This is a genomic window from Streptomyces sp. NBC_01450, from assembly GCF_036227505.1.
Lineage (GTDB): Bacteria > Actinomycetota > Actinomycetes > Streptomycetales > Streptomycetaceae > Streptomyces.
On sequence record NZ_CP109482.1, the window covers coordinates 288,358 to 346,028 of the forward strand.

General features: G+C 67.6%; 45 protein-coding genes and 10 pseudogenes (1 of these 55 running past the window's edge). 24 read left to right on the forward strand and 31 right to left on the reverse strand.

Going from position 1 to position 57,671, the window contains the following annotated elements; genetic code table 11:
- On the reverse strand, positions 1-103 hold the 5' portion of the coding sequence (locus tag OG568_RS60735) for a hypothetical protein (RefSeq protein ID WP_329538495.1). It extends 65 nt beyond the left edge of the window; only the first 103 of its 168 coding nucleotides appear in the window; the start codon lies at positions 101-103; the stop codon falls past the left edge of the window.
- A gap of 38 nt (positions 104-141) precedes the next feature.
- On the opposite strand from OG568_RS60735, the gene OG568_RS60740 reads away from it, so the two are divergent.
- The gene (locus OG568_RS60740) at positions 142-1,413 is read left to right on the forward strand and encodes an IS256 family transposase (RefSeq protein ID WP_413254821.1); all 1,272 of its coding nucleotides are present in this window, start codon (positions 142-144) and stop codon (positions 1,411-1,413) included.
- Here the strand turns inward: OG568_RS60740 and OG568_RS60745 are convergent.
- The 8 genes and pseudogenes from OG568_RS60745 to OG568_RS60780 form a co-directional block, all read right to left on the reverse strand.
- Positions 1,394-1,738, reverse strand: coding sequence for a peptidase inhibitor family I36 protein (locus OG568_RS60745; protein WP_329538496.1), 345 nt, complete (start codon positions 1,736-1,738; stop codon positions 1,394-1,396). The two genes, OG568_RS60740 and OG568_RS60745, sit on opposite strands and share 20 nt — an antisense overlap.
- A 406-nt stretch (positions 1,739-2,144) precedes the next feature.
- On the reverse strand, positions 2,145-2,645 hold the full coding sequence (locus tag OG568_RS60750; RefSeq protein WP_329538497.1) for an HNH endonuclease: 501 nt from the start codon (positions 2,643-2,645) through the stop codon (positions 2,145-2,147).
- A 47-nt stretch (positions 2,646-2,692) separates the two neighbouring features.
- On the reverse strand, positions 2,693-3,610 hold the full coding sequence (locus tag OG568_RS60755) for an IS3 family transposase (protein WP_060898472.1): 918 nt from the start codon (positions 3,608-3,610) through the stop codon (positions 2,693-2,695).
- On the reverse strand, positions 3,607-3,915 hold the full coding sequence (locus tag OG568_RS60760; RefSeq protein ID WP_329538365.1) for a transposase: 309 nt from the start codon (positions 3,913-3,915) through the stop codon (positions 3,607-3,609). The genes OG568_RS60755 and OG568_RS60760 overlap by 4 nt, the downstream gene beginning before the upstream one ends.
- A 68-nt stretch (positions 3,916-3,983) precedes the next feature.
- Positions 3,984-5,261 (reverse strand): annotated as a pseudogene (locus OG568_RS60765) (reverse transcriptase/maturase family protein); the annotation flags it as partial.
- A gap of 454 nt (positions 5,262-5,715) precedes the next feature.
- The gene (locus OG568_RS60770) at positions 5,716-7,500 is read right to left on the reverse strand and encodes a reverse transcriptase/maturase family protein (protein ID WP_329536215.1); all 1,785 of its coding nucleotides are present in this window, start codon (positions 7,498-7,500) and stop codon (positions 5,716-5,718) included.
- Positions 7,501-8,259: 759 nt separating this feature from the next.
- A complete protein-coding gene (locus OG568_RS60775) occupies positions 8,260-8,538 on the reverse strand; it encodes a group II intron maturase-specific domain-containing protein (protein ID WP_329538498.1) in 279 nt (92 codons plus the stop codon).
- Positions 8,535-9,754 (reverse strand): IS3 family transposase gene (locus tag OG568_RS60780; RefSeq protein WP_329530430.1). Its coding sequence is split into 2 segments (ribosomal slippage): positions 8,535-9,499 and positions 9,499-9,754, totalling 1,221 coding nucleotides; the frame shifts between segments, so codons are not numbered across the junction. The genes OG568_RS60775 and OG568_RS60780 overlap by 4 nt, the downstream gene beginning before the upstream one ends.
- Before the next feature lie 361 nt (positions 9,755-10,115).
- Between OG568_RS60780 and OG568_RS60785 the strand changes: the two genes are divergently transcribed.
- On the forward strand, positions 10,116-13,064 hold the full coding sequence (locus OG568_RS60785; protein WP_329538499.1) for an AfsR/SARP family transcriptional regulator: 2,949 nt from the start codon (positions 10,116-10,118) through the stop codon (positions 13,062-13,064).
- A 244-nt stretch (positions 13,065-13,308) separates the two neighbouring features.
- On the forward strand, positions 13,309-14,688 hold the full coding sequence (locus OG568_RS60790) for an IS1380 family transposase (RefSeq protein WP_329538500.1): 1,380 nt from the start codon (positions 13,309-13,311) through the stop codon (positions 14,686-14,688).
- 135 nt (positions 14,689-14,823) lie between these two features.
- Here OG568_RS60790 and OG568_RS60795 read toward each other — a convergent pair whose 3' ends face one another.
- Complete coding sequence (locus OG568_RS60795; RefSeq protein ID WP_329538431.1) at positions 14,824-16,020, reverse strand: ISAs1 family transposase; 1,197 nt, start codon at positions 16,018-16,020, stop codon at positions 14,824-14,826.
- Between the two features lie 344 nt (positions 16,021-16,364).
- Here OG568_RS60795 and OG568_RS60800 point away from each other — a divergent pair, with 344 nt between their 5' ends.
- From OG568_RS60800 to OG568_RS60810, 3 genes are all read left to right on the forward strand, one after another.
- Positions 16,365-17,306 carry a hypothetical protein gene (locus OG568_RS60800; RefSeq protein ID WP_329538501.1) on the forward strand — a complete coding sequence of 314 codons (942 nt, stop codon included), beginning with the start codon at positions 16,365-16,367 and terminating at the stop codon, positions 17,304-17,306.
- Positions 17,307-17,450: 144 nt separating this feature from the next.
- Positions 17,451-17,711 (forward strand): WhiB family transcriptional regulator, encoded by a 261-nt coding sequence (locus OG568_RS60805; RefSeq protein WP_329538572.1) that lies wholly within the window; start codon positions 17,451-17,453, stop codon positions 17,709-17,711.
- Between the two features lie 212 nt (positions 17,712-17,923).
- Complete coding sequence (locus tag OG568_RS60810) at positions 17,924-19,300, forward strand: IS1380 family transposase (RefSeq protein WP_329538502.1); 1,377 nt, start codon at positions 17,924-17,926, stop codon at positions 19,298-19,300.
- Positions 19,301-19,472: 172 nt separating this feature from the next.
- Here OG568_RS60810 and OG568_RS60815 read toward each other — a convergent pair whose 3' ends face one another.
- On the reverse strand, positions 19,473-20,123 hold the full coding sequence (locus tag OG568_RS60815; RefSeq protein ID WP_329538503.1) for a peptidase inhibitor family I36 protein: 651 nt from the start codon (positions 20,121-20,123) through the stop codon (positions 19,473-19,475).
- Positions 20,124-20,441: 318 nt separating this feature from the next.
- Here OG568_RS60815 and OG568_RS60820 point away from each other — a divergent pair, with 318 nt between their 5' ends.
- On the forward strand, positions 20,442-21,515 hold the full coding sequence (locus OG568_RS60820) for a helix-turn-helix domain-containing protein (protein WP_329538504.1): 1,074 nt from the start codon (positions 20,442-20,444) through the stop codon (positions 21,513-21,515).
- On the opposite strand, the gene OG568_RS60825 is transcribed toward OG568_RS60820, so the two are convergent.
- The 4 genes from OG568_RS60825 to OG568_RS60840 all read right to left on the reverse strand — a co-directional run bounded on the left by OG568_RS60825 (position 21,516) and on the right by OG568_RS60840 (position 28,663).
- The gene (locus OG568_RS60825; RefSeq protein ID WP_329538505.1) at positions 21,516-24,389 is read right to left on the reverse strand and encodes an AfsR/SARP family transcriptional regulator; all 2,874 of its coding nucleotides are present in this window, start codon (positions 24,387-24,389) and stop codon (positions 21,516-21,518) included.
- 361 nt (positions 24,390-24,750) lie between these two features.
- Positions 24,751-25,689 (reverse strand): trypsin-like serine peptidase, encoded by a 939-nt coding sequence (locus tag OG568_RS60830; RefSeq protein ID WP_329538506.1) that lies wholly within the window; start codon positions 25,687-25,689, stop codon positions 24,751-24,753.
- A gap of 521 nt (positions 25,690-26,210) precedes the next feature.
- Positions 26,211-26,705 carry a M23 family metallopeptidase gene (locus OG568_RS60835; protein ID WP_443078013.1) on the reverse strand — a complete coding sequence of 165 codons (495 nt, stop codon included), beginning with the start codon at positions 26,703-26,705 and terminating at the stop codon, positions 26,211-26,213.
- 626 nt (positions 26,706-27,331) lie between these two features.
- Entirely contained in the window at positions 27,332-28,663 is a 1,332-nt protein-coding gene (locus OG568_RS60840) for a hypothetical protein (RefSeq protein WP_329538507.1), read from the reverse strand.
- Between the two features lie 666 nt (positions 28,664-29,329).
- On the opposite strand from OG568_RS60840, the gene OG568_RS60845 reads away from it, so the two are divergent.
- From OG568_RS60845 to OG568_RS60865, 5 genes and pseudogenes are all read left to right on the forward strand, one after another.
- Positions 29,330-30,229, forward strand: coding sequence for a DUF6668 family protein (locus tag OG568_RS60845; protein ID WP_329538508.1), 900 nt, complete (start codon positions 29,330-29,332; stop codon positions 30,227-30,229).
- 106 nt (positions 30,230-30,335) lie between these two features.
- Positions 30,336-30,994, forward strand: a pseudogene (locus OG568_RS60850) (ATP/GTP-binding protein); the annotation flags it as partial.
- Entirely contained in the window at positions 30,991-32,751 is a 1,761-nt protein-coding gene (locus OG568_RS60855; protein ID WP_329538509.1) for a type IV secretory system conjugative DNA transfer family protein, read from the forward strand. The pseudogene OG568_RS60850 and the gene OG568_RS60855, both read left to right, overlap by 4 nt.
- 10 nt (positions 32,752-32,761) lie before the next feature.
- On the forward strand, positions 32,762-33,349 hold the full coding sequence (locus OG568_RS60860; protein ID WP_329538510.1) for a DUF4913 domain-containing protein: 588 nt from the start codon (positions 32,762-32,764) through the stop codon (positions 33,347-33,349).
- Entirely contained in the window at positions 33,346-34,521 is a 1,176-nt protein-coding gene (locus OG568_RS60865) for a DUF418 domain-containing protein (protein WP_329538511.1), read from the forward strand. The genes OG568_RS60860 and OG568_RS60865 overlap by 4 nt, the downstream gene beginning before the upstream one ends.
- 1,286 nt (positions 34,522-35,807) lie before the next feature.
- Here the strand turns inward: OG568_RS60865 and OG568_RS60870 are convergent.
- Together OG568_RS60870 and OG568_RS60875 are read right to left on the reverse strand one after the other, a co-directional pair.
- Complete coding sequence (locus tag OG568_RS60870; RefSeq protein WP_329538512.1) at positions 35,808-36,368, reverse strand: sigma-70 family RNA polymerase sigma factor; 561 nt, start codon at positions 36,366-36,368, stop codon at positions 35,808-35,810.
- Positions 36,369-36,718: 350 nt separating this feature from the next.
- On the reverse strand, positions 36,719-36,850 hold the full coding sequence (locus OG568_RS60875) for a hypothetical protein (protein WP_329538513.1): 132 nt from the start codon (positions 36,848-36,850) through the stop codon (positions 36,719-36,721).
- Positions 36,851-37,572: 722 nt separating this feature from the next.
- Between OG568_RS60875 and OG568_RS60880 the strand changes: the two genes are divergently transcribed.
- Complete coding sequence (locus OG568_RS60880) at positions 37,573-38,133, forward strand: sigma-70 family RNA polymerase sigma factor (RefSeq protein ID WP_329538514.1); 561 nt, start codon at positions 37,573-37,575, stop codon at positions 38,131-38,133.
- Positions 38,130-38,849, forward strand: a complete 720-nt coding sequence (locus OG568_RS60885; RefSeq protein ID WP_329538516.1) for an anti-sigma factor family protein — start codon at positions 38,130-38,132, stop codon at positions 38,847-38,849. Before OG568_RS60880 ends, OG568_RS60885 begins: the two co-directional genes overlap by 4 nt.
- Positions 38,850-38,978: 129 nt before the next feature.
- Here the strand turns inward: OG568_RS60885 and OG568_RS60890 are convergent, their stop codons facing one another.
- Together OG568_RS60890 and OG568_RS60895 are read right to left on the reverse strand one after the other, a co-directional pair.
- On the reverse strand, positions 38,979-39,272 hold the full coding sequence (locus OG568_RS60890; RefSeq protein ID WP_329538517.1) for a hypothetical protein: 294 nt from the start codon (positions 39,270-39,272) through the stop codon (positions 38,979-38,981).
- A gap of 47 nt (positions 39,273-39,319) precedes the next feature.
- On the reverse strand, positions 39,320-39,892 hold the full coding sequence (locus OG568_RS60895; RefSeq protein WP_329538518.1) for a sigma-70 family RNA polymerase sigma factor: 573 nt from the start codon (positions 39,890-39,892) through the stop codon (positions 39,320-39,322).
- A 663-nt stretch (positions 39,893-40,555) separates the two neighbouring features.
- On the opposite strand from OG568_RS60895, the gene OG568_RS60900 reads away from it, so the two are divergent.
- A complete protein-coding gene (locus OG568_RS60900) occupies positions 40,556-41,242 on the forward strand; it encodes a transposase (RefSeq protein ID WP_329538519.1) in 687 nt (228 codons plus the stop codon).
- A gap of 74 nt (positions 41,243-41,316) precedes the next feature.
- Here the strand turns inward: OG568_RS60900 and OG568_RS60905 are convergent.
- The 3 genes and pseudogenes from OG568_RS60905 to OG568_RS60915 form a co-directional block, all read right to left on the reverse strand.
- Positions 41,317-41,562 (reverse strand): annotated as a pseudogene (locus tag OG568_RS60905) (IS5 family transposase); the annotation flags it as partial.
- Positions 41,563-41,576: 14 nt separating this feature from the next.
- Positions 41,577-42,745, reverse strand: a protein-coding gene (locus OG568_RS60910; protein WP_329538566.1) for an IS3 family transposase whose coding sequence is annotated in 2 segments (ribosomal slippage) — positions 41,577-42,472 and positions 42,472-42,745 — 1,170 coding nt in all. Because the reading frame shifts where the segments join, the coding sequence is not laid out codon by codon here.
- 66 nt (positions 42,746-42,811) lie between these two features.
- Positions 42,812-43,479: pseudogene (locus OG568_RS60915) on the reverse strand (IS5 family transposase); the annotation flags it as partial.
- A 289-nt stretch (positions 43,480-43,768) separates the two neighbouring features.
- On the opposite strand from OG568_RS60915, the gene OG568_RS60920 reads away from it, so the two are divergent.
- The 5 genes from OG568_RS60920 (at position 43,769) to OG568_RS60940 (ending at position 46,295) form a co-directional block, all read left to right on the forward strand.
- Positions 43,769-44,377, forward strand: coding sequence for a reverse transcriptase domain-containing protein (locus tag OG568_RS60920; RefSeq protein WP_329538521.1), 609 nt, complete (start codon positions 43,769-43,771; stop codon positions 44,375-44,377).
- Positions 44,378-44,474: 97 nt separating this feature from the next.
- Positions 44,475-44,768: a transposase family protein gene (locus OG568_RS60925; protein WP_329538522.1), complete on the forward strand. Its 294-nt coding sequence runs from the start codon at positions 44,475-44,477 to the stop codon at positions 44,766-44,768.
- Complete coding sequence (locus tag OG568_RS60930; protein ID WP_329538524.1) at positions 44,689-45,558, forward strand: ISAs1 family transposase; 870 nt, start codon at positions 44,689-44,691, stop codon at positions 45,556-45,558. Before OG568_RS60925 ends, OG568_RS60930 begins: the two co-directional genes overlap by 80 nt.
- On the forward strand, positions 45,522-45,671 hold the full coding sequence (locus tag OG568_RS60935) for a hypothetical protein (RefSeq protein WP_329538366.1): 150 nt from the start codon (positions 45,522-45,524) through the stop codon (positions 45,669-45,671). The genes OG568_RS60930 and OG568_RS60935 overlap by 37 nt, the downstream gene beginning before the upstream one ends.
- A 126-nt stretch (positions 45,672-45,797) precedes the next feature.
- Positions 45,798-46,295 carry a hypothetical protein gene (locus OG568_RS60940; RefSeq protein ID WP_329538525.1) on the forward strand — a complete coding sequence of 166 codons (498 nt, stop codon included), beginning with the start codon at positions 45,798-45,800 and terminating at the stop codon, positions 46,293-46,295.
- 469 nt (positions 46,296-46,764) lie between these two features.
- On the opposite strand, the pseudogene OG568_RS60945 reads toward OG568_RS60940, so the two are convergent.
- Positions 46,765-47,101, reverse strand: a pseudogene (locus OG568_RS60945) (IS110 family transposase); the annotation flags it as partial.
- Between OG568_RS60945 and OG568_RS60950 the strand changes: the two are divergent.
- Positions 47,049-47,501 carry a hypothetical protein gene (locus OG568_RS60950; protein WP_329538577.1) on the forward strand — a complete coding sequence of 151 codons (453 nt, stop codon included), beginning with the start codon at positions 47,049-47,051 and terminating at the stop codon, positions 47,499-47,501. The pseudogene OG568_RS60945 and the gene OG568_RS60950 overlap by 53 nt on opposite strands.
- Here OG568_RS60950 and OG568_RS62080 read toward each other — a convergent pair.
- Positions 47,459-47,578 (reverse strand): annotated as a pseudogene (locus tag OG568_RS62080) (ISAzo13-like element transposase-related protein); the annotation flags it as partial. The gene OG568_RS60950 and the pseudogene OG568_RS62080 overlap by 43 nt on opposite strands.
- A 447-nt stretch (positions 47,579-48,025) precedes the next feature.
- A pseudogene (locus OG568_RS60955) lies at positions 48,026-48,622 on the reverse strand (HARBI1 family protein); the annotation flags it as partial.
- A gap of 102 nt (positions 48,623-48,724) precedes the next feature.
- Here OG568_RS60955 and OG568_RS60960 point away from each other — a divergent pair.
- Positions 48,725-49,547: pseudogene (locus OG568_RS60960) on the forward strand (IS5 family transposase); the annotation flags it as partial.
- Here the strand turns inward: OG568_RS60960 and OG568_RS60965 are convergent.
- Positions 49,546-49,662: pseudogene (locus OG568_RS60965) on the reverse strand (IS5/IS1182 family transposase); the annotation flags it as partial. The pseudogenes OG568_RS60960 and OG568_RS60965 sit on opposite strands and share 2 nt — an antisense overlap.
- A gap of 183 nt (positions 49,663-49,845) precedes the next feature.
- On the opposite strand from OG568_RS60965, the gene OG568_RS60970 reads away from it, so the two are divergent.
- Both OG568_RS60970 and OG568_RS60975 read left to right on the forward strand, forming a co-directional pair.
- Positions 49,846-51,237: an IS1380 family transposase gene (locus tag OG568_RS60970; RefSeq protein WP_329538526.1), complete on the forward strand. Its 1,392-nt coding sequence runs from the start codon at positions 49,846-49,848 to the stop codon at positions 51,235-51,237.
- Positions 51,238-53,047: 1,810 nt separating this feature from the next.
- Complete coding sequence (locus OG568_RS60975) at positions 53,048-53,776, forward strand: hypothetical protein (RefSeq protein WP_329538527.1); 729 nt, start codon at positions 53,048-53,050, stop codon at positions 53,774-53,776.
- Positions 53,777-53,947: 171 nt separating this feature from the next.
- Here the strand turns inward: OG568_RS60975 and OG568_RS60980 are convergent, their stop codons facing one another.
- The 5 genes and pseudogenes from OG568_RS60980 to OG568_RS61000 form a co-directional block, all read right to left on the reverse strand.
- On the reverse strand, positions 53,948-54,373 hold the full coding sequence (locus OG568_RS60980; protein ID WP_329538528.1) for a peptidase inhibitor family I36 protein: 426 nt from the start codon (positions 54,371-54,373) through the stop codon (positions 53,948-53,950).
- A gap of 302 nt (positions 54,374-54,675) precedes the next feature.
- A complete protein-coding gene (locus OG568_RS60985; protein WP_413254821.1) occupies positions 54,676-55,947 on the reverse strand; it encodes an IS256 family transposase in 1,272 nt (423 codons plus the stop codon).
- A gap of 74 nt (positions 55,948-56,021) precedes the next feature.
- Positions 56,022-56,201 (reverse strand): annotated as a pseudogene (locus OG568_RS60990) (ISAzo13 family transposase); the annotation flags it as partial.
- Positions 56,152-56,652: a transposase gene (locus OG568_RS60995; RefSeq protein WP_329538529.1), complete on the reverse strand. Its 501-nt coding sequence runs from the start codon at positions 56,650-56,652 to the stop codon at positions 56,152-56,154. The pseudogene OG568_RS60990 and the gene OG568_RS60995, both read right to left, overlap by 50 nt.
- Before the next feature lie 196 nt (positions 56,653-56,848).
- Positions 56,849-57,508, reverse strand: a complete 660-nt coding sequence (locus OG568_RS61000; RefSeq protein WP_329538530.1) for a hypothetical protein — start codon at positions 57,506-57,508, stop codon at positions 56,849-56,851.
- Between the last annotated feature and the right edge of the window lie 163 nt (positions 57,509-57,671).

A 57,671-nucleotide genomic window follows, 5' to 3' on the forward strand; every position in this document is an offset into this window, starting at 1 on the left:
AGTAGCCGGAGGCCCTGTTGTTGAGGCTGCCCATGTTCACCGAAGTGTGGGCACGCACGATGACGGAAGGGTCTGTACGCTCACCGGTGTAATTGATGATCATGGAAGAGACATCAAGTGACTGACACCGTGACCGAGTTCGTGGCCGCCGCTGACCAGGCGGATCCGTCGCCGGAGGCCGCGACGGTCGAGCAGAAACTGATCGACCAGCTCGTCGAGCAGGCCCGCAGCAAGGGGCTGCAGCTGACCGGCGAGGGCGGGCTGCTGCAGCAGCTGACCAAGGCGGTTCTGGAGTCGGCCCTGGAGGGCGAGATCACCGACCATCTCGGCTATGACAAGCACGACCCGGCGGGCAAGGACGGCGGCAACTCCCGTAACGGCACCCGGTCCAAGACGGTGCTGACGGACATCGGGCCGGTCGAGATCGACGTGCCTCGCGACCGGGAGGGCTCCTTCGAGCCGGCCATCGTCAAGAAGCGGCAGCGCCGGCTGACCGGCGTGGACGAGATGGTGCTCTCGCTGTCCGCGAAGGGGCTTACGCACGGGGAGATCTCCGCGCACCTGGCCGAGGTCTACGGCGCGGACGTCTCCAAGACGACCATCAGCACGATCACCGACAAGGTGATGGATGGCATGGCGGAATGGCAGAACCGGCCGCTCGACCGCGTCTACCCGGTCGTCTTCATTGACGCTATCAACGTCAAGATTCGCGATGGCCAAGTAGCGAACAGGCCGATCTACGTGGCCCTGGCGGTCACCGCCGAGGGACACCGCGACATCCTCGGCCTGTGGGCCGGCGACGGCGGCGAAGGCGCGAAACACTGGCTCCGAGTGCTCTCCGAGCTCAAGAACAGGGGCGTCGAAGACGTCCTCATGCTGGTCTGCGACGGGTTGAAGGGCCTGCCCGACGCAGTTGGCGAGGTCTGGCCGCGAACTGTGGTGCAAACGTGCGTGGTTCACCTGCTGCGGGCGTCATTTCGATACGCGGCCCGACAGGACTGGGACAAGATCGCCAAGGCGCTCAAGCCCGTCTACACCGCGCCGACCGAGGACGCGGCCACGACGCGGTTCCTGGAATTCGCCGAGACCTGGGGCAAGAAGTACCCGGCGATCGTCCGCCTCTGGGAGTCCAGCTGGCCCGAGTTCACGCCTTTCCTTCAGTTTGATGCAGAAATACGCCGCATCGTGTGCACGACCAACAGTATTGAGAGCGTCAACGCCCGCATCCGCAAGGCCGTCCGCGCCCGCGGGCACTTCCCCACGGAGCAGGCCGCCCTCAAATGTGTCTACATGGCCGTCATGAGCCTCGACCCGACCGGCGCCGGCCGTAAACGCTGGACCATGCGCTGGAAGGGCGCTATGAACGCCTTCGACCTGGCCTTCGACGGCCGTCTCACCGCAGGCCAACTCTAGCCACACCAAACCCAGTTACACCGCTTGCTTTACAGACCCTGACGGAATCCGAGGTTGTGCAGAGCCTGTCAACGAAGATGAGGGCGCGGTTCGTGTTGTTCGTCACGGAGGAGACGTTGTTGTCGAATCCGGCCGGCATGGGATACCCAGACTGCACCATGTACAGGGTTGTGGAGGATCCGGTGAGGTTGGCATCGGTGTAGACGCACGCCTGCCCCTGGGGGCACGTCGCCGCGGAGGCCGGTGTGGCCGTTGCCACCGCGCCTCCTGCGAGCAGGACTGAGGCAATACCCGCCGTCAGCGCACGTTCCTTGATCTTGAACATCGTTCGATGTCTCCTTCTGGCTCGTTACGTGCCGGGCCGGTGTGTGCCTGGCTTCCGCAGGCGCCGCGACCTGCCGGCTCTGAAGACAACTACGGCAGGCAGACTGTGGTGAGTTCACTCCGGTCCGGAGTCGCCACGCAGACGCACCGATCCGAGCCGGACGACCGTATCGCCGCCTCCCCCGCGGCGAGGAGGGCCGGCGTGTCGCCGGGATCAAGCGGAAGCACCCAGGTCCACACGGGGTGAGTAGGGTCGGGGACTGGCGCGGTGCCTTCCGCTCCGTTTCCAGTCCCCGCCGCTTCAAGTGAAGTAGGCCGCCGACGAGGTGCCCGTGGTTCGGGTCCTTTTCCGACGGCCCCTTCCCGAACGGGACGGGCCAGTTTCCCGGCATCCCGCTCTCCAGTGATCACTTCCGTGGTGGCGCGGTGCCCCGCCCGGCATGGATGTCCTCGTGGCAGCGACGGCAGATCACCAGGGTCTTGCGCCGTCGTTTGGCCATGAGGTGCACCCAGTCGGGCTTGTCCCGACGTCCGGGCCGGTTGAGATCGGCGAGCTTGCGGACGTGATGGACCTCAAGATTCGTCCGGGCTTCGCAGATCTCGCAGCACTCGGCGATGAGCCGGTGGATCAGCTCGTTTCGCTTCGCACTGGCCATGACCGGCCGCCTGTCGGTGAGGACGGCCTTGCGCTGTCGTTTGAGCGGTATCCCGCCGAAGCGGGCTACCAGCGGTTTCCTCTCCCGGTCGCGTGGAACGGTGACGGTCAGACAGGTTCGCGGTCCCTCAGGTGTCTCGACGGTGCTCTTGTACTTCCGAGCCATCTTCGTGACCGTCGACCGGTGCTTCCCTGCCAGCGTCTTCAGTAGCGAGGTCTCCATGACCCACTGGAGCCTGCCCAGGCGGAACACATCCTGGGCAAGAAGGTGAGGTTCCCCCGGTGTGCGGGAGGTGCTGATCAGCTGGTCAGGGCGGGTTGACGGGGTTTCAGGTTCGTTCGTTCGGCCGTTGCCTGGTCGGCGTAGTGCTTCTCCTCGAACTCGACCGGACTGAGGTAGCCGAGCCGCTTCTGGATGCGCCGGGAGTTATAGAAGCCGTCGATGTACTCGAAGAGCGCGAGATTCGCCTCGGCCCGGGTGGCGAAGACGCGGCCGCGGATGCACTCCGTCTTGATGATCATCCACAGGTTCTCCGCGAGAGCGTTGTCGTAACTGTCCCCGACCGAGCCCATGGATGCTTCAACTCCCGCTCGTAGTAGTCGAGTTGTGAGCTTCACGGATGTGTATTGACAGCCGTGATCGGCATGGTGGACCAGCTTGCCCGGTTCGACCTCCCGGCTCGCGAGGGCGTACTCGAGGGTGGTCAGGACCAGGTCGGCGTCCGCGCGGGCGGAGGTTTCCCAGGCGACCACCCGGCGGGAGAACGCGTCCCGGATCGCGGACAGCCACAAGGGCCCCTCACCGGTGGTGATCATGGTGAGGTCGGTGACCCACAGCCGGTTCGGCGCGGATGCGGTGAAGTCCCGCTCGACCAGGTCCGGGGCGAGTGTGGCCTTGGGATCGCGGCGTGTGAAGCCGCTTCGGCGGGGGCTGATGCCCGCGATGTCGGCCTCGCGCATCAGGCGCTCGACCCGTTTGCGGCCCACGCGGACGCCCTCGCGCTTGAGCACGGCGTGCACGCGCGGCGAGCCGTAGATCCCGCCCGAGTCGGCGTGGATCTCCTTGATCTGCCCGGTGAGTTCCACGTCCCGGCGCCGGCGTTCGCACGGCTCGCGCTCGGCACGACGCCAGCGGTAGTACGTCGAGGAGGCGATGGAGAGTTCCCGGAGTACGCACTCGACCCCCAGGTGCGGGTGCTCGTCAACGAGCGCCGTCACCTGGGCCGGGTCGGGTCGAGCTGCGCCGCGAAAAACGCCGAGGCCGTCCGCAGGACCTCGTTTGCCCGCTTGAGCTGGATGTTCTCCTTGCGCAGCGCGGCAAGTTCGGCGCGTTCATCGGTGGTCAGCCGATCATCCCGCTCGTCGGCGTCCGCCTCGGCCTGGCGGATCCAGCCGCGCAGCGCCTCCGGATGCACGCCGAGGTCGACGGCGAGCTTCTTGATTTGGGGCTTCGGTTCGGCGGTGCGGTACATCCGCACCGCACGCTCACGCAACTCCAGCGAGTACTTCCTGGGGGCAGCCATGGTCGATGTTCCTCTCATGAGTCCCATCTGACCCTCTGTCAACACACTCCGCATCTCGGGGGAACCTCAAGGTAGTACTGGACCAAACCCCGGTACTCGGCCTGGTACTTCGCGACGATCGTGAAGTCCTCGTCGTGAAGCAGCATGCCGCGTTGCGCCGGTTGCCCGTTGCTCATGTAGAGCGCGCACTTCTGCCTGATCACCTGCCGTGGCACGAACAGGCCGATCGCTCCATTGACCGCCCGACGGTTCCGGGTGATCTTCGTGTCGGAGTGCTGGGCCCGGATCTCATAGCCGAGGAAGTGCGCCGCCTGGCTGGTGGCGTGCGTGATCACGGTCTTGGACTCGGAAAGTTCCAGCCTGAGCTCGTCACGCAGGAACGCACCGATCTTCGACTTGATCTCCTCGGCTTCGTGCTTGAGGCCGGCGAACCCCAGAAGCCAGTCGTCGGCATAGCGGACATATCTCAGCCGGCGGTAGTCCGGATCGTTCGGGTCCTGGCTCGGCAGGGTGCGACGCTGGAGCCCAAGCGCCCGCACCGCCTCCCGGTCGCCACGCCGTCTGGCTCTCGCGATCGCGAACTCGACCGTCCTGTATGCCCGGTTGGGCCGCCGACGCAGACCCCGGTTGTACTCAGGCAGCAGAGACTGTTCGACGAACTGGTCCAGCCGGTCAAGGTAGATGTTCGAGAGGATCGGGGAGGCAACTCCGCCCTGCGGGGCGCCGCTGAGCGTGTCGTGCCACCTCCAGTCCTCCAGGTAACCGGCCTTGAGCATGTGGCTGATCAGCCGCAGGAACCGGCCATCGTGGATCTTCTCCGCCAGCGTCGACAGCATGACCTCGTGATCGAGGCTGCCGAAGCAGTCGGAGATGTCCCCCTCGATGAACCAGTGCGTCCCCTTCCAAAGGTCCACCACCTCGCTCAGTGCGGTGTGGCAGCCCCGTTGGGGGCGGAAACCGTGAGACCGGTCGGAGAACTGGACGTCGTAGTACGCCTCAAGCAGCAGACGCACCACCTCGGCGACCAGCTTGTCCGACCAGGTCGGCAGGCCCAGCGGGCGCTTCTTCGTCGATCCCTTCTTCTCGATGTAGACCCGCTTGACCGGAGACCACCGGTAGCGCTCGGCGCGCAAGGCGTCGATGATGCTGCCGATCTTCTCCAGCGACATGCCGTCCGCGGTCTCCCCGGTGACCCCGGGCGTCATCGCACCCGCGTTGGCGTAGATGCGCCCGTAAGCCACCAAATACAGCTGAGGGTTGAACAGTTGCCGGTACAGCCTCTCGACCGGCAGTCCTCTCTCACCGCGCTTTCGGATGACGTCCAGCACCGCTTTGGCGCTCTGCATTACGCATGCCTCCCTTCGCTGGACATCTCGGTCACCTGTGCCCCTTTGCCCTGTGAACGGCTTTCCCGTCCTCCCTGGCAGGTCGTCACTCCTGCGACTACTACGGGCACTCCGTCGCCGTAGGGCTCGCGCCCCGTAGGCGATCCCGTGGTACGTCTTCGTTGTACGTATCGAGCACGACGTAGGCCGCCCACTCATCTCCTTGACCGCTCTCGCTGGGCGATGCTCCACGTCACGGAGGTTGTCCGGTCTCACGGTTCATGCCCGGACATGACGTGGCGTCGGTTTCAGGTGTCGTTCCGACGGGTGCGCACTCTCACCGCTGGAGATTGGGCTTCAAGCAATCCAGCGCAGGGTAGGCCGCGCGGCGAGGTATCTGGAGTTCAGACCCTTTTCCACGCGACCCCCCACCGAACCGGACGTGCCCCGTTAAAGGCATCCGGCTCTCCAGTGACTACTCCGTGGGTTTCGCGACTTGCGAGTCAGTATGGATATCGTCGTGACAGTTCTGGCAGACCACAAGGGACTTGCGGCGCCGCTTCGCCATGATTGATGCCCACGCCGGCCTGTCCGGCTGACCGAGCTTGTCGAGATCCGAGAGTTTTCGGATGTGGTGAACTTGAACCTTCCCCGACCGCTCACAGATCTCGCACCTCCCCGCAAGGAGTCTGGTGACCAATTCCTTGGGACCAACTGCTCGATCTGGTTTACGGTCTTCGAGGACCGCTGTCTTCTGCCACCGAAGTGGTATGCCACCGTACCGTGCTACCAGTGGTTTCCTGCCACCACTGCGTTCAACGGTCGCTTCGAAGCACGTGCGCAACCCGTATGGAGTTTCGACCTTGGCCTTATACTTGGCCGCCGTCTTCGATACGGTCGAGCGGTGCTTGCCCGCAAGCGTCTTTAGCAGCGATGTCTCCATGACCCAGTTCAGCCGATTCAGCCGATAGACGTCACTGGCCAACAGGTAGTACTGTGCCAACCCGCGATATTCGGCCCCGAAGATAGAGACGATGGTGTAATCGTCCATGTTCATCAAAGGGGTCCTGCGTGCGGGTTTCCCGCGTTTCATATAGGAGGCACATTTAGCCTTGATCACCGCGACTGGCACCCGCAACTTGACGGTCGCGTTGCTTGACCGTTGGCCATTGCTGATCGCCTTGTCGTTCTGCTGAACGGTGATCTCGTAACCGAGGAATCTTGCCGCGCCGGTTCTGGCGTGAGTGATCAATGTTTTCTCCTCGGACAGCTCCAGTTTGAGTTCGTCACGCAGGAACTGCCCGAGGCGTTGCTTGATCTCCTCGGCTTCGGCTTTCGGTCCGGTGAAACCGAGCAAGGTGTCGTCGGCGTACCGCACATAGCGCAACCGCCGGTAGCGAGGATCGTTGAGATCCTTGCTCGGCATACTGCGTAGCTCTTTACGTAGCGATCGCGCCTCGGCACGGTCACCACGCACCCGAGCTAGCGTGAGTGCTTTCTGAACCTTACGATAGGCGGGATTCTTAACTCGTTCCGCCCCTCGGTCATATTCGGGTATCAGAACCTTTTCGACAAAGTTGTCCAACCGGTGCAGATAAATGTTGGAGAGCGTGGGAGAGAGAACACCGCCTTGTGGTGCCCCGGAGAGCGTGGCGTTCCATACCCAGTCCTCCAAGTATCCGGCCTGAAGCATGTTGCGCAATAGCCGCAGAAACCGGCGATCGTGGACTTTCTCAGATAACGTCGAGAGCATGACCTCATGGTCAAGCGACCCGAAGCAGTCGGAGATATCGCCCTCAATCAGCCAGGTCGTACCCGTCCAGGTATTAGCCACCTCGCGCAGCGCGGTGTGGCAGCCCCGACGGGCACGGAACCCATGGGACCGATCGGAAAACTGGGGGTCATAATATGCCTCCAATAGGAGACGCATCACCTCTCCAACCAGCTTATCCGTCCAGCCAGGCAATCCGAGGGGTCTGAGTTTCCCGTTTTTCTTCGGGATCATGACTCTCTTGACCGGACTGAATCGATAGCGCTCGTGGCGCATCGCATCGATAATGCGCTCGATCTTGTCCAGCGACATGCCGTCCACGGTATCTGCCGAGACTCCAGGCGTCATCGCTCCCTTGTTGGAGTAGATACGCCCGTAAGCCATGAGATACAGCTGCGGATTGAACATCTGTCGGTACAGTTCATTACATGGCAGGCCGTGCCTGCCGCGTTCACGGAGGACACCCAGCACTGTTTCGGCGCTCTGCAATTTCGCATACCTCCCAGGTCTTCGAGTGTCCGATCACCTGACCCCCTTCGCCCTCATTCCGGCTTTCCCGGACTTCATGACCGGTCGTTACTCCGGCGACTACTATGGGGTCTCCGTCACCATAGGATTCGCATCCCTTAGGTGATCCCGCGTTCATCTCTGTCGTACGTACTAACGCAACTTAGGTGCCCCACTCATCTCCTTGAATGCCCTCACTGGGCATCGCTCCACGTTCCGGAGGTTGCAACGGCCGCGAAAGAAATGCCGATGCAGGACGTGGCGCCGGTTCCAGACGTCTTTCCGGCGGATGGATATTTGCATCTCCTGGAGATTGGGATTCAGGCAGTCTAGCTTTCACCGTATTGCGTGAATCGCTCGGCGCACTGCTCCTAACGTCTGGACACAGTCGCCGATTTCCTGGCATGCTCTTGTCCCTCTCACCCTTTCAGGCTGAGGTAAGCCATTCGATTCAAGAACGTTCCTCCGAGTCCTTCCCGGCTGAGCCGGGGATACAACAGAGCGCCTCGCGGCGCAACTTGGCCATATCGTGCGGGTCTCGCGGCACCCCGTCCCGGACACCTCCGGACGGCCACCGCTTCCCTGACATGCTCTTGTCCCCTCGCGCTTTCGCGTCCAGGTAAGTCAGGCGACCCAAGAACCTCCCTCCGAGTTCCTCCCGACTGCGTCGGGGATACAACGAAGCGCCTCACGGCGCACACCGTGCATGCAGTTCTCCCGCACACGGCTTTCCGACATCATTCACCGGCTGGCATGCGCCGTCGCTCTGTGCACGTTTCCGGTAAGACGGTAGACACCGAGCCGGGTGATCCACCCATAAGTAAAACGGGTGGTCCAGTTCCTGCCCGCAAGCCCGTGTTTCGCGCTGGCGAAGATCGCCAGCCGCTCGTGGACATAGCCGTCAACCACGTTGAACTTCCGTCCGGAGTTACCGTTACGGAAGTACGCAGCCCAACCCCGCAGGACCGGGTTGAGATCGGCTACTGAGGTGTCCCCCGGAGTGTGGACACGGGGGTTCATGCTGCGAGTGTGAGTTTACGTGCTCTCTGCTGTTGTTGTTCGAATTCGACTGGCGAGAGGTAGTTGAGGGCGCTGTGGCGCCTGCGGGCGTTGTAGTAGGTGAGCCACTGGAAGATCTCCAGCCTCGCCTGAGGCATCGTGGAGAACAGCCTCTGGTACATCGTCTCCCTCTTGAGTCCCTGCCAGAACGACTCGGCGAGGGCGTTGTCGTAGCTCGAGCCGACCCGGCCCATGCTCCTGTGGATCCCGAAACCGTTGCAGACCTGCGCGAACGCGGCCGACGTGTACTGCGAGCCCCTGTCCGCATGGAAGATCACCCCGCCCACGTGGCCGCCGCGGGTCGCCACGGCCATCTCCAGGGCGTCGATGACCAGTTCCGTGCGCATGTGCGTGGCCATCGACCAGCCGAGCACCCGGCGTGAACAGATGTCGATGACGCAGGCGAGATACAGCCACGTCCCGCCGACCTGGACGTATGTGATGTCGCCGCACCACTTCTCGTTCAACTGTCTGGCGGAGAAGTTGCGTTGGACGAGATCCGGGGCCGGTGGTGCAAGCCGGTCGGGGACCGTGGTGCGCTTGCGGCGCCGCAGGTGCCGGCCCTCGATACCGTGCCGGCGCATCAGGCGCTCGACGCGCTTGCGGTTGATGGTGTGCCCGAAGCCACGCAGCTCGGCATGGATGCGCCGGACTCCGTAGGTGCCCTTGTGCTCGGTATGGATCTCCCGGATCTCCACGAGCAGGGCGTCGTCGGCGGCCTGCCGCTCTCGACGGACCTTCGCACCGGCGAGCCACCGGTAGTAGCCCGAGCGCGAGACCTGCAGGACCCGGCATATCCGCTGAACGCCGAAGACTTCCGCGTGGGCGGAGACGAAGTCCCAGCGGTGGGTCTTCACTTCATCTCCTTCGCGAAATAGGCGGCTGCCCGGCGCAGGATCTCCCGCTCGAGTTCCCATTCCTTCTCTGCCTTGCGGAGCCGGCCGTTTTCCGCGCGCAGCCGGGCCAGTTCCTCGTTCCGGCTCTCCGCGCTCTGCTCGCCGCTGCTGTGATCACGGCCCGCGTGCTCGTCGGCCTGGCGCACCCAGCTCCGCAGGGTCTCGCCGGTCACCCCGACATCCGCCGCGACCGCCGCGTACGTGCGCTTCCCGCCCGCCGCGCGGTACAGCGCGACGGCATCGTTCCTGAACTCCACCGGATACGGAGACCTACGTCCCACCAGGACACCTTCCCTCGGATCTGCAAGATCCATTGTCAGAGTGTCCACACCACAGGGGTCGCCTCACCCGACCGGGCCACCGCCCGCGCCGACATCTTCGAATTCGTCGAGACCTTCTACAACAGACGCCGTCTGCGCAAGCACATCCACTGGGGCTACCTCACGCCCCACGAAACACGCCTGCGCTACCGGCAAGACCAAGCCCTCGCGGCGTAACGACAACGTGCCCAAGATCACGGGGAAACTTCAGTAACGGGCCCGGGAGCCCGGCACCCATCGAGCCGGGCCTCGCTCGCCGCCTCCACCTCCATCATGGGAGGGCCCGCCCATGATGGAGGTGGAGCACCGGAGGAGGAGAAGGATGGACGACCAGCTGACGTTCAGCGTGCTGGGCCCCGTCAGCGCGTGGCGCGGGACGGAGGAGGCCGAACTCGGCACACCCCAGCAGCGGACCGTGCTCGCCGTGCTGCTCCTCGCCGAGGGCGCCCAGGTGAGCACGGCCGAACTCGTTGACATCCTGTGGGGTGCCAGGCCCCCCGCGTCCGCCCTCAGCATCCTGCGGACGTACGTCCACCGGCTGCGCAAGGCCCTCGACGTTCGCGGCGACTCCACTGGCTCTGTGATCCACTCCGTGGGAGACGGTTATCAACTGAACCGTGAAGCGGGCGAGTTGGACCTTCGCACTTTCCGCGATCGGATCGCTGGGGCCGAACGGACGCGGCAGTCGGGCGACGCGAATGGCACGCTACGGCAGTTGGACGACGCGCTCCGGCTGTGGCGGGGAACCGCACTGTACGGAATCCGGGGCGAGTACGCGCGGATCCAGCGCCGACGCATCGAGGAGCTGCGGCTGACCGCGGAAGCCGCCCGTATCGCGGCCCGGCTCGAACTCGCGCCCGCCGTCGAGACAGTGTCCGACCTCCACGGCCTGATCCGGGAGAACCCCCTGGACGAGCGGTTCAGGGAGCTGATGATGCTCGCCCTTTACCGTTCGGGCCAGCAGGCCGCGGCACTCGACAGCTACCGTGAGGTGCAGGCGTTGCTCGCGGAGGAACTGGGCGTCGACCCCGGTCCGGCCCTGCAGACGATGTATCAGCGGGTCCTGCGAGCTGACCCCGGCCTCCTGCCCGTACCGGACCGTCGCGCTGCCCAGCTGGATCGGGCCGACCCAGCACCGAAGGCGCACCCGGCCGCCACGCCGGCGTTCGTTCGCCCCGCGCAACTGCCCGCTGGTCTGCCAGTGTTCGTCGGCAGGGAGGTCCAACTGGCGGAAGTCCAGAAGCTGTCCGGCGGCGGCACGGCGGTGGTGAGCGCCGTCGCCGGGATGGCGGGCGTCGGCAAGACGGCGTTCGCGGTGCACTGGGCCCGGCAGGTGGCCGACCGCTTCCCCGACGGCCAGCTCTATCTGAATCTGCGTGGCTTCGACCCCGCCGCCGCACCCGTCACACCGGAACACGCGCTGCGCACACTCGCGGAGGGCTTGGGCTTCGACGGGCGGGCGCTGCCCCAGGACGTCGACGCCCTCGCGGCCCGCTACCGCACCCTCCTCGCCGGCAAACGCATGCTCGTGCTGCTGGACAACGCGCGTGACGCCGCGCAGGTGAGACCTCTCCTGCCGGGCGCTCCGGGCTGCCTGACCATCGTCACCAGCCGTGACCGGCTGGCCGGCCTCGTCGCCGTCGACGGCGCCTTCCCCGTCCACCTCGACGTGCTCTCCGTAGCCGAGGCCCGGAGGCTGCTGGCCCGGCGCCTGGGATCCGCGAGGGTGGACGCCGAACCCGAGGCGGTCGACACGATCATCAGCCTGTGCGCCCGACTGCCGCTGGCCCTCGCCGTAACCGCCGCCCGCGCAGCTATGCGGGCCGCTTTCCCCCTGTCCGCGATAGCCGACGAACTGCGGGAACAGGCGGTCGGTCTGGACGCGTTCGACGACGGAGACGCCACGACCGACGTCCGGGCAGTGTTCTCCTGGTCCTACGACGCGCTCACCCCCGGCGCGGCCCGGCTCTTCCGGCTGCTGGCCCTGCACCCCGGGCCCGACATCGCCCTGCCCGCCGCCGCCGGCCTCGCCGGACTCGGCCTCCCGCGCACGCGGCGGCTGATCTCGGAGCTCCTTGAGTCCCACCTTGTGGCCGAAACCGCACTCGGCCGGTACGCCTCCCACGATTTGCTCCGCGCCTACGCCACCGAACTCGCCGAATCCCTCGAACCGCCCGCGGAACTGCACGCCGCCCGGCAGCGGATGTTCGACCACTACCTGCACGGCGCGTACCAAGCCTTTGCACTGCTCAACCTCGTGCGACCGCTCATCGACCTGGAGCCCCCGGCCGAGGGCGCTCATGCCGAGGAGTTCGGCGCCGACGTGGATCGGGCCAGGGCATGGGTCGGCACCGAGTGGCACGTACTGACCACTGTCGTCGGGACCGCCGCCGCCCATCACTTCGACCGCCACACATGGCAGCTCGCCTGGGCCACGTCTTATCACGTCTACATACGCGGCCGCTGGAGGGATCTGCGGGCCCTGCGTGTCGCCGGCCTGGCCGCGGCGCGCCGACTCGGTGACCCGGCGGCCGAGGCCGACGCGCTGCAGGGTCTCGCTGGTGCCCTAGGTGGCCTGGGCCGCTTTGAGGAGGCACGCACCTACGTCGAACAGGCCATCGACCTGCTGGGCCGGGCGGACGACCAGAAGAGTCTTGCCGACTGCCACAACACCCTGGTCTGGGTGGCGGACCGGCAAGGCGACCTGGAAACGGCCCTCGCCGCCTCACACTCCGCCCTCCGGCTCTGCCGGGCCGAGGAACGCCGGCGGCCGGGCGACGTACGGGCCAGGGCGGGCGTCGCCTCCGCGCTCAACGCGGTCGGCTGGATGCTGTCGAGGGGCGGCCGTGATCACGAGGGTCTCGAACACTGCCGACAGGCGCTGCGCATATGGACGGAACTCGGCCACGACGTCTTCGCGGCGAACACCTGGGACAGCATCGGGTACGCCCATCACCACCTCGGCGAGTACGACCAGGCCGTGGCCGCCTTCCGTGACGCCCTGTATCTGTTCCGCAGGCAGCACGACAATCCGTGGTCCATCGCCAACACCCTAAACCGGCTGGCCGAGGCATGCTGGAGCGCGGGCCGCCGGGACGCAGCCAGGGACGCCTGGACCGAGGCGCTGGAGATCTTCGAGCGCCTCGGCCACAAGGACGCCGAGGTGATCCGTGCCCGCCTGACGGACCTCGACGGGTCCGGTAGCCGCGGCAGACCCGTGCGGGAGGACAAGTCACCATCTGCGGACGAGGAGTTGGGCAACTCCGCCTGAGCGACCTGACTCCCGAGGTCCGCGAACTCCCCGGCCTCCGGACTCGGAGCGGTCCGCCACCGGGGCACCCGCGGCTCCGCACCAGACGAAAATGTCACGGTCGTGTATCGGCGAAGAGTTAGCCTCGCGCTTTCGCGAGTGGGCCTGTCCGGGTCTTGATCAAATAAGTGGAGAGTGCTGCTGACCTGCAACGATGGGACTTGTCGAGGGTCCTGTCAGCTGCAAGGAAAGAAGCACTCTCCAGGTGAAGAAGCGTAGCGGGTCGTATCCGCGTGTTCGTGTCGAGGGCGGCGGCCGTGGGGTGGTCTCGCAGGCAGGGGCGGTGCTGCTGGCCGAGACGGTCCGCAAGTCCGCCCTGGACACCGCGATATCGGCGGCACTCACGCCGTGGCGCAAGCCACGGGCCGTGCACGATCCGGGCAAAATCCTGCTGGATGTGGCCCTGGCCGTCGCACTCGGCGGGGACTGCCTGGCCGACGTCGGCATGCTGCGGGCTGAGCCGGATGTGTTCGGCCCGGTGGCGTCCGATCCGACGGTCTCCCGTCTCGTCGACACACTCGCAGCCTCCGGCCCGAAGGCCCTTGCGGCGATCCGGGACGCACGTTCCCAAGTACGCGGGCGGGTCTGGGAACTGGCCGGTGCGAGCAGTCCGGCCGCCGACGGCGGTGTCATCGTGGACATCGACGGCGTGCTGGTCCTCGCCCACTCCGAGAAGCAGGACGCCACCGCGACCTGGAAGAAGACCTTCGGCCACCATCCCCTCGTCGCGCTCGTCGACCACGGCCAGGCCGGGTCCGGAGAGCCGGTGGCCGCCCTGCTGCGGCCCGGCAACGCAGGCTCCAACACCGCCACCGACCACATCGAAACAGCCCAACTCGCCCTGGCCCAACTCCCCAAAACCCTGCGGCGGGGACGGCAGACACTGATCCGTACCGACTCCGCCGGCGGCACCCACGCCTTCCTCGAGTGGCTCTCCAGGCCGGGCCGGTGGCTGTCGTACTCCGTCGGCATGACCATCACCGACGCCATCCACCAAGCCGTACTGAAGATCCCGAAGAAGGCGTGGACGCCGGCCTACGACTCCGGCGGCACCGAGCGGCCCGGCGCCTGGGTCGCCGAGATCACCGATATACCCGACCTGAGCACCTGGCCCAAGGGAATGCGGCTGATCGTCCGCAAGGAACGCCCGCACCCCGGCGCCCAGTTGCGCTTCACCGATCTCGACGGACTGCGGCTGACCTGCTTCGCGACCAACACCAAAGGCGGCCAGCTCGCCGACCTGGAACTGCGTCACCGCCGACGGGCCCGTTGCGAAGACCGCATCCGAAACGCCCGCGACACCGGCCTGCGCAACCTGCCCCTGCACGATACCGCGCAGAACCGGATCTGGCTGGAGATCGTCTCCCTCGCGCTCGACCTCCTCGCCTGGATGCCGATGCTCGCCCTGACCGGCGACACCCGCCGCTGGGAGCCGAAGCGCCTCCGCCTCCGCTTGTTCTCCGCCGCCGCCCAGCTCGTGAACACCGGCCGCCGCCACTGGCTGCGTCTGCCCACCCAATGGCCATGGACGCCCGTGATCACCAGCGCCATGAACCGGCTCCAGGCCCTCCCGAACCCCGGCTGACCAGCCAATTCGACCGTCCCAACAACCCGCACGACCACCCCGGGAGTGGAACCCGGCGCTCATCCGACGCGACAACCGGGCCATCAGTCTGCCCCGCCCCAAGAAAACGGCACCCCACACGCACACAGGGCTTGATCAAGTTCCGTGAGTGTCTGGGTTGTTGGTGATGCCCAGGATGGCGAGTGCTCGTTCGGGTTCGTGGCGGATGGCGCGGGTGGTCTTGGCGATGTTGTCGGCTCCGAGGGTCTTCAGGGTGCCGATGGCGAGGTTGCGGATGGTGGCCATGGCGCGGGGTGCGGTGCCGGTGTGAATGGTCGAGGCGTCCTCGGCAAACGTGACATCTCGGATGTAGTGGGAGGAATTTTCGATTCCCCAGTGCCCGCGGATGGCGGCGGCGAGGTCGGCGGGGCGGGTTTGATGGGCGGCGAGGCTGGTGACCGCGTAGACGTTCTCGCGGGTTTCGGGCCGGCCGGTGGGCTTGCGGCGGCGGTGGACCCGGATGGCGAGGTGGGCGTGGGGGAAAGCGATGCCGCCGAGGTTGTCGGCGATAGCGCAGGTTTTGATCGAGCGGGACTCGCGGCGGCCGTGGGCGGTGGCGGAGGCGGTGTGCTGGACCTTGATCGAGGTCCAGGGCAGGGCGGCGAGCTGGGCGTAGGCGGTGGGCTGGTTGGTCTTGATGACGGCGATGTAGTGGGCCTTCTTCGTCTCGACCAGCCAGGTGATGTTGGCCTTCACCGAGTGGAGGGCATCGAAGGTGACGACGGTGTCGGCGAGGTCGAGCGGTGCCAGCAGGGGTTTGAAGTGGCGCACTTCGTTGGTCTTCGCACCGACTTCGACCTGGGCAATCGTGGCGACGCGGTCGTGGGTGACCGCCGAGAGCAGGTGACGGCGCGGCGCGGCCAGGCGGGCTGAGCCCTTGAGGGCCTTGCCGTCCACGGCGATGACCTGCCGCGATCGGGTCTCGGGCACGTCCGCGGACGCGGTGATGCGGTGCCGGCCGGCCAGGTAGGCGCCCACAGCCTGGTCCAGGGCGTCGCCGTCAAGTGCCTGAAGGACGCGTCCGAGAGTGACCGGCTTGGGGCTGCGCCGCCAGCCGAGCAGGTGACGGCGTACCCCGAGGGATGCCAGCAGCGAGTTCGTGGCCCGCTCGCCGAACTCGGCGAGCTCGTCGATGCTCTTCGCGCCGCAGACAGCCGCGCAGGCACACACCAGCAAGATCGCCGTCAGCGAGTACCACCGGCCCCGGCGTGAGCGCGGATCCGGAACCGATTCAAGGTAGGGACGCAGGTCAGCGATCCGGTCCGCATCCAGCGGCCCCAGCTTCTCCAGCACGGCAGGGATAGGGGAAGATGCAACAGCAGGCACGGGACATCCTCGTGATCATCTGGCTTCGACACCACAATGATCACGAACCCCCGTGCCTGCTCTGCTATCCGCCCCTACCCGCTGATCGCCAACCCTCCACGCAAGCACGGAACTTGACGGAGCCCTGACACGCACAGAGTCCCCGTCAACGAGCTGACGAGGACTCATGAACGATCGAGGTTAGTGAGAACTGTCAGACGGGCGGGGCTCGTATTTCGGGTGTCGGGCCAAAAAGAGGCCCGGACGATGCATATATGGGAGTTCTCATGGGGGTTGGTGTGTCTCGCACGCGCAGGAATATTTTCGCGGCGATGGTGCTCGCGGGGGGTCTTGCCCTCACCGCATGCGGCGGTGGAGAAGCGGAAAGGGGAGCCGGTTCGGCGGAGCAGAGTTCTGCGTCCGGCGTCGACGCCAGTCAGCTGACCTTCAAGAACGGAACAGCCAAGCAGAACAACGCCGATCTCAGCACGGGAGACCTGGCTGACGAAGCGGCCCCGGTCCGCCAGGCCGGCGAGGCATCTCCGGTGATACGCAAGTGGGTCCAGCTGTCCGACAGTTCCGTGGGCGGTCTGGATTCCGTTGTCACCAATGGCGCCGGGTTCGTGCTCTACCGGTTCGACAAGGACAAGGCGAGTCCGTCGACGTCGAACTGCTTCGACGACTGCCAGAAGACGTGGCCGCCTCTCGTGGTCGCGTCCAACGGCAAGGTGTTCATCGATGGGATCGACAAGTCGGACGTCGGTTTCATCAAGCGCGGCAGGGGATTTCAGGTGACGCTCGGCGGCTGGCCGGTGTACCTGTTCAGCAAGGACCAGGCTCCCGGTGACACCAACGGGCAGGGCGTGGGCGGTACGTGGTTCGGCGTCGCGCCCGACGGGCAGAAGGCCGGCCAGAACTCCGGCGGCAGCTCCGAGCCCGAGGTGGATCCGGCCGGGGACGGCAAGGCGGGCGACGGCGAGGCCAAGCGGGAACTCGAACCCCGCGACAAGAAGGGCACTTACCAGCTCTCCGAGGACCCCTCCGACTCCGAGGGCACCACCGGCATCGTGAGCGGTACCGGATGCGTCAACACGGCGTCCTTCGGCACCGCCATCGCTCCGCAGGGCAAGGACTCCGCGGGACCGATCAAGATCTGGACCGGCGCGGACTGCACGGGCCGCTCCGCGCTCCTCCCGGAGGGCAGCGGAACCTTCAAGGACGTCGGCATCGACAAGATCCGGTCCATTTTCATCGGCCAGTTCGTCCAGTCGTAGGACATGGATCCGCGACGGGGAGAACCCCGCTCAGGGGCGCATTCGGCGGTCGTGTCCGACCGGCGGGTGCGCTCCTGTTCCGCGCCCTCCGGCCGGACCGCCGTGAGTCCGGACAGGGAGTGTGAGGACGGAGAGTTGGAGAAGATGGATTACTACCACTGGAACGACCGGAGCCTGTGCAAGCCGAGTGACGCCGACGACCTGTTCGCGGACGGCCCTTCCCAGAACCGGGCCAAGACGGTGTGCCGAGGGTGCCCGGTGGTGACCGAATGTTTGGCCTATGCCCTCGATCAGGGAATCGAGTACGGGGTGTGGGGCGGAATGACCGAACGCGAGCGCCGGAGCCTCTTGAGGCGCAAGCCCGACGTCCGGTCCTGGCACAGGTTCCTGGTTTCCGCGCCCTGAGGGGTGCCGTATGCCGCCGCCCGTACACAGCTCGGGCTCCCACCCGCCGGGGTGAGAGCCCTTCACCGCTGTTTTTCCGCCGTGGGCTAGCCTCGGGCTTTCATGGGCGTGCTCGTCCACGTCTTGATCAAATAAGCGGAGAGTGCACCTGACCTGCAACGATGGGACTTGTCTAGGGTCCTGTTGGCTGCACGGAAAGAAGCACTCTCCAGGTGAGCAAGCGTATCGGGTTGTACCCGTGTGTCCGCGTCGAGGGCGGCGGCCGCGGGGTGGTCTCGCAGGCCGGGGCCGTGCTGCTCGTCGAGACGGTCCGCAAGGTGGGTCTGGACACCGCGATATCGGCGGCGATGGCGCCGTGGCGCAAGTCGCGGGCGGTGCACGATCCGGGGAAGATCCTGCTGGATGTCGCGCTCGCGACGGCTCTGGGCGGGGACTGCCTCGCCGATGTCGCCATGCTGCGGGCCGAGCCCGACGTGTTCGGCCCGGTGGCATCAGACCCCACGGTCTCCCGGCTCATCGACGTCCTCGCCGCAGCCGGGCCGAAGGCGCTCACCGCGATCCGCACGGCGCGAGCCGAAGTGCGCACGCGGGTGTGGGAGTTGGCCGGTGAAGACAGTCCGGCCGCCGGTGGCAGCGTGACCGTGGACATCGACGGCGTGCTCGTCCTCGCCCGCTCCGAGAAGCAGGACGCCACCGCGACCTGGAAGAAGACCTTCGGCCACCATCCGCTCGTCGCGTTCGTCGACCACGGCCAGACAGGGTCCGGGGAACCGGTGGCCGCCCTGCTGCGGCCCGGCAACGCGGGCTCCAACACCGCCACCGACCACATCACCACCCAACTCGCCCTGGCCCAACTCCCCAGACACCTGCGGCGGGGCCGGCAGACACTGATCCGTACCGATTCCGCCGGCGGCACTCATGCCTTCCTCGACTGGCTCTCCAGGCCGGGCCGGTGGCTGTCGTATTCCGTCGGAATGACCATCACCGACACCATCCACCAGGCCGTGCTGAAGATCCCGAAGAAGGCGTGGACGCCGGCCTACGGCGCGGGCGGCACCGAGCGGCCCGGCGCCTGGGTCGCCGAGATCACCGACATCCCCGACCTGAGCACGTGGCCGAAGGGGATGCGGTTGGTCGTCCGCAAGGAACGGCCGCATCCCGGCGCCCAGTTGCGGTTCACCGACGTCGACGGGCTGAGGCTGACTTGCTTCGCGACCAACACAAAGGGTGGCCAGCTCGCCGATCTCGAACTGCGTCACCGCCGCCGGGCCCGCTGCGAGGACCGCATCCGAGGTGCCCGCGACACCGGTCTGCGCAATCTGCCCCTGCACGACACCGCGCAGAACCGGATCTGGCTGGAGATCGTCTCCCTCGCACTCGACCTCCTCGCCTGGATGCCCATGCTCGCTCTGACCGGCAAGGCCCGCCGCTGGGAACCCAAGAAGCTCCGCCTGCGGCTGTTCTCCGCCGCAGCCCAGCTCGTGCACACCCGCCGCCGCCACGGGCTCCGCTTCACGCCCCGATGGCCCTGGACCGACGTCATCACCCACGCGATCGGCAGGCTCCGCATCCTCCCGAACCCCGGCTGACCAGCCACTTCGACCATCCCGACAACCCCCACCACCACACCGGCGAAGTGGAACCCGGCGCACACCCGACGCGAGAGCCTGGCCCTCAGCCTGCCCCAGCCCCGAAAAGACCCCACCGCACAGACACAAAGTCCCCGTCAGCAAGCTGACGGGGACTCATGAACGATCGAGGCTAGTCGGCGCCGATTCCCGGCATCGTGACGGACGAGACGAGGTCGTTGAAACCGCTGCTCGACAGATTGGCCACCCGCGAGTGCTCGACGAGGCTGTACCTGTAACCGTGGAATTCCGGCTGGGTCCACAGGTTCACCCCGTACATCGAGGTGTTGATGACGGACGAGGCCGTCTTGTCGAATCCGGCGCCGTCGACGTAATCCTGGGCGAGCGCCGGCACCTTCGAGGGAACGGCGATCACCAACCTCCTGCCGGTGAAGTCGGCGTTCTCGAAAAGGCAGAGGGAGTTCGGCGGGCATTCCTGGCCCTGCGGCCAGGAGCGGGGGTCGGCGCTCGACCCGCCCTGCTGCCCCCGGACGGGGGTGGGACCCGAACCCGGCTCCGTGGACGTCTTCGACGTCGGCCCGGCGCCCGGCTCCGCCGAGGTCCCGGACGCCGGCCCGGCCGTGGACCCGGGCCGTGGCTCCGGGGACGTCCCCGTCCCCGGCCGCGCCGTCGAGCCGAGACCGCCCTGGTCCACCGCGAGCGGCGACGACAGCAGACCGCCGTCCGTATTCTCCAGCACCTGGCCGTCGGCCTTCTTGAGTCCGGCGCTCGGCCTGTCTCCGGCGCCGCTGCCGCAGGCCGCGAGTGTCAGACACGCGCCCATGCATATGGCCGCTGCGACGATTTTTCCGCGTGAATGTTGCACTAAATGCTCCGTAGGCCATAGTCCTGTGTGGTGTGCTTCCCACTGAGTGCTACGTTTCACCACCCGGCCGAGTTCAATGGCATTTCCGTACCCGTACGGGGCTGTCGGTAATGGCGTAGCTGCGGACTTCTATCAGATGTCAACGCGATGAATACGCCCCTGGGGGATAGTGGGATGGTCACACGACAGCAGGTGTGTACGCGGGGATCACGGGCGCCTGGCGCTGCGGTTCGCAGATACCGGCCGTCCCGTGGCGGTATGCGAAAGAGTAAAATCATGCACAGCAGCCATCACATCTTCCTGGGCGATTCCACGAATTGTCCGACATGTTTGGTCGGCTCCGTCGAATATCGGGCCGAGCTGAATCTGTCGCCGGGTCAATCGGAGAACCCGAACGAACTCCTCAGGGCGCTCCGGCGCAGCGCCTTTCCCTATCTCGCGCGGATCGATGAACTCACGCCGCGGGCCTCGCACGGCTTCCGCTTCGACGTGACAGGACGGCTCTTTGACGGAGTGCTGTCCGCGCGCGTCTTCTGCGACGCGATGACGGGCGTGACCGGCGGGAGCCGTGAGCACGACCCGATCGTCGCCCACCTCGTCGTGTCCGGCGCTCTGCAATTCACCCAGGGAAAGGTCTCCGCGGTCGTACTGCCCGGCCAGATCTGCATTCGCGACACCAAGTCCCGATGGGACTTCTCCGTCGCCACGGGCACGGAGTTCCGCGTGGTCTCGATCCCGCGCCACCTCGTCCTGTCGCGCATCGGATCGCCCTCGAAGCTCGACGGCGCGTACACGCTGGAGGTAACGGCTCCCCAGGGCCGGTTCCTGGAGAACTTCCTGGAAACCATCGAAAGCGCGGACATCGGCCTCAACAGCTCGCTGTCGGTGCGGAGCATGACACGTGACATCTGCACCCTGATCCTCGCGAACATCCTGACGGACCACTCCCTCTCGCGCCCGCTGAACCATCCCACGGAGACGCTGAAGCTGGCGAAGGAAGCCATCGAGAAGGGTATAGAGTGCGAACAGCTCACGCCGACGGTGGTCGCGGAGACCATCGGCGTCTCCCTGCGAACCCTGCACAGGGCGTTCTCCGCGTCCGGCGACTCTGTCATGGCGTACATCCGCCACATGCGGTTGCAGCGGGCGCACGACGACCTGATGGACCCTGACTGTTCCCTGAGCATCTCCGAGATCGCCGCCCGCTGGCACTTCTCCGACGCGAGCCACTTCATCAAGAGCTTCAAGCCGGTGTACGGCGAGACGCCTGCGGTCTATCTGAAGAACGCCCGGGGCATGGCTCACGGTTCGCCCGGGCGCGCGGACGGCTTCCTGGAGAGCGCTGTCTGACTACGGTCTCGCTGCGCCCTCCCGGCTGGCCTCCTCCACCTTCCGCCGGATGCCCTCCGCGTTTGCGTGACCCATCTTCTCCAGGATCTCCACAGCCTCGCGCCAGGACCTCACCGCGTCCTCGCGGCGGCCCAACCGCAAGTAGATGTCGCCGAGTTCATCGAGCGCGGCGGCGCCGTTGAAGGTGGCGCCGGTGGCGAGCAGAGAGGGCAGGGCCTCTTCGTACAGGGCCGCCGCCTGTTTGTACGCGCCCGACTCCCGGTGGATGTACGCGATGCTCAGGAGAGTGTCTGCGTAGCCCATGGCGTCCCCGCCGTCCTTGAGGAGGGGCAGCGCCTCTTGGCAGTAGGCCAGGGCCTGTTCGTATTGTCCGGTGTGTGCGAGGTACCACCCGACGGAATTGAGGATGCGTCCGGTGGTGACTGTGGTGATGCCGGCCGAACGGTGCAAGTCCAACGCCCGCTTCGCGTGTTCCAGAGCGCCGTGCAGGTCGCCCGCGCGCTCGACCACCCAGCTCGCCTGGCTGTGAGCCTTGCCGAGGAGGGCGGGATCGCCGAACTCGCCGAAGAGTTCCAGCGACCGGTCCATGTGAGCCAAGGCATCCTCCATGGAGCCCGAGGTCACGCTCGCCTGTGCGAGTGCGCCGTGCGCGTATCCTTCGGCGAACCGGTCGCCGAGCCGTCGAGCCGCCACCTGCGCCTGGTGGAAGACGGTGTTCACCTCGTTCCACTTGAACCGGCGTTCCTGGTACGGCCCGATGATCCAGGCCAGGAGCCAGGTGGTGGTGTCGAGGCGCATTGCGGCGGCCAGGTCGACGCAGGCCAGGACGACCGTGTGCTCGGCGTCGAACCACTCGCGTGCTGTGCCGACTGAGGTGCGCTCGCCGTCGAACTCCTTGACGTACGTGCCGGGTGCGACGGGCGGCACGTCGATGGCGGCGGGGGTGGGGACGGACGTCAGGTACAGGCGGGCGAGGACACCGGTGTGGAGGTAGTGGTCCAGCATGCGACGGCGTGCCGCTGTCGTCTCTTCCTCGCTGTCCTCGTCGTGGAGCAGCTCGGAGGCGTACGCGGCGAGCAGGTCGTGGGAGCTGTACCGGCCAGGGGTGAGCTCGTCGACGAGGTGCGCCTGGAGGAGTTCGTTGAGGACGCGGCGGGCGCGGGGGAGGGGGAAGCCGGTGAGGCTGGCGAGGGACGCGGGCGCGGCGTCGGGGCCGGGGTGGAGGGAGAGCAGGCGGAACAGGCGTGCCGCGTCGGCGCTCAACGCGTGGTACGAGTAGGAGAAGACGGCGCGTACGTCGGCTGCTGTGTCACCGGCATGGAAGGCGTCGAGCCCCCCGCTGCTCTGCCGCAGGTCCGTCACGATGGCGGAGAGCGACAGGGCGGGGCGCGTGGCCGCGCGACCGGCGATCACGGCGAGGGCGAGGGGGAGTCGGCAGCACAGCGCGACGATCTCCGCCGCCGCCTCGGGTTCGGCCGCGACGCGGTCGGCGCCCAGTCGGCGGGCGAGGAGGCGGTGGCTCTCCCCCGTGGTGAGGAGGCAGAGTTGGATGGGGTGTGCACCCTCGACGGCCACCAGACCCGCCATCTGGTCCCTGCTGGTCACGATGACGCGGCAGCCGGGCGTGCCGGGCAGGAGGGGGCGGACCTGGGCGGCGTCACGGGCGTTGTCGAGAAGCAGCAGGACGCGCTTGCCGCTGAGCCAGGTCCGGTAGAACGCGGCGCGCGCGTCCATGTCCTGGGGTATCTCCGCCGAGTCGACGCCGAGCGCGTCGAGTGCCCTGCCGATGGCCTGGCCAGCGGGGAGCGGGTCGGTCGCGTGGTCGAAACCGCGGAGGTTCAGATAGATCTGGCCGTCGGGGAAGTCGCCGGCGATCTCGTGCGCCCAGCGGACGGCGAAGGACGTCTTCCCGACCCCCGCCATGCCGGTGACGACTGTGATGGCCGTTTCCGAGGACGTGTGCGGACTCAGGGCGCTGGCGAGTTCGATCTCCCGGCCGACGAACGCGGCCAGTCCGGCCGGCAGTTGCGCGGGGGGCACCTGGGTGCGCGCGGGCTGGGACGGACTCGATGCCGTGCCCGCCGGGGCGGCCGCGGCAGCCGAGGCGGCCGACGGAGCGAGGTCGGAGTCCGCGCGCAGGATCCGCTGGAACATCGACTGGAGGCCCGGGCCGGGGTCCACCCCGAGTTCCGCCGCGAGGAGTTCCTGGATCTCCCGGTAGGTGGCCAGGGCGGCGGCCTGGCGTCCCGACCGGTAGAGGGCGAGCATCAGCATCTCCCGCAGCCGCTCGTTCAGCGGGTGCTCGTTGACCAGGCTGTCGAGCCTGCCCGCCGCGAGACTGTGACAGCCCAGCTCCATCTCGGCTCTCATGAGCAGGAGTTCGGCCGACAGCCGGTGGTCGTCCAGGCCGTGCCGCCAGGCGTCGGCGTACGCGCCGTGGACCCCCGACAGGGCCGCCCCCCGCCACAGGCCCAGCGCGCCGCGCAGCGGATCCAGCGCCTCCTTGAAGTCCCCTGTCCCCAGACTGCGTTCGGCCTGAGCGACCATGCTCCGGAAATCGTCCAGGTCGAGGGCCATCCGTGACGTGTCGAGCTGGTAGCCGTGGCCCGCCGAGGCGATGAGCGACGGGTCACCAGTGCCGTCCAGGGCCTTGCGCAGCCGGTGCACGTAGGTGCGTAGCGTGCCCCGGGCCGAGGCGGGCACCTCCGCGCCCCACACGGCGTCGATGAGTTCCTCCGCCGCCAAGACCGAGCCTCCAGCCAGCAACAACGCGACCAGTACGGCCCTCTGCTGCGGCGAGCCCAGGTCGACCTCCCGTGCCCCCCGCCACGCACGGACCGGCCCCAGGACGGTGAAGCGGATCTGCTCTGTCACTGGCCTCCTCCGAGCGTTTCCGGAAGCACGACGAGCATCAACGCACCGTTTGCTCACAGCCCTTGATCCGGGTCGTGGAAACATAAGCCATCGTGGACTGCACGACAACTTGGTCTCACGGATTGGGGAAGGGCCCCTGGGGGACGGTGTGGCCTTGCTTCTCGACCTCCCCGCGGCGCGAGTCCTGGCGCCGTCGGGGGCGGGAGGACGGCTCCGTCCTGCGGGCCTGTGAACTGTGGGACGTGGTGATCGGCGGAGTCGTCGCCTACGAGACGGGCCGTACTGGACGGACTACGGATGCGTCTTCAGGGCCGACACCACGGAGCGGGTCGGCGAGGTCATCGGCCGGCCCGGCGTTCCGTCAGGACGGGGCGACGGCACCGATCTCGTCGAGCATCTTCCGTGCCTCGGCGCCGAGCCGGGGTCCGGCGAGCCAGCGGGCATCGGTGGGGCCGACCGAGGTGTCGCTGATGAGTTCGAGTGTGCCGTCCGCCTCCGCTCGGAACCAACCGCCGCCCGAGGCACCGCCGGTCATGGTGCAGCCGATCCGGTAGAGCGTGGGCTCGTCCGACGCGAGGGACAGCCGTGTCGGCCGGTCCTGGCACGAGAACAGCAGGTTTCCGCCGAACGGGGCCTCCGCCGGGTACCCCCAGACCTTGAGGGTGGGGATCGAGGGGATGGCGGGGGCGTCCAAGGCGACCGGGATCGCGTAGCCGATTGTCTGCTCCAGCGACGTGTCCGGACCGCCGACAAGCCGTACGTGCAGGACCGCGTAGTCGAAGGGTGCCCCCGCGCCGCCAGACGCCTCGCCCTCCCGAGCCCAGCCGGGCGACACGCTCGCCCGGTCCGCCCACCAGACACCCAGCGGCGAGATCCGCCGCGACCCCCTGTCGGCGCTGCTCACCCTCGACAGCGCCTCGTTGTTGTACGACGGGACGAACACGATGTTCCGGTACCAGGTGCCGGTTCTTCCGCTGTGCACACAGTGCCCGGCCGTCCACACGAGACTCGACGCACCGGGGTGCCGCGGGTCGGTGACGGCGGTTCCCGAACAGGCGCGGGGGCCGTCGGGTGTATCGAAGAACACCTTGCCCAGCACCGCTGCCTTGTCGACGTAGGGCGGCTCCTGCGGCTGGGCCGCCACGGGGGCGGGCTCCGGGTCGGACACTCGCGAGTCGACCTCCGTGTCGTCGGACATCGCCATGTCGTAAGGGGCGGCGTCCGCCATCTCGGTCGATGTCCACGCTCCGGGTTCACGGAAGCTCCCGGCGGCCTGGGCCGCCGCGTCTGGCGCGGCCAACCGGCAACCGGAGAGGGCAAGGAGAGCCGTCGCGACCATCACACCCAGCAGCGGCCCGGACCACCCGCGCGTCCTGCCGTACCCTCTCATTCCGCTTGTCCTCTCATGTCGCTGTCCCATGACCGATGGTCTACGCCCTGCGCCCGGCGTACGACGTGTGTCGCCGCGGGGTATCGGAGGTGTGCGGCGCCGTCCTTGCTGAACAGGTACAACGGCGCGTCGCCGAGCGTCACTTGGTAGCACTCACGCGGCGCGATGAACCCGACGTCGGCCCGGTCGACACCCTTGAGCCGTTCCGGTCCGGCGGATCCGGGACGGTCGACACACCCAACACGGCTGCCGTCTCGTGGGGAGTTCTGCGGGGCGTCACGCTTTACCCAAACGTGACGCGATGCCCGAAGGTTTGCGGGAGGGGAGGGGGCCGGGGCGCGGAACGGCCTCGCCGCCCCCGTGCGCCCCGTCGAGGTCGGACGGCGGGGAGGGGCATACGGAGTGGCGAGGCCGTGGGACGGTACGCGGACTCAGAGACGGACGCCGTGCTTGGAGAGATAGGCGACGGGATCGATGTCGGAACCGAAGGCCGGGCCCGTGCGCACCTCGAAGTGGAGATGTGGACCGGTCACGTTGCCGGTGGCCCCCGAGAGCCCGATCTGCTGCCCGGCGGTCACGGTCTCGCCCGCCTTCACGTTCTGCCGGGACAGGTGCGCGTACAGCGTGTACTCGTGCTCGGCATGGCGGATCAGGACGTAATTGCCGTACTTCGGATCGGTGGCCGACATGACCACCGCCCCGGCCCGCACGGACGTCACGGGGGTGCCGACCGGGACCGCCAGGTCCACGCCGGTGTGATGGCCCGTGCTCCAGCCGCCCGCCTGACCGTAGGTGGAGGTGATGACGTACGCGTGTACCGGTAAGACGGCGTCGCCGTCATCAATACCCATTCTGCGGATCTGCTTCGGGTGCGTCGAGGGCGCCGCCACCGTCACCTTCGGTGCGAGGGTGATCCCCTTCTCCACGGGCTTCCTATCGGTATCGACCGGTGTTTCCGATGTCTCGATCACGCCGCCGTCGGGATGTCCCGCCGTTTCCGAGGGCGGCATCACACTGGCCGAGGGAAAGGGCGGGAAGGTGGTGATGGTCGGCGGGGGCGGCGGTGTCCTGGTGGCAGCGGTCCTCTGCTCACCCGACATGGCGTACGCGGTGACCGACCCGGCGATGATGACGCAGGCTCCCGAGAGGACGGCCAGCGCCCTCTTCGGAAGTCGGGGCCGGGGGAGCCTATTCGGTCTGAGGAGGTGCAACCGGCTCGGTCGGTCGGAGCCGAAGTACGAGCCCAGGTCGGATTCCGGTCCGGGGTCCGGTGACGGCAGCCGAACGGGCTCGGAGCTGGGCTCGATTGGCTGTCGGAAGTATTCCACGTGAAGTCCTCGGCCCTGTGGCCTACTTCGTGTGCGACGACGCCTGGTCGTCCTTCGGGTCCTGCTGGCGGAGAAGGGTGTGGGAGGTCATGGGGTCCTGCCTTTCGGGGGTCTGCGCTGTGGTGGGTCGTGGGGCAAGAGGGCGCGGTGGGCGTGTGTCCTTGGTGTCGGCGGGGAGTCGCACCGCCCCCGCGCCGGCTGTCCGGCGTGGGCGCGCGGATCGGTCAGGGCAGCACCAAGGACGCGGCGAACGAGGGGGGAGTCACCTGGGTCAGGGCGGACATCCGCCTCTCCGCGGCCTTGTACCGCTCGGTGCCCTCGGCGGCGCTGATCGCGTTCCACAGCGGCAGCAGCCGTCGGCCCAGGGGCACCGATTGCAGCGGTGACAACACCAACTCCCAACTGTAGAAGGCCCGTTCGACATCCTCTCGGGCCCGCACGTCGCCCTGCCGGTGACGTACCTCAGCCACCCGGAGCGCGAGGGCGGCGGCGGTGCCGTGGTCGCCCGTCAGATGGGCCACGTACGCCTCCAGGGAGCGTGCCTCGAGCGCGTACAGATGGTCCCGCCCAAAGTGGTGCACCGCCTGCCGCTCCAGCGCGGACGCCTGGATCTTGGCCAGGGCCAGGTCGCCGCCGGCGATGGTCTCGCAGATGAGGGCCACGTTCGCGGCTAGCTCGTCCGGCACTGTCACCGGGGCCGTGGCCAGGTCGTTCGGCACCGAGGCCGCGATGGGCGGGGCGCCGACGGGCGGGGCGGTGTGGCCTTCGGCCGCCGGTGGCGCGTCGGGGCCGTCGGCTCGCGTGGACCGGGCGGGTGCGGGCGGCGCCCCTGGCACGGACGGCTCGGTGACCACCGGGGCCGGAACGGTGCGGCGCAGGGCGGGCGGGACACGGACGGGCTTCAGTACGGTGGTGGCCGAGTCCATGTACGGCTCCGCCGTCACGTCGACCGGACGCTCGGGCTGCCGGGGGCCGCCCGCCTGCGGGGGCGCTGGAACCGGACCGGCGCCGGGCTCCGGGAGGGACCCGGATGCCGGGATCGGAGCGAGGCCGGGAGCGCTGCCGGACGCCGGGCCGGGTTCGGGTGCCGGGATCGGACCGGGGCCAAGGCGAGGGCCTGAGCCGGGGGAGGGCGCGGTGCCGGGACCAGGAGCCGGGGTCGGTACCGGTGGCGAAGGGGCGGCCGGAGCCGCTTTGGGCTTGTCGAAGGGAATCGGATCCCCCAGCAGTTCACTCGCGCCATCCTGCTGTACCCGGATGCGCAGTGTCGCCCGGCGCTGCTCGTCGAGGACCGATGCCTCCACGGGGCGCGCCAGGGCCACCGCGCGTCGGTGCAGATGGTCGAGCGCGGTCGTCCGGGCGGCGCCTCCGGTGGCCGTCGCGATGACGTCACCGTTGACGGTCACGGTTCCGTCGACGGCGATGAGCACGTGCCACAGGCCGCTCCCGGAAACGTCGTCCTTGTCGCCGTTCCTGGCCTTCCCGCTCTTCGCGGGCCTCGGGGTCTTCGGGGCGCGCGGCGTCGACCTGTCGGCACGCCGTTCCTGTCGGAACATGAGGCCTCACTGTCCTTCGATGTCTGGGGTGGAAGGGGACGGAGCGGGGGCGACCGCGTTCCCGGCGACCGCCGACACGGCTCGAACCAGGGGCCCGCTCAGCCCCGACGCGCGGGTCGGTCCGGTTCCCCAGGTCTGAGGGGCCCGTCCGGCATCCGGCACGGACCTCGGGGACATGACGACTTCGCCGACGCGCCCGCCGTGCCCCGCGATGCCGGACCGACCCGGACGACGGCCTGGCGTCCGCCCGTGGCCCCGGCCCGCCTCGCTGGCGCAGCCCGCGTTCCTGCTCACCGTCCCGCCCTCTCGACGACCGTCCCGGGCGGCCCTGTGCCGCCCGATCCGCCCCGAGTCCCGCGGCCGGGGCCGATCGTGTTCGGTAACGGCCGCACCTGGCCGCGCGGTTCAATTTCGATCAATCGGGTTCGGGAATGAACTGTCCCCGGGGATCGGGCCGTAGGTGGCTCTCGTGGGGATCGGAGCGGAGGCGGAAACCCCTCCTCCGGCCGGCCCGACAGCACCGGTACCGCGCCCGAAAGCCGCACCGGAATCCCGGACCCCTGACGGGTGGGGACGACGAACGTCCCTACTCGTCCGCGGGCTCCCCAGACCGTCGACACCGGCCCGGTGTCCGGTATGCCCGAATCGGCGCGTGCGGAGAAGGAGATGGACACGATGAACGCCTCGGCCGCGAACTCCCCGTCGGACCCTTGGGTGCGCGGTCCGGTGACGGAGCATCAGCCGTATGGGTTGGTGCCCACGTTCACCGATGCCTTCCCGGGATCAGCTGGTCACGGCCCCACGGACGTGCCCCACCTGTCCACTCCCGTACAGCCTCTCGTCGATGATGCGGCGGAGAAGAGCGTCAGCTGGGTCGGGGCCCATGGAGGAGCCGGGGCGACCACCTTCGCGGGAGCTCTGGGCGGAGTGGACGTCGGACACGCGTGGCCGGATGTCACGGAGGGACACCCCGGCGACATGCTGCTACTCGCGCGCACACACCTGTCCGGACTGCAGGCCGCGTCCAAGACGCTGGACGCGCTGCGGACGGGGAAGCATCCCGTCGGGCTGAACCTGTTGGCGCTCGTCCTGGTGGCGGACGCGCCCGGTCGTCTCCCGGTCGAACTGTGGCGCCGCGTCCGGGTCATGCGTTCCGTCGTGGGAACCATCAGCGTGCCGTGGATCGCCGAGTGGCGGGTGGGCAGGCCCGCGTCCAAGGCCCCCCGGGCCGTCATGCAACTCGCGGCGCTCATCCCCAAGTCCAGCACCGCACCCGAGGCCCACCGGAAAGATGCGTCGCGCCGTGAGGAGGTGTCCCGTCGGGAGCGGTCCGCGGCCCCGGGGCACCCCGTCCGGCCGGGTGGCCCGACAGGTCCCGACCAAGGTGCCCACGGCGAACCCGCGGTGCAGCTACAGCCGTTCGTCTACCCGACGCCGTACTCGCCCCAGCACGTGGTGCCGTCCGTGTACTCCACGCCCTCCACGCCCCCAGCACCGCACCCGGTCCATCCCGCGCCCACCGCGGGCCGCGCTCAGCACGCACCAGCCCCGAAGGACCGACGATGATCCACGACACCGCCGCCCGCGAGGTCCTCGCGGCGACCTTCAACCCCGGCGCCGACGCGGACTTCCTCCTCGGTCTCCTCGCCTGGTGCGCCCGGGCTCCGCCGGCTCCCGCATCGATCCCGCGGCGCCCGCCGTGCATCGACATCTCGCGCATCGGCGAGTCCGACACCCAGCTCACCGCCGCGGCCATGCTCGCCGCCTGGTCCGACGGGCTCGGCACGGTCGCCGCCGCGCACGCCCTCGCCGACGCCGGACTCGCCCCCCCGCCGCTGGTACTTCACCGTCCTCGACTAGCTGTGGCGCCCGCTGCGCGCCGCCTCCGGCATCGTCGACCGCATCGACGCCCTGACCCGCCTCAACCGCTCCCTGGGCCTCGGCGACGCGAAGATCACCCACACCCTGAAGGACGCCGAGGCCCTCGGCAGCGAGTCCGACCGAGCCAAGGCGCGCGGCTTCGTCGAACGCGCCGGCATGGTCGTCTGCGCGGGCCTGCCGCGCACCGAGATGGAGGAACTCGGCCGGGTCGTAGGGCTGTCGGAGCGGGAGATCGACCTCGTGTCGTCCTGGTCGTCGCCCGGCTGGGCTGTCACCGGCGGCCACGAGGAACCGCCGGGGCGCGGCCGGTTCCTCATCAAAGTCGGTGGCCGCCCCGGCATCCCCATCAAGGTCGCCATCACCCAGACCGAACGCGACCTGCACAACACCAACAGCCGCTGGACCGCCGGGGATCAGTCCCGGACCGGCGCGCCGGGGCGGACCGCGTGAGCGCCCGCCCCCGTCACACAGGCAACGAACTCGCCCCGTGGGCCATCGTGTCGGTGGCCGCCGTGGCGCTGCTGCTGTCCGGCACCGTCTGGCTTGGTGGCACCACGGCCGCGGCCCTGAGCGGCGCCGGCTGGAATCCCCCGCCGTTCGCCCTGTCCACCTTCGCCGAACTCGCCGCCCACGGACCGGAGAAGAGCTGGCCCGGTGCCTCCCCGCTCGTCGTCTGCTGCGGCATCGTGGGCGCCTTCGCCCTGGCCGCCGCACTCGTCGTCCTGGTGGTCAGCCGCGTGGTCTGGTCCGGACGGTCCAAGACGGGACTGGCCGGGGTGCGCGAACTCGCCGCGCTCGCCCCCGCGGGCATCGCCGCCCGCGCGAGGGACCTGCGCCCCTCCCTGAAACTCCACAAGGAACTCCACGCCGACGAGACCGGCAACCTGCTGGGCGACCTGATGCCGAACGGCCCCGAGCTCCGCTCCTCCTTCGAGGACGTCGAACTCGACCTCATGGCCCCGCGCGCGGGCAAGTCCACGGGCATCGCGATCCCCCGCGTCCTGCGCGCCCGCGGCGCCGTCCTGCTGACCTCCAACAAGTCCGACGTCTACGCCGTCACGCGCGCCGCCCGCACCGAGGTCGGCAGGGTGTGGACCTTCGACCCCCAGGGCATCGCCCACGCCCCGCGCGAGATGTGGTGGGACATGCTCGCGGACTGCGCCACCATTGAGCGCGCGCGACGCCTCGCCGGGCACTTCGTGGCCTCAGTCAACGACGATTCGTCGAAGAAGGACCTCTGGATCTCCGCCGCGCAGAACACCCTCACGGCGCTCCTCCACGCCGCCGCGGGCGGCAAGCGGCAGGTCACCGACCTCCTCGCCTGGCTCGCCGACCCCGCCGACCGCACCCCCATCGACCTACTGCGCGACATGGGCATGCACGCCTTCGCCGAGCAACTCCAGGGCACCGTCCGCGGCGCCGTCGAGACCCGCGACGGCATCTACGAGACCGCTCGCCAGTGCGTGTCCTGCCTGCTCGACCCCGAGATCGTCGCCTGGGTCACCCCGCAGCCCCACCCTCCCGAGTTCCGTCCGCACGAGCACGTCCTGTCCCGGGACACCCTCTACCTGCTCTCCAAGGACGGCGGCGGCTCGGCGGCCGGGGTGGTGGCCCGCATCGCCGACGGCACCATGCGCGCCGGGGTGATGGCCGCCGAACGCATGGGCGGCCGCCTGGACCAGCCCATGACCGCCGTCCTCGACGAGGCCGCCAACGTCTGCCGGATCTCCGACCTTCCCGACCTCTACAGCCCCCTGGGCTCCCGCGGCATCAACGTCGTCACCCTCCTGCAGAGATACCGGCAGGGCAGCCGGGTCTGGGGCGAGGCGGGCATGGACGCCCTGTGGAGCGCCGCGACCATCAAACTCCTCGGCGCGGGCCTGGACGACGCCGACTTCGTCGACAAGGTCTCCAAACTGGTGGGACAGCACGACGTGGCCACCGTGAGCGTCTCCCGCAGCAAGGACGGCACCTCGCGCTCGACGTCGTACCGACTCGACCCCATCCTGCCGCCGGACCGCATCCGCGCCCTGCCCAAGGGCACCGCGCTCCTGCTGGCCACCGGCGTCAAACCCGCCATGATCCGGCTGCGCCCCTGGTTCAAGGAGCCCGGCGCCGACCTCATCTCCGCCGCCGCCAAGGAGGAAGCGGACGCCATCACCCGCCGGGCCGCACAGAAGTGGGCCGGGCATGGCATCGAACACTGAAGGAACCGGCATGAGCGCGACGGACGGGAAGACGCCGGACGGCGGCCGGTGGGGCGACGGCATGTCGTCCGACACCGGGGGATGGGTACGAGGCGCCCCGCCCCCGGGCGACGCGAGCCTCGGCCACCTGCTGATCGATGAGACGGAGTTGAGCGAATTGTTCCCGCCGCACGGGAAGGTGGCGCCCGAGCCCGAGCCGGGCGCACCCGCGAGCGCACCGCCCCCCGCTCTCAAGCCAGCTGACGAACCGCCCTTCATCCTCTACAAGGCCGGTAAGGACTTCGGCGACGCCATGGCCAACCTGTCCCTGTGGGTGCACGGACTGCTGCTGCCGGTCTACGGCCGTGAGATCTCCTCCACCGCCCCCTGGTGCCCGCGCTGGTACGAGCACCTGGAGGCCGTCGGGCAGCTCTACGGCCTCTGGATGGCCTGGCAGGACCTCACCGGCCAGGCCTCGCCCCTGACCGGCCCGGCCATGTGGCACCGCGACTACCTCACCCCCGTGATGAACAACCTGCGCGATCCCTCGGGGATCTTCGCCGGCTGTAAGCCGGGCCAGCACCGGCACAAGGAACCGCCCCCGGTCGAGGAGCCGTGACCGGCACCAGGGGGAACCGGCTGCCGCGCGTCGACGCCCTGCGGGGCTTCGCTCTGCTCGGCATCCTCGTAGTCAACGCCCAGATTTTTGCAGGCACTTGGAGCCTGCCCGTCGGACCCGGTACCCCGCCCGCCGACCGGGCCGCAGTGTGGCTGATCACGGTCCTGTTCAACTCGAAGTTCTACCTCCTCTTCGCCTTCGTCTTCGGCTACAGCTTCGTCCTCCAGGAGAAGGCCGCCGCCCGCGCGGGCGTCCTCTTCACCGGCCGCCATCTCCGCAGAGTGCTGGGCCTGTTCCTGATGGGCCTCACCCACGCGGTGCTGCTCTACCCGGGCGACATCCTGGTGACCTACGCCGTAGTCGGCCTGATCCTGTTCGCCGTACGGCGGTTGAGCGCACGGGCCGCGCTCGGTGCGGCCGCCGCGCTGACCGTCCTGCTTGCCACCGTCTTCCTCGTGGTCGGCGTGCTCTCGCTGGGGGTGGACGGCGGCCACCTCACCACGCAGACCGGGCAGGCCGAGACCGCGCGGCTCGCAGCGGGCTACCGCGGCGGCCCGCTCTCGGTCGTCCGGACCAATATCGAGGAGTACCGCCGAGCCCTCGGCGGCGTCCTCGTCTACGGCCTCCACCTCGTCGCCGCCGCCCTGACCGGCTACGCCGCCGGCCGGAAGGGCCTACTGGACCCGTCGACACCGGTCTCCGCCCGTACGGCCGCCCTGCGCGGCCGGCTTGTGGCGGTGGCCCTGCCGACCGGCCTGGCCGGGGGCGTCTTCACCGCGATGTGCACCTACGGCCCGCTCGACCCGCGCTGCTACTACCTCGGCCAGGCGGTGGACATCCTTACCGCACCCCTGCTCACCGCCGTGTACGTGACCGCAGTGCTGTCCCTGCCGAACGGACGGTTCGGCAGGAGGATCGTCGGGGCGCTGGCCGCGGCGGGCCGGACGTCCCTGTCGCACTACCTCCTCCAGTCCGCCGTCATGGCCTTCGTCTTCACCGGCTACGGCCTCGCCCGCTACGGCACTGTCGGCCCGGCTACCCTCGTCTGCGCCTGTGTGGCCCTGTGGACCGTCCAACTCGCTGTCTCGGCCCGCTTCCCGCGCATCGCCGCGCACGGCCCCGCCGAGACCTTGCTGCGCCGCGTGACGTCGGGCCGCCCGGCTCCGCGGTGAGGGCCGGGGGTGCGGGGAGGGACTGTTGCCGCAGGGACCGCAGCCGAACGGACGGCCCCGAGGCGTCGTAGGCCAGGTGCGTTTCGCTGGCCAGGCCGCCTCGGGGCCGTTCAGGTGCCGGTGTGCGGAGCCCCGTCCGCCGGTCAGATCCTTTGGGTGGTGGACGGATTCTGCGATGCCTCCCAGGGCCGGCGGGCGGAGCGGGGGTCCTGGGGCACGGGCGCGCCCCGAGTCCCGCCTGGAGCACCTTCACCAAGGGGCTGGACCGGGTGGGACGCGGCGGCATGGGCGATCTGCGGCGCGGCACCCGACGTGTACGTGAGAGGGGTCGTGCCATGGCCACCGGGTGCGTGCGGTAGGAGCCAGTTGGGCAGTGGGGGATCCGTGTACGAGGTAGTGGGCGCTGCCTGCGGAACCGGTGAGGGTGCGTGCGGTAGGAGCCAGTTGGGCAGTGGGGGATCCGTGTACGAGGTAGTGGGCGCTGCCTGCGGAACCGGTGAGGGTGCGTGCGGTAGGAGCCAGTTGGGCAGTGGGGGATCCGTGTACGAGGTAGTGGGCGCTGCCTGCGGAACCGGTGAGGGTGCGTGCGGTAGGAGCCAGTTGGGCAGTGGGGGATCCGTGTACGAGGTAGTGGGCGCTGCCTGCGGAACCGGTGAGGGTGCGTGCGGTAGGAGCCAGTCGGGGGAGGGAAGGGCTCGCTGAGGGGCGGGAGCGTAGACGGGAGCAGACTCCCGGGAATGGTAGGACGTCGGCATCGGAGCCTGGGAAGCCGCGCGCACCTGCGCGAAATGGGCCTGTGGCCGGGCGGCGGACCATGGCCCCTTCCAGTGCGTCGCTTCGGACCTGGCCGCTGCCAGCCGCTTTTCAACCCTAGCCCTGCTCGCCGAGTCCATCACCGTGTCGCTGCCCGCGCGCCTCAACTGTCGCCGGTCGTGCTGGAGATCGAGTATCTCCCTTTCCTTCAAAGGGTCCGCGCGGAGGTGCCGGACGTAGTCGTTCACAGTCGACGCCGGTTCGGGAACCTGGGACCCTTTCATGTGCAGCAGAAGCAGCGCCTCGAAAGTGATCTTCTCCGGGCCGGTCAGCGCGTTCCAGGCCGGCTCCGAGCCACGAAAGCCTGACAGGTGGCGGGTGATCCATTCCGCCCTTCTCCCGAGTCTGATCGACGCGGCGGTCCTGGTCTCCGGCCTTTCCTTTGGGGTCACGAGATAGTTGCTGTTCAGGAAATCTCTCAGATGCTGCAGCTCAAGGAGTTCGTTTGGCTTCAAGGACGGCATGTATTCCCCTCAAGTGTTCTCTGCGCGAATCAGTGGGACGCGCGGTCCCGTGAGGGAGCGCTGGAGGGCCCGGAGGCCGTAGTGGACGCGGGACTTCAAAGTGCCCTTCGGGACGCCCAGGACGTGGGCCGCCTCCTCCAGGGTGCGGCCGTGGTAGTACACCTCGAAGAGGGCCTGACGGTGGGCCGTTGACAGGGTGGCCATGCCCTTGCGCACCACCATGGCCGTCAACACCCGCTCGGTGTCATCCGTTTCGGAGGTGTCTACCTCCTTCCACAGGTCTCCGTCGGTCTCCGGTGGACGCGACTTGTGGCTGCGGTAGTTGTCGATGACGAGGTTCCGTGCGACTCGGAACATCCACGGGCGCAGCTCACTGTCGCCGATGCTCCCGTAGGTGCGCCAGCACCGCAGCAGCGTCTCCTGGACGATGTCCTCGGCGCGTGCCTCGTCGCCCCGCAGGAGCCGGCTCACGTACGAGTGCAGGGCGAGCACCTGGGTGCGGTGGTCGGCGCGGTTGTCATCGGCGGCCGACCGGGTTGATCCGTCGGACCCCATGAACGTCCAACTCATGATCACTCCTAGTGGTGTCCGGGCTCGGGGGTGTCCCGGCGCGCAGCGGCTGCTTCCGTCAGATGGCCTTCCAGCGGTGACCCACCTCCGCCGTGGGAGCGGGGCGCGGCGAGTGCGGCCGTCCCAGGACGGACCGGCGGGAACGGCGGCGAACAGGGGCGGTCCGGCGGGGCGACGTGGCCACGTGCTGTGCCGTCCGGGCCGCGGAGGGCATGACCTGGAGCGCAACCGGCCGCGTGTCACACCGCGCGGGCGCGGCGGAGCGAGGGTGCGCGTCCAGTTCACTGGCTCGGACCGAGCCGTTCGCCGAAGAGGGAGGAAGGCGGAGGTAGTGCGGAGGGGCGGGCCGGTCAGCGGGCGGTGGCCTGGGCCGCAGCTTCCTCGCGTACGTCCTGAACGTTCAGGTGGGCGGCCTCGCCCGGGCACTCAATGGACATCCAGTCCCGGTGGCCGCCGAGGCCCGGGACCCGGGGGTCTTCCATGACGTGGGGCTGCGGTAGGTGATCGTCGCCCGGGGATCGAGGCCGTTCAGCGCGGCGAGCGCGGCCGTCAGCCGGACCAGAGACGCACGCATCCGGGACGAGGGCTTGTCCGTGCCGTGCCGTGCCGCACGCGCCGAGCACGGGCAGTCCGGCCGTGACGGCGCCTGCGGGCGCCAGAAGACGGCGGCGCGTGGAGGGTGCCCTGACCTGCGTCGAGGGCGTGCTGTCGGTATGCATGCTCTTCACCATGGACTCCGTCAAGATCGGTGTCGTACACCGACACCTACGGCGCTGCGTGGAAGTTGAGTTCACTCCTTTTCGGTGCCCCCAAGGGCACCTGACGGAGGGTGGGAAAGGGACCGCATCACGTCAGGGGGGCGACTTTTCGGCCAACCGCGAGGAGGGTCGAACCATGCCGTTGCACTCCCCGTAGTAACGACTGGGCACCGGAGCCGCCCAGGTGGACCACTGACCGTTCCCCCCCCGTGACGGATAGCAGCCCACCTGGGCTTTCGACGGCACCAGGGCGTACGTACCCCACACGAGCCGCTCACCGTCTCACGTGTCGCGAGCATGGCCTACGGGGCTTCCCGGCAGCCGAGTTGGGCTCGCCGTAGAGCCGAATCGGCCGTGACGCGCGTCACGTTTGAACTTTGAACCTCTGGGGGGGTCCGACTCGGTGTGTCTACCAGACCTAGCGGGGACACACGGGAGATACACAGATGGCGATTCTGCGGCCGCGAGCCACAAAAGCCACCAGTCATGAGGCGGTCATCAGGGCTCTCTACCTGGAGCACGGCAATGCGCTCCTGGCGTACGCGACACGACTCACCGGCGATCGGCCGCTGGCGGAGGACGTGGTCCAGGAGACGCTGATCCGGGCGTGGAAGCATCCCGAGGTCGTCTCCGACCCGAAGGGGTCGCTCCGCGGCTGGCTGATCACCGTGACCCGCAATCTCGTCGCCGACCGCTATCGCGCGAAGGCGGCCAGGCCGACGGAGGTGGGGGAGAGCGAAGGCACGGCTCCGGTCGAGCGGGACCACGCCGACAACGTCGTGGAATCCGTCGTCCTGATGGAGGCCCTCGCCCAGCTCAAGCCCGATCACCGGGACGCCCTGATGGAGGTCTACTACCATGGGCGCACAGCCGCCGAGGCCGCGGTGCGGCTCGGCATCCCGGAGGGGACCGTCAAGTCCCGTGCCCATCATGCTCTGAAAGCGCTGCGCAAGGTGTACGTGGGCAAACCCGGGAGCGATATCGAGCTTCGAAAGGTTGCAGTGTGACCGCGCAGGGGCACTCCCATGACGAACTTCTCGGCGCGCACGCGCTGGACCTTCTGACTCCGGACGAGCAGTCCAGAATCGAGGAGCGGATCGAGGCATGCGAGGTATGCCAGGTGGAGCTGGATGATCTAAGGCTGCTGAGGGCTGACCTCGGCGAGGTGCCTCCCGAGTTCTTTCTGGAAGGCCCGCCGGAGGACGGCGAGTTGATGCTGCAACGCACCATGCGGCAGGTCCGGGAGGAGCAGTCCGTGGCCCGGCGCCGCAGGACGCTCCTGATCGGCCTCGCCGCGGCTGCCTTGGCCGGCACGCTGCTCGGCGGGGGCTATGTCGCGGGGCAGGCACAGCGGACCGCGCGGGCACCGGAGGCGGCTGCTCCCCGGCAGCAGGGCCCGGCCGTCTCAGACGAGGGGAAGAGTGGCTCGGCGACGGACCCCGGCACGAAGGCGAAGCTGTCTGTGAGGATGACGCCCGCGGCCGGGTGGGTCCGTGTCAACGCCGCCGTGCGCGGTCTTCCGACCGGTGACAGGTGCACGTTGGTCGTCTACTCCGGCTCGGGCGAGCGCGCGATCGCCGCCACGTGGGTGGTGGCCGAGCAACAGTCGGCGAAGGCGGACGAGGTGAAGCTCTCGGGCTCCGCCGCCGTGCCCCTGGCGGACGCTACATCGGTGGCGGTGGAGAACCAGCAGGGGAAACGGATGGTCACGGTCAAACTCTGACGGGCAGACATATTGGCCTTCTCGAAGGACCTGATCGAGGCGCGCGGGGGACCGGTCGCCCGGTGCCGAGCCCCTGGATCCGGTCCTTTTCCCTTGTCCGGATAGGGGGCGTCGTACGGTGGGACGGCCTCAGTAGTCCGCGGTGTCGGTCATCAGACCGCGATACGCCGTCAGCTGCTCCTTGAGGGCGCATGAGGCCATCGAGCCCGACAGCCGGAGCCTGAACTGCTCCTCGGCCTGACGTACGACGTCGGCGACCAGGACCACGTGGTCGTGCCGCCGCACCGAGTGCAGGATGGCGGCCTCCGCGGCCGCCCGGGCCCGCCGCCAGTCGTGCGCCGACGCCGCATCCGTGATCCGGTCCTCCCGGAGGGCGGCCGCGCGTCGACGGAGCAACAGCTCCACAAGTTCCGTCCATTGCATGCGATACATATAAGGAGTAACGGTTCCGGACCCGATTTGGATCACTGTCATGCGCACGTCTCTACGGCCGTTCGGGCCCGCTCGCCGAGAAGCCTCGACCGGAGGGCGTTGAGGGCGTAGTGGTGCCGGGACTTCACCGTTCCCACGGGTATGTCGAGCAGACGGGAGATCTCGCGCACGGTGTGCCCGAACACGTAGAGGTGGAGGATGACTTCACGGTGCTCACGGCTGAGACCGTGCAGCAGCGCGAGGGTCTCCATCGACGTGGCGATCGACTCGGCGTGGTCCGGCAGGAGCGCGTGCAGTTCCCCGGCGCCGAGCATCTCGTCCGCCCCGACCACCTCGTTGCGCGCCATCGAACTGCGGGACCGGTCGATGATCAGGTTGCGGGTCACGGTCAGCAGCCAGCCGCGGATGGACCCGGCGGTGGTCAGCAGCCGCTCCGCGTGCGGCCATGCCCGGAGGAACGTCTCCTGAGCGATGTCCTCCGCCAGATGCCGGTCCCGGAGGATCTTCTCCGCGTAGGCGACCACAGCGGGGGAGTGCTCGGCCATCAACGCTTCCAGGCGGTCGAAGTCGAGAACGGGGGCGGTGAGGACTACGGCGGACGTCTCAGTCATCGGCGATCGCTTCCTGGCGCGGAGTTCGATCTACCGGACAGCGATGGCTCGTGTCACGAGCGGCTGCGGGACACCCACGGCGTGGTGCGGCCGGGCCCCGCCGAGTGCCGGCAGATGTCATTGCCCGACCAGGCAACCAGCCGCTTGTCGACGTCCCGTGGACGACTGATCTACGCGACGTCTACGCCGTAGCCCGGCCGCTCGACACCAGTGGTGTATGTGCAGGCGTGCACGACCGCGGGCGGCACGGACAGCGCCGGACCTCCGCTCCACGGGGCGCAGCCAGCCGGCGAGGGACATGTGCGCCGTCCACGCCAGCTCGGCGAACTCCTCCACGGGCATGGCCAGGGCACGCAGATAGTCCGCGATAGAACTCCGCCAGGCAGAGGGCGAGAATTTTCTGGCGCCCTCGGTCCGCGCTGACACGCCTTCCGGCTTCCTCAAGGCGCTACGGGCCTGTGGGCTGATCGGTTCAACGGGGTGTCGCCGCGGCGTGGACGGCAGCCGTGGCGCTGCCCGGCCCCCGGTCGTCGGCGCATCGGAGTGAACTGCCCACTCGGGAAGCCCGTTGCTGTGCATGAGGCGTCTCACCCAGGGCTGGCAGAGAGGGGAGCGGTCCTCTCCGGCCGAGCCACGGCCACCGCCAAGACGACCGATGGACTGGTGGAGACAGTCCGGCTGTTCAAGATGGCCAAGTCCTCCGCGGTCAAGTGCCGGTCCATGGCCATCAATCAGCTCAAGGCCGTACTCGTGGCAGCAGAGCCAACCCTGCGTGAGTCCCTGGCCGGACTGAGTAACCCCAAACTCATCCGCCGGTGTTCACAGCTGAGGTCCGCGTCCGGCACGGGGCCGCAGGCGGCATCCCGCCACACGCTCCGGCTCCTGGCCAGGCGGATCCTGCACCTCACCGAGGAGATCAACGACCTCACCGCCCGGATCAGCACCGCGATCGATGCCTGCGCACCCAAACTCCTGGAGCTCTACGGTGTCGGTCCGGACACGGCCGCAGCCTTGCTGACCGCAGCCGGCGACAACCCCGACCGTCTGGCCGGCGAGGCCTCATTCGCCGCCCTCTGCGGTGCCAGCCCCGTGGAAGCATCGTCTGGAAAGACCCAGCGCCGCAGACTCAACCGCGGTGGCGACCGCCAGGCCAATTCAGCGCTCTACACCATCGTCATAGCCCGCCTACGCTGGGACACCCGCACCCGTTCTTACGTGGAACGACGAGTCACTGAGGGCAAGACACGACGCGAAGCCATCCGATGCCTCAAGCGCTACGTCGCCCGTGAGATCTACCAAGCCCTCCTCGCATCCAGAAGGCAATCCCCGGCACCAACCCCCGCCGGTTGACATCCATAGGGGCATCAAGCTCGCCGTCCGCTACGAGGCGACCGTACTGCTAGGGCGTGTTTCGAAAGTGCTGGTCACAGCCATTCGTTGATGGCCGCGACCAGCACGGTCGCCTCGTAGCGGACGGCGAGCTTGTCGTACCTCGTCGCCACCGCGCGGTGGCGCTTGAGGCGATTGATCCCGCACTCCACCGCGTGGCGCTCTTTGTAGTCAGCCGCGTCGAACTGCGGTGGCCGGCCGCCGCGCGAACCGCGCTTCTTGCGGTTGGCGATCTGGTCGCGCTTCTCTGGGATCGTGCAGCTGAAGTTCCCCCGGCGGAGTGGACACTCAACTTCTACGCTGCGAGGGTGATGTCCCGACTGTAGCTCAGGCGCATCTCGTGGGGTGTGAGGTAGCCGAGTGTCGAGTGCAGCCGCTTGCGGTTGTAGTAGACCTCGATGAAGCGGAAGACGTCGGCTCGGGCCGACGCGCGGGTGGGCCAGACGGTGGTCCCTATCTCCGCTTTCAAGATCGCGAAAAATGACTCGGCGGCGGCGTTGTCGTAGCACGAGCCGGTCCGACCAGTGCTTTGCCGCATCCCCAACACCCGTAGTTCGGAGCGGAATTGGGTTGAGGTGTATTCGCTGCCGCGATCGGTGTGGAAGATGCAGCCTTCCTCCGGACCGCCCCTGCCGACGGCCATCCGAAGCGCGTCGACGACCAGGTCGGCGCGGTGGTGTTCGGCCATCGCGTAGCCGATCACCTCACGGGTGGCCAGGTCGATGGCCGTGGCGAGGTAGAGCCAGCCCTCATCGGTCGGCAGGTAGGTAATGTCGCCGACCAGCTTCGTCCCGGGCCGGGCGGCGGTGAAGTCGCGCCCGACCAGGTCGGGAGCCGGCACGGCCCTGGTGTCCGGTCTGGTCAGCGAGCGCCGCCGGCGGGTGATCCCGCGGATCCCGCGCTCCCGCATGATCCGCTCGACCCTCTTGCGGTTGACCGGCCGACCCCGGCGCCGCAGCATCGCGTGCACGCGCGGGGCGCCGTAGGCACGTCCCGACTCCGCGTGGATCCCGGCGATCTCCGCCGCCAGGGCCTCCTCCGCCCCGGCGCGGTCCTCGGCGGCCGGGCGGCCCTTCAGCCAGGAGTAGAAGCCCGAGCGGCCGATCTCCAGTACCCGGCACAGCCGCTTGACGCCGAAGGCATCCCGGTGGTCGTCAACGAAGCGGAAACGGCTCACCGCATCGTCTCTTTCGCGAAATAGGCGGCCGCCTTGCGCAGGATGTCCTTCTCCATGCGCAGCTCGGCGTTCTCCTTGCGGAGCCGCTTGAGTTCCTCGCGTTCGGTCGAGGTCAGCTCGCCGGGCTTGCCCTCACCTCGGTCGGCCTTGTCGCGGTTGACCCAACCGCGCAGCCCTTCGGGGCTGACGCCCAGTTCCCGGGCGATCTCTGTGACCGTCCGGTCCGGACAGGAGCGGACCAGCGCGACAGCGTCACGCTTGAACTCCTCGGTGTACCTGTTGCTCATCTTGCTCTTGCCTGCCACCTGGCTCTGCTCTCCCTGGGCTCACGTCCCAGTGTCCAGGTGTCCAGCTCTAAGGGGGAACTTCACGCGGATACCGTGCTTGCGCAGGTAGGCGCGGTTCGCACGGGAACCGTACGCTTTGTCGGCGCGAACCTTGTCCGGCCGGGTCCGTGGACGGCCCGGCCCGAGTCGGGGCACCCGGATCCGGCCCAGGACAACCTGGAACTGCGGGGAGTCACCGCGTTGTCCGGCCGTGATCACCAGCGACATCGGCTTCTGGGCCTGCTCGACCGCCAGGTGGAGCTTGGTGGTCAGCCCGCCCCGGGAGCGTCCGAGCCCATGGTCGTCGGGCTCGGTGAACAGGCCACCGGGCGACTCGACCTGCAGGTCCCCTTTTTGCGGGCCCCGGCGGCATGCTGGTGGGCGCGGGCGATGGTGGAGTCCACCGAGACGTCCCAGATGATCAGTCCTTCGGCGTCGGCCCGGGCCTGCAGTTGCTCGAAGATGCGGTGCCAGGTGCCGTCCCGCTGCCAACGCCGGAACAGTCCGTACACCGTCTCCCATGGGCCGTACCGCTCGGGCACGTCCCGCCACGGTGCACCGGCGCGGGTGCGCCAGCGTATGCCGTCTATCAGCTGCCGCTTGGTGTGTACTGGCGGTCGTCCGGACTTCTTCCCGACGGGGAGCAGGGGCTCCAGCTTCGCCCACTGCGCATTCGTCAGATCGTGCCTCCCCATGAAGTGGATCTTGACACATCAAGATCCACTTCTGAAACACGCCCTAGTTCCATCCGCCGGGAGGAAGGTGCCGCAGGACCGGGCCGCCGTCCTCTGGACAAGGTCCGAACTCTGCAACGGACGCTTTACCGCTGTGCCGAGCAAGAACCCGAACGCCGGTTTCACGCCCTGTATGGCCATGTCCACCGCATGGACGTTCTTCGGCGGGCGTGGGCCGGTGTGTGCGCAAACCGGGGTGCCCCCGGCGTGGACGGCATGACCGTCGACGCGGTGGAGACCTCGGGAGTGGATGCATTCCTCCAGGACCTTTCGCAGAGACTGCGGGCGCATACGTATTCGTCCGTCAGTACTGCGACGGGTCCAGATTCCCAAACCTGGGCGGCCGGGGGAGTTCCGGCCGCTATCGATCCCCACCGTGGCGGACCGCGTGGTGATGACGGCTGCGAAACTGGTCCTTGAACCAGTATTCGAGGCCCAGTTCACCGAGGCGAGCTACGGATTCCGGCCGAAGCGGTCCGCGATCGACGCGTGCGAAGCCGTGCGCGTCGCCGCGAACCAGCGGCGGGAGTGGGTGTTCGAGGCCGATATCCGCGACTGCTTCGGCACGATCGACCATGAGGCGCTGATGGCCCAGGTGGCACGGCGTGTGGTGGACCGGCCGATGCTGAAGCTGATCCGGGCGTGGCTGCGGATGGGAGTCCTGGAGGGCGGGGTGACCTCGCCTACCGGGGCGGGAACCCCTCAGGGCTCACCGGTGACTCCTCCCACGCAATGGGCAACTTCGAGTTCGATGCCGTTCTGGCGTTCCGTCGGCTGGAACAGCCTCGCCGGCAGGCAGGGCTCCGTCAAGTTCCCTGATTGCGTGGAGGGTTGGCGATCAGCGGGTAGGGGCGGATAGCAGAGCAGGCACGGGGGTTCGTGATCATTGTGGTGTCGAAGCCAGATGATCACGAGGATGTCCCGTGCCTGCTGTTGCATCTTCCCCTATCCCTGCCGTGCTGGAGAAGCTGGGGCCGCTGGATGCGGACCGGATCGCTGACCTGCGTCCCTACCTTGAATCGGTTCCGGATCCGCGCTCACGCCGGGGCCGGTGGTACTCGCTGACGGCGATCTTGCTGGTGTGTGCCTGCGCGGCTGTCTGCGGTGCGAAGAGCATCGACGAGCTCGCCGAGTTCGGCGAGCGGGCCACGAACTCGCGGCTGGCATCCCTTGGAGTACGCCGTCACCTGCTCGGCTGGCGGCGCAGCCCTCAAGCCGGTCACTCTCGGACGCGTCCTTCAGGCACTTGACGGCGACGCCCTGGACCAGGCTGTGGGCGCCTACCTGGCCGGCCGGCACCGCATCACCGCGTCCGCGGACGTGCCCGAGACCCGATCGCGGCAGGTCATCGCCGTGGACGGCAAGGCCCTCAAGGGCTCAGCCCGCCTGGCCGCGCCGCGCCGTCACCTGCTCTCGGCGGTCACCCACGACCGCGTCGCCACGATTGCCCAGGTCGAAGTCGGTGCGAAGACCAACGAAGTGCGCCACTTCAAACCCCTGCTGGCGCCGCTCGACCTCGCCGACGCCGTCGTCACCTTCGATGCCCTCCACTCGGTGAAGGCCAACATCACCTGGCTGGTCGAGACGAAGAAGGCCCACTACATCGCCGTCATCAAGACCAACCAGCCCACCGCCTACGCCCAGCTCGCCGCCCTGCCCTGGACCTCGATCAAGGTCCAGCACACCGCCTCCGCCACCGCCCACGGCCGCCGCGAGTCCCGCTCGATCAAAACCTGCGCTATCGCCGACAACCTCGGCGGCATCGCTTTCCCCACGCCCACCTCGCCATCCGGGTCCACCGCCGCCGCAAGCCCACCGGCCGGCCCGAAACCCGCGAGAACGTCTACGCGGTCACCAGCCTCGCCGCCCGTCAAACCCGCCCCGCCGACCTCGCCGCCGCCATCCGCGGGCACTGGGGAATCGAAAATTCCTCCCACTACATCCGAGATGTCACGTTCGCCGAGGACGCCTCGACCATTCACACCGGCACCGCACCCCGCGCCATGGCCACCATCCGCAACCTCGCCATCGGCACCCTGAAGACCCTCGGAGCCGACAACATCGCCAAGACCACCCGCGCCATCCGCCACGAACCCGAACGAGCACTCGCCATCCTGGGCATCACCAACAACCCAGACACTCACGGAACTTGATCAAGCCCTGGAGGATGAACCCCCAAGCTTTTTCTACCGTTGTGGTAAGTGTAACAACCGACTGTTCACAAAGAATCTGTTCTTCGATGAAGAGGACATTACGTGTCGCAACGCGAAGGGGATCCGATGCGTGAATTTGTTGAAGCCCAAGAAGATTTATCTTCACAATTGGAGTTTGTCAGGAATGGCGCAAAAAGCACCCTGCGGCAATTGAATGACGGAGCGAATGCCGCCAAATATTCTAGCAGATCTCTTGCAGCCAGTAGAGAGATCATCAGAGACAACCTCGTTGATGCGATTGAAGCGACCCGTCAAATCGAGGCCGGCCGGGATAGTCGGAACATCACCGCGGAAGGAACCCACAACTACAGCAATTTACTCAATGAGGCTCGGGAGGATAAACGTAGGCTTATTAAGTTCTACAGGTCAGTCATCGCCGTAAATGACGAATTTTCGACCGACAGTCTTAGCCTCTCTTATAGGCCATCGCACGTTAGGAGAGTCGCGCCTTTCGAAGGCAGCATCACCATCACGGGCCGGACCTTCTCTCCTCCCACGTATGTCGCCGCAGCAGCCCGAAGCACTCCGGCGCCAGAAGCGCCCCCGCCTATACACCAGAAATGATTTCTGCTCACCAAGGGCCTAGCCAGTCTCGAAATGGGCAGCCTCAACCCGGCAGGTGACCATACCTCTGTGCGGTGGAGCGGCAGTCGACGGCTGTGACGCCCTGCGGGGTGCCCCTATCTGTTTCGTCAACCCTGGTGGGGTCGGCTTGTAGGGGTTGATCCTGGTTTTCGGGAACGTCCCGCGAAGCGGGATGTTCCCGGCGGATCGGGTGGCTGATGGGCAGCCCGGTGGCCGGCAGGGCCGGAGTGGACGTGCCGGTGCGCGGGCGTGATGGGGCCTGGAGGGTAGGGGCGGTGGAGTCGTCAGGCGGCGAGGTCGACGTCGCCCGGGGGCGTGCTTCGTAGAGGGCCCCGGTGCGGATCATCGCGTGGATGACGTTCACGCGCTGGCGGGCCAGGGGGCGCCGGCGGCGCGGGTCAGGTTGTGTGCCAGGGCCGCCAGGGCGAGCCATGCAGCATTGGCCTGGAAGCGGGGCCAGCACCTCGTCGTCGCGGTCCACCGCCCGCAGGGTGTGCGGCATGGTGCGGGCGGTCTCAGCGATCACGTAGGCGTCACGGGCGTCGGTCTTGGCCTCGCCCGGCTACAGGTCGGCGGCCCGCCGCATTGACAAGCCGGGCAGGTAGGCCACCCGGCAGCCCGCCGCGCGGGCTGCCGGTGAACAGCTCCAGCAGTTTCGGCTCGGTGTTGGGCAGCCGCTTGTCGTGCACGGTTCTGCCGTCCCCGGTCCGGCCGTGGGCATGGTGGAACTCCTTGCCCAGGTCCAGGCCGAGGAAAAGATCTGTCGCGGTCCGGCTGGGTTCGATTCCCAAACCGCTGCCGCTGCCGCTGCCGCGCCCTGCGTCCCAGATCCACCCCTCTCTCGAACGCGTCCTCGGCGCCCGGCTGGCCTACCCCTACATCCAGACCCTCCTCCAACGCCACGGCTCCCCGGCCAGGCTGAAGAAGCTGGGCCGGGACCGCTGCGAGGCCCTGCTCAAGGCACACGGCTCGCACAAGGCCCACCACCTCACCACCGAGATCTTCGACACGCTCGCCGAGCAGACCCTTGTCGCTCCCCGCTCAGCCCCACACTCTGAGCACCCCAGACGCCGCGAACAACACCCAGAAGAACTGAGAAACCCCAGCTCACAGCCACAACTCAGAAAAACTGGGCTACGACACCCGCCGTCGGCAGTCATCAGCAGCCTGCGGGCGCTGGGGTAGTCGTGTCGACCGCGGGCCTACCACCAGCGCCGGAACGAGGCGACAGCAAACGCCGCGGTGTCGTGATCAGTGCCGATGCAATTATCGCCCAGGTCCCTGTGAGGACCCAGGTCCCTGTGAGGACCCAGGTCCCTGCTGGGACGCTGAAGTGAACCTGCCCAACATGCTCTGATCGTAAGGGCTCCTGGATTGAGACTGAGGATTCGCCTGCAGCTGACCTGCTCCAGGTGCTACTGGATGGTGTTGAGCAGCCTGCGCAAATTGCTGGGGGGTGAGAGTGCCGCCACTCGCCCGGAAAGCCTGCAAGTACTCTGCGGCCATACGCTGCTGCTCGGGAGGCAACTGTGCAACCTGCTGCTGAGTAGCCGCAATCTGAGCGGCCAATTGCTCGGGGGTCATCTTACATATCCTTCTGGTTGGATCAATGCTTACTCCCAGAACTACGTGTCACGGCTCTAGTTGGTTCGTTTACTGACCCAGTGAATCTTTCTCGGTAACGGTTCGTGACGGTTCGTGATCTTCGGTCAGGCGGTGCGGCCGTGTTCCAACTGGAGCAGGACGAGGGCGGCTCGGGCGATCCGGGTGATGCCGCTGGGGTCGAGGCTGACCCGGCGCAGGGCCTTGAAGGTGACCGTGAGCAGGGCGTTGGCCCGCTCGGCGACCGCATGGACGCCTCGGATGACCGAGTTGAACGCCTGCTGCTCGTCGTCGAGTTCGCTACCCTTGAGCTTCTTGACCGGGTGACGGAAGCCGTCGCCGACGTTCTCGTAGCCGAGGTCGGTCAGGGTGGGAATGTCCAGAGTGGATGCGAGCCGGTTGAGGGCGTCGACCAGGCCGTGGGTGCGGGCGCAGGTGGTGTCATGCTCGCGGCCGGGGCGGACCGGGGAGACCCAGATCGGCCAGCCGTCGGGGGCGGAGATGACCTGGACGTTGCCGCCGTGGTGCTTGTGCTTCCCGGACCACCAAAGGTCGGCGCCTTTGGGGCCGGGGGCGGCGACGCGGTCAGTACGGATGACGGTGCCGTCCAGGTTGAGATGGGTGTAGCCGGCGGCCGCCGCCCGTTCCAGCGCGGTGGACAGACCCGGGGCGTAGTCGGCGAGCACGGTCAGCCCTTCGTGCAAGAGGTCGCGCGGATAGGCGCGGTGGTGGTACCCCGGCTGCAAGACAGGCACAGGTCCTGGCGATCATGGAGTTGCGACGCTCTGTGATCACCGGGGAGACCTGTGCCTGTGCTGCCATCATGGCTGACCGAACCGCTCTGGTGCCAATTCGCCGCCCTGCTGCCCGAGCGGCCGGAGTATCACCCGGACCATCCGCTGGGCTGCCACCGCCCGCGGATCAGCGACCGGATCGTTTTCGACAAGCTGCTGCAGCTCCTGCGGTTCGGCTGCTCCTACCAGGCGATCGCCGACACGACCTGCTCGGCCACCACGATCCGCAACCGCCGCGACGAGTGGATCCAGCTCGGCATCTTCGCCCGGCTCAAGCAGATCACGCTGGAGTCCTACGACCGGATCGTCGGCCTCGTCCTCGACCAGATCGCAGTCGACGGCTCCATCACCAAAGCCCCCGGCGGCGGTGAGGTTGCAGGCCGCTCACCGGTAGATCGCGGCAGGCTTGAAACGCTCAGGCATGACGGACGGTTACGGAATCCCGCTGGGCCGCGTGCTGGCTGGGGCGAACCGTCACGACTCCCCGCTGCTCGCCCCGACCCTGGACCGCCTGGACGACCTGGGACCGCTGCCCGACGACGTCACCGTCCACCTGGACGCCGGCTACGACTCTGACACCACCCGCACCCTGCTCAGCGAACGCGGCCTGCACGGCCGCATCGCGCACAAGGGTGAAAAGGCACCGATCCAGGCAAGCCGGCGGTGGCACGTGGAGCGCACCCACGCCTGGCAGAACGCCTTCCACCGCCTCGCCCGCTGCTACGAGCGCCGGGCTACCATCATCGACGCCTTCTTCGACCTCGCCGACACCATCATCACCGTACGTAGCCTGATCCGTCAGGCATGGACGACCCACCGCTGGGACGACCGCCCACCCGGCGACGGTGACAGCCCAGCGGGTGAGTCGGCGCATAGTCATCGCGCGCGGGCAGCAGGGCGGCGAACTGGTCCCACAGGGGTTCGAGCAGGCAAGATGGCACAGCAGGCACGGGCCCTCCGGTGATCACTGAGCGTAGAGAACTCCATGATCACTCAGGCCCGTGCCTGTCTCGTGCCCAGAGCGACCAGCCACCGGCAGGCATCACCAATTGCCGGTCGGTCTAAGGCTTGGATCATGAGCGGGTGGGGGCACCTTTCACGTGCAGGGTAGCGAGTGGAGTCGAGGTCTGGCGATGTCGGGGGACGGGAAGGGGCAGGTCGGGCATGTGGGCGGGGTGCATCTGCGGCTGCCCGCGGAGCGGACGGGGCTGACCGGGGCGCTGTCGGCGGCGCTGGCCCGGCCGGGGTTCGTGCCGATGCACGACCGGGGGCAGGTGATGGTGGACCTCGCGGTCGCGATCACCCTGGGCGCGACCTGCATCCGCGACATCCGGCTGCTGGAGCATCAGCGGCCGGTCTTCGGCGCGGTCGCCTCTCATCCCACCGTGTGGCGGGCGCTGAAAGAAGCTGACGAACAGGGGCTTTCCCGGATCGAGCGGGCTCGTGTGATGGTGCGGCGTCGCGTGTACGAACTGCTCCGCGACCGGCCCGAGGGTTTCCCCGAGGTGGAGGTCGAAGGGGTGCCGCTGACCGGCTGGACCGTGATCGACAGCGACGGGACGCTGATCCCGGCACCGTCGGAGAAGGAGGGAGCCCACGGCACCTACAAGGGCTTCCTCGTACATCATGTGTTCGTCGCCACCTGTGACAACACCGGCGAACAACTGGCTGCGACCCTGCACCCGGGCAACGTCAGCGCCAACGACGCTGAGGTGAACATCGACATTCTGACCCGGGCGGTGGCCCAACTGTCCTGGTGGCGGCGCCAGAAGATTCTCTTCCGGGTGGACGGGGCGGGCTTCTCCCACCAGCTGGTCGACTGGATCGCCTCCGCGGGCGGCCGCCAGAGCCCCGCGTTCCGCTGGGAGTACTCCGTCGGCTGGGCCTTCACCGCGCGCGAACAGGCCGCCATCGAGATCTGCGACAAGCAGGGCCTGTGGCAGCCGGCCGGTGGCGGCCCGGATGGCGGCGTGCGCGAGAAGGCGTTCGTCGCCGACATCACCGCCCTGCTCGGCGACCTGCCGGGCTGGCCCCCGCACCACCGGGTGATCGCCCGCAAGGAACCCCTCCACCCCCGCTACGTCAAGGACGCAAGCGCCTACGAGATCAAGCACGAGGCGCGCTACCAGACCTTCGCGACCAACCATCGCCGGGGGCAGATCGCCCACTTGGACGGCCGGCACCGCAAGCACGCCAGGGTCGAGCCCAAGATCCGCGATCAGAAGGCTTCCGGGATCGGCCTGTTGCCCTCGCGCGAGTTGAACGTCAACGCCGCCTGGCTCACCGCCACCACCCTCGCCACCACCCTCGCCGCCGATCTCCGCTGCTGGTTTCAGCTCCTCGCCCTGGACGGCGAGATGGCCAGGGCCACTCCGAAGACGTTGCGCTACCGCGTTCTCCACGTGCCCGCCCGCCTCGTCCGCGGCCAGCGGAAACAACGCCTGAAACTTCCCGACACCTGGCCCTGGGCCGACATCATCATCCGCGCCTTCCGGCGCATCCTCGCTCTGCCGCACCCCGCCTGACCAGCACGAACGATCACATCGAGCGCAGAGAGGGGGCCACCAGCAGGCCCCGGGCCCGTGGAACCCGGCGTCATCCGGCACGTCAGCCGACGCGCACCCCTGACCGGCACCGTCCCCGGACAGGACTCAACGCGACATCACGGACGCAAGATCAACCGACTGCCGCTGTGAAACAAAGAGGCTGGCTCACACCGTAAGTGATCGCGGAGCTTGCTCGCAGCCTTACTGGTGGTGTTGCCAGAGGGTAGTTGCGATAGAACGCCCTGAGCGTCCGACACGTAGACATAGGTGTGCCTGTCCTTCGGCGACAGCCGCAGTAACTAAGAAAGATGGGAATCGAATTACATGGCCACTCCTTTGGGGAAGGCGTTCGAAGCGCTTAAATCCCTGTTTCGTCGGTCTTCAGGGCAGACGGGCCCGTATGAGCACCCAGCGTTTCTGTCATCATCGGATCGGTCGAACGCGAACGCGCCTATCGTCGACGGGTTCGTTTCAAATACTATCTCTGCCAGGAATGCCGTTTTTGAAAGGGTGGCACCGGCTGCGGCTGCTGCGCCCGTGGCCACAGCAGCCGCCCTTCAGGTACCTGGAGTCCGCAGGGGGCGAGACGCAGCTTTTCCTATCACCCCAGTTCGCCCTCGTCAGTCGCAGGGCAGGCGTTCGGTCGGTTCTACGGTGCGACGAAAGCAGTAGCGCAGCCTATGCGCTCTCGCTGAGCCCGCGCTCCCCCTGCCGCGGAATGTCCAGAGGCTCGTTCCACGGGCGGCCTCCAGGTGCTGGGGAAGGCGATGACGCACCCTTTCCAAGCCGTAATGCGCGAGTGGTCGCCCCTCTCCCGTATGCCTCCGGCCAGGCCCGCTCTCTCGCACCCCCGTGTAAGCGAGTCTCACGGACCTGACGCGTGGCGGGTGTTCGCAGTTCATCCGTGCCCCCGAAGAGCGCAGGTCACGCAGGAAACCTCGGCCTTCGCCCAAATCGCACCACGGACGACTTAGCAACCCCTGCTGCTCAAACAGGTCCGCGGTGAGTAACGGATAGCTGAACAGAAACACACGGCGGACGGCGTGGAGGGCGGCCGTATGGGTGCCAATTGCCGGTGCCACCCGCAGTCCGCTCCCACAACCTGGCAGCGCGCCCGAAACCACGGCCCCTGTCCCGCATTCCGCTTGGGCAGGTGCTTTTTTGGTGCAACCATCCACGCAAAGCGCGCAGTTCCCAGGGCCGTCCGGCAATCGGCGATCCAGACCAAAGGGGCGACCGCGACACGGCTGCACGAACGACACGCTGATGAAGTCCCTCAGCGGCCCTGGATGTCAGACCTCGCCGACCTGTTCCTCCTCAGAGGGAGTTGGGCGGTCTCTGAACTAAACCACGCGCCAGGTACGTAGCTCTCAGTGGGAACGCTGGACGTCTCCCTGCAGATCTTCGAGGCGACAGGTCCGACAGCTGACCGGATCCGGTCCACGGGCGTCCCCGATTCCGTCCGCTTGAGCGGCACCCAGTATTACAAACGGAGGGCCGAATGGCAGTTTCCGCCGACCATTCTTCAGATGCGGCAATTAATGACCGGCAGAGCGCCCAGTCGTCGAGCGCCGAATCTTACAGTGTGCCTGAAATAAAAGAAAGGGAAAGCGAAAGAGAGAAGCGTAGGCAGGCACGGGTGGAGCGTGCTGTCAGGGATGGCCAGAAGGCTGCGTCGCCAGGTGAGTCTGAAGCGGCACGCCCCCATATGCAGACTCCGCCGGTTCCCGCACCGGTGGCCGTACATCCCGGCACGTCCGGGCAGATGCCCGGAGGTACGACGAGGTTCGTGGAAGTTTTGGGCGACGCCTCAACGCCGGCCAACGTCCTCGGTTTCGTCGCCCCTCCCACGCCCAGTACTTACCGACCAGCATCCGAAAGCCTGCTCAACCGTGCGGTGCGCGGAGCGCAGGCCGCGGTGAAGCCGCTGGCCGAACGTGCCGCGAAAGCGATACCTGCCAGCATGCTTGAACGTGCGAAGCGCGGGTGGCAAGTAGTGAAGCCCTTGGTCAACAAAGCCATCCAGTTCACCAAGGAGAATCCCCGGGTGGCGGCCATGATCGCGGTCGGAATCGTCGTAGGCGGTGCGGTCGGCAACCTTCCGGGTGCGATGGCCGGCGCCGCCGCGGGATTCGCGGTCGGCACGATTGCCGAAAAAAATTGGAGCAAGATCCAGGAGACGCGCCAAGCCGCGCAGGGCACGCCCCAGCCCCAGCCTCAAGCACGCGCGACGAAGGAAGGTCCGAGCGTCTCTTCCCTTCTCGAAGCGGGCGCAGCCTGGGTGCGGGAGCCACGACGGGAACAGTCACGGACACACTCTCCGCAGTTGTACGGTCCTGCGCTCCCTGACACTCGTCAGACCGCACTCTCGGTAAGTGACAAGATCGCGGCTACCGCCGCTCTCCGCGCCGAGGGCACGGACGGGCTCATGGCTTCCAAGCCCCACGCGTCGCGGGGCTCCGCCGCCCAACCCGCCGCTGTCACGAGCAAGAGGCCAGACAGGCGTTTGAGTATCTGATTCCGCGTACGTGACCGATCTGTGCCGGAATCAACGAAGCCCCTCGGTCGTCGGTGTGGTGAGCGTCATCATCACACCGACAGCCAGGGGCTTCACCAGATCATGTGAAGGGAACACTGATCCGCTTGCTACGCCGACGAGATGCCGTTCCCGTCGGCTCTCAGGAACTCGTCAGCAAGCGGAAGAGGCCTTGTTGTCGAAGCTGCCCAGAGAGGAGACGGACTCGCCTCCCGAAACGCCGTACATGGCTCCGCCGGTGGGTGCCGTTTCCCACATGAAGAGCACACTGCCGGACTTGTTGACCACCGACGACACGTTGTTGTCGAGCGCATCGCCGTTGTTGAACTTCTTCCCGACGAGGCTCTTCTGACACGCGGTCCACAGGCCGTTGCTCAGCTGGATCTTCGGAACGACGTACACGGAACCGGTGTAACCAGCGTTCTGGTAGAGGCATACCTGACCAGCGCCACACACGTAGGCGGCGTTGGCCGGCGATGCGAGGAGGCCGACCGAAGCCAGCGCCAACGCGGCTGCCGGAGCGGCGACCGAAAGACGCAGTGCCTTAATCTTCATCGTTACTTCAACTCCAGATGTCATCGACTGGCATACGGCAGGAGAAGCCCGCCAGCGTGTTTACGGGTCCTCAACTCACTACGTGCGAGGCGAGTCCCACAGTTCACTCCGAAGTCCCCTTCCGCTCCGTCCATGAACGGAGCGGAAGGAGACGACGGTAGGTGGCCGAGAGGGCGCTCAGTGTCCCCGCGGAAGCCTCAGCCGCATGACTCGCGCGCAGGGCAGGGAGCCAGACCCCCACCTCCCTGACAGAACCTCCGTGCCACGGCTGCCCAATCGCTTCTCGGGGGTCTGTAAAGCAAGCGGTGTAACTGGGTTTGGTGTGGCTAGAGTTGGCCTGCGGTGAGACGGCCGTCGAAGGCCAGGTCGAAGGCGTTCATAGCGCCCTTCCAGCGCATGGTCCAGCGTTTACGGCCGGCGCCGGTCGGGTCGAGGCTCATGACGGCCATGTAGACACATTTGAGGGCGGCCTGCTCCGTGGGGAAGTGCCCGCGGGCGCGGACGGCCTTGCGGATGCGGGCGTTGACGCTCTCAATACTGTTGGTCGTGCACACGATGCGGCGTATTTCTGCATCAAACTGAAGGAAAGGCGTGAACTCGGGCCAGCTGGACTCCCAGAGGCGGACGATCGCCGGGTACTTCTTGCCCCAGGTCTCGGCGAATTCCAGGAACCGCGTCGTGGCCGCGTCCTCGGTCGGCGCGGTGTAGACGGGCTTGAGCGCCTTGGCGATCTTGTCCCAGTCCTGTCGGGCCGCGTATCGAAATGACGCCCGCAGCAGGTGAACCACGCACGTTTGCACCACAGTTCGCGGCCAGACCTCGCCAACTGCGTCGGGCAGGCCCTTCAACCCGTCGCAGACCAGCATGAGGACGTCTTCGACGCCCCTGTTCTTGAGCTCGGAGAGCACTCGGAGCCAGTGTTTCGCGCCTTCGCCGCCGTCGCCGGCCCACAGGCCGAGGATGTCGCGGTGTCCCTCGGCGGTGACCGCCAGGGCCACGTAGATCGGCCTGTTCGCTACTTGGCCATCGCGAATCTTGACGTTGATAGCGTCAATGAAGACGACCGGGTAGACGCGGTCGAGCGGCCGGTTCTGCCATTCCGCCATGCCATCCATCACCTTGTCGGTGATCGTGCTGATGGTCGTCTTGGAGACGTCCGCGCCGTAGACCTCGGCCAGGTGCGCGGAGATCTCCCCGTGCGTAAGCCCCTTCGCGGACAGCGAGAGCACCATCTCGTCCACGCCGGTCAGCCGGCGCTGCCGCTTCTTGACGATGGCCGGCTCGAAGGAGCCCTCCCGGTCGCGAGGCACGTCGATCTCGACCGGCCCGATGTCCGTCAGCACCGTCTTGGACCGGGTGCCGTTACGGGAGTTGCCGCCGTCCTTGCCCGCCGGGTCGTGCTTGTCATAGCCGAGATGGTCGGTGATCTCGCCCTCCAGGGCCGACTCCAGAACCGCCTTGGTCAGCTGCTGCAGCAGCCCGCCCTCGCCGGTCAGCTGCAGCCCCTTGCTGCGGGCCTGCTCGACGAGCTGGTCGATCAGTTTCTGCTCGACCGTCGCGGCCTCCGGCGACGGATCCGCCTGGTCAGCGGCGGCCACGAACTCGGTCACGGTGTCAGTCACTTGATGTCTCTTCCATGATCATCAATTACACCGGTGAGCGTACAGACCCCGATGGGGGCAGTGCTGGTGCCGGAGGCGGCGGCGACCCGGACGATCCCGCCGTGGCCGAGGGCCGTCGCCTCACTGGCCAGGTACAACCGACGGCGGCGCTCATCGAAGTGCGGCAGGATTTGCTCGAACTTAGTCCGCAGAGCACGGGTGGCAGCGCGGCCTGACAGACACGGGGTCATATCTCAGACTCCCACCAACACCCCTCTGCCGAGCACTTATTGAAATACGGGCCCCCAGCGCACCGGAGTATTGCCTTGCCGCCCCGACGGCGTCGGTGGAGGACTTCTCGTCCCCCGTCTCGTCCACGATCAACACGGCGTCGTCATCCGCGAGTTCACCGGCCGCCCAGGTGGCCGTCCGGTCGCGCACGGCGTCGTGATCCCACACGCCGCGGGACAAGAAGTGCTGCAGCCGGGACGGCGACGCGTGCCCCAACGCCTCAGCGAGCGTCCAGCAGTTGCGGGTCTCGAGCCCCGTCAGCATCGCCTCGGCCATGTCCCTGGCCAGCAGCCGCGACTCCCGTCGCGGGAAGCAGGCGGCCACCGCCGCCATCGCCGCCCTGAAACACTCGCTCCACACCCCACCGGCTATCGTGGCGCCCACGGCCACCGCGTCCTGATCTGTTGTCACAGACGATCATCATCGCGGTGGCCGTACTCGTTCCCGCGGGCACCCCATCAGGCCGCTCACCAGCACGAATCCGTCAACGATCAAGAACTACAGCTGCCGAGACAGTCAGCCGTCCCCAAGTGAAACGGCGAGGTAAGAAGCTGTTTCCCAACTTGAAGCATGGCGACATGTGCTTCGTTTTTTTTGGACGATTCAGTCAGCGTCTACTTCTGTGGGACTCCGTCACGGCGTACGGGTGATTCAGGTAGGAAGCTTCGATTGCTTTGGCTGTCTCATCTCGGCGGCCTTGGTTGTTGTAGTTCGCGATGCGCATAGCTGCTGCGCCAGCTATTGCGGCGCGTTCAGGGAGGGGGATCGGGGTTTTCGGAGCGCCTTGCTGATCGTGGGGTTCAGCCGGTTCGTTTGGCGGAAGCGATGTCTGTGGGTGTGCATTGCCTCGCGCTCGATCTTGTCGGTGGTAAAGAGGGAGAGACGGGTAGTGGGTTCCTGCATCTTGGGGGAGGAGTTTTGTTGCGTAGTAGGACAAGCCTTGCGCGATTGCGCCCGCGCTACCTGCAACTGGACCGAGTAGGCCGACACCTGAGGCGCCGTATACGGCTGCTCCGGCAATGTTGACTAGGCCACTTCCGGCCTTGTAATAGTTGGGTTTCGGATGAATATGGTCCGGGTCCCAATATATTTGCAGATAGCGGTGGGCTTCGTCGGCAACTTGCTTAAGGCCTACCGTTCCGGCTATCGCAAGCCCGGTTCCATAGACCTTGAGGTTCTTTGCGATGGTGCCAGCACCCTGAAAAACGTAGGGGAGACCTTCAATACTCGCTTCAAGGATATTTTGGCTGAAGGATTTCTGGCTCATGTCTTTCCGTGTCCCGTGCGGTGAGTCGGCATCTGCGTCAGGCTTCACACGGAGATACGGAGGATGTGCCCATCGAGGAGGATCTCTTGACGAGTCTCATGCGCTCAAAGTGACGGTCTTAACGCTTTTCATGCTGCTGGAGCGGGTGATGCGGCGTGTCATC

Excerpts from the sequence above, each read along its gene's own strand:
- OG568_RS60890 (WP_329538517.1), bottom strand. The coding sequence starts at position 39,272 with ATGCAATGGACGGAACTTGTGGAGCTGTTGCTCCGTCGACGCGCGGCC.
- OG568_RS60920 (WP_329538521.1), top strand. The coding sequence starts at position 43,769 with ATGCATTCCTCCAGGACCTTTCGCAGAGACTGCGGGCGCATACGTATT.
- OG568_RS60880 (WP_329538514.1), top strand. The coding sequence starts at position 37,573 with ATGGCGATTCTGCGGCCGCGAGCCACAAAAGCCACCAGTCATGAGGCG.
- OG568_RS60745 (WP_329538496.1), bottom strand. The coding sequence starts at position 1,738 with ATGTTCAAGATCAAGGAACGTGCGCTGACGGCGGGTATTGCCTCAGTC.
- OG568_RS60870 (WP_329538512.1), bottom strand. The coding sequence starts at position 36,368 with ATGAGTTGGACGTTCATGGGGTCCGACGGATCAACCCGGTCGGCCGCC.
- OG568_RS60775 (WP_329538498.1), bottom strand. The coding sequence starts at position 8,538 with ATGAACCCCCGTGTCCACACTCCGGGGGACACCTCAGTAGCCGATCTC.
- OG568_RS60970 (WP_329538526.1), top strand. The coding sequence starts at position 49,846 with ATGTCGGGGGACGGGAAGGGGCAGGTCGGGCATGTGGGCGGGGTGCAT.
- OG568_RS60940 (WP_329538525.1), top strand. The coding sequence starts at position 45,798 with ATGCGTGAATTTGTTGAAGCCCAAGAAGATTTATCTTCACAATTGGAG.
- OG568_RS60785 (WP_329538499.1), top strand. The coding sequence starts at position 10,116 with ATGGACGACCAGCTGACGTTCAGCGTGCTGGGCCCCGTCAGCGCGTGG.
- OG568_RS60895 (WP_329538518.1), bottom strand. The coding sequence starts at position 39,892 with ATGACTGAGACGTCCGCCGTAGTCCTCACCGCCCCCGTTCTCGACTTC.
- OG568_RS60860 (WP_329538510.1), top strand. The coding sequence starts at position 32,762 with ATGAGCGCGACGGACGGGAAGACGCCGGACGGCGGCCGGTGGGGCGAC.
- OG568_RS60805 (WP_329538572.1), top strand. The coding sequence starts at position 17,451 with ATGGATTACTACCACTGGAACGACCGGAGCCTGTGCAAGCCGAGTGAC.
- OG568_RS60760 (WP_329538365.1), bottom strand. The coding sequence starts at position 3,915 with ATGGCTGCCCCCAGGAAGTACTCGCTGGAGTTGCGTGAGCGTGCGGTG.
- OG568_RS61000 (WP_329538530.1), bottom strand. The coding sequence starts at position 57,508 with ATGAGCCAGAAATCCTTCAGCCAAAATATCCTTGAAGCGAGTATTGAA.
- OG568_RS60800 (WP_329538501.1), top strand. The coding sequence starts at position 16,365 with ATGGTGCTCGCGGGGGGTCTTGCCCTCACCGCATGCGGCGGTGGAGAA.
- OG568_RS60815 (WP_329538503.1), bottom strand. The coding sequence starts at position 20,123 with ATGGGCGCGTGTCTGACACTCGCGGCCTGCGGCAGCGGCGCCGGAGAC.
- OG568_RS60845 (WP_329538508.1), top strand. The coding sequence starts at position 29,330 with ATGGACACGATGAACGCCTCGGCCGCGAACTCCCCGTCGGACCCTTGG.
- OG568_RS60980 (WP_329538528.1), bottom strand. The coding sequence starts at position 54,373 with ATGACATCTGGAGTTGAAGTAACGATGAAGATTAAGGCACTGCGTCTT.
- OG568_RS60840 (WP_329538507.1), bottom strand. The coding sequence starts at position 28,663 with ATGTTCCGACAGGAACGGCGTGCCGACAGGTCGACGCCGCGCGCCCCG.
- OG568_RS60875 (WP_329538513.1), bottom strand. The coding sequence starts at position 36,850 with ATGGAAGACCCCCGGGTCCCGGGCCTCGGCGGCCACCGGGACTGGATG.
- OG568_RS60935 (WP_329538366.1), top strand. The coding sequence starts at position 45,522 with ATGGCCACCATCCGCAACCTCGCCATCGGCACCCTGAAGACCCTCGGA.
- OG568_RS60820 (WP_329538504.1), top strand. The coding sequence starts at position 20,442 with ATGCACAGCAGCCATCACATCTTCCTGGGCGATTCCACGAATTGTCCG.